This is a genomic window from Arcicella sp. (genome assembly GCF_964672035.1).
In genome coordinates this window covers 1-57,671 of sequence record NZ_CBABQS010000009.1, presented here as the reverse complement: position 1 = coordinate 57,671, position 57,671 = coordinate 1, and the positions used below count along the sequence as shown (strand labels likewise).

The 57,671-nt window shown below is 36.3% G+C and carries 48 protein-coding genes; 26 read left to right on the top strand and 22 right to left on the bottom strand.

All coding sequences use genetic code 11. From position 1 onward, the window contains the following. Positions 1-19: 19 nt before the first annotated feature. From AC1W31_RS04240 to AC1W31_RS04215, 6 genes are all read left to right on the top strand, one after another. A complete protein-coding gene (locus tag AC1W31_RS04240) occupies positions 20-769 on the top strand; it encodes a L,D-transpeptidase family protein (RefSeq protein WP_481733164.1) in 750 nt (249 codons plus the stop codon). Positions 770-1,002: 233 nt separating this feature from the next. Then, on the top strand, positions 1,003-1,398 hold the full coding sequence (locus AC1W31_RS04235; protein ID WP_481733163.1) for an Hsp20 family protein: 396 nt from the start codon (positions 1,003-1,005) through the stop codon (positions 1,396-1,398). Between the two features lie 122 nt (positions 1,399-1,520). Further along, a complete protein-coding gene (locus tag AC1W31_RS04230) occupies positions 1,521-2,666 on the top strand; it encodes a lactonase family protein (RefSeq protein ID WP_481733162.1) in 1,146 nt (381 codons plus the stop codon). Positions 2,667-2,813: 147 nt separating this feature from the next. Continuing rightward, positions 2,814-4,109 carry a sialidase family protein gene (locus AC1W31_RS04225; protein WP_481733161.1) on the top strand — a complete coding sequence of 432 codons (1,296 nt, stop codon included), beginning with the start codon at positions 2,814-2,816 and terminating at the stop codon, positions 4,107-4,109. 149 nt (positions 4,110-4,258) lie between these two features. Next, positions 4,259-4,780: a gluconate 2-dehydrogenase subunit 3 family protein gene (locus AC1W31_RS04220; RefSeq protein ID WP_481733160.1), complete on the top strand. Its 522-nt coding sequence runs from the start codon at positions 4,259-4,261 to the stop codon at positions 4,778-4,780. Between the two features lie 49 nt (positions 4,781-4,829). Then, the gene (locus tag AC1W31_RS04215) at positions 4,830-6,545 is read left to right on the top strand and encodes a GMC oxidoreductase (protein WP_481733159.1); all 1,716 of its coding nucleotides are present in this window, start codon (positions 4,830-4,832) and stop codon (positions 6,543-6,545) included. A 218-nt stretch (positions 6,546-6,763) separates the two neighbouring features. Here AC1W31_RS04215 and AC1W31_RS04210 read toward each other — a convergent pair whose 3' ends face one another. Next, positions 6,764-7,330: an NUMOD4 domain-containing protein gene (locus AC1W31_RS04210; RefSeq protein ID WP_481733158.1), complete on the bottom strand. Its 567-nt coding sequence runs from the start codon at positions 7,328-7,330 to the stop codon at positions 6,764-6,766. Between the two features lie 131 nt (positions 7,331-7,461). After that, positions 7,462-9,492 carry a hypothetical protein gene (locus AC1W31_RS04205; protein ID WP_481733157.1) on the bottom strand — a complete coding sequence of 677 codons (2,031 nt, stop codon included), beginning with the start codon at positions 9,490-9,492 and terminating at the stop codon, positions 7,462-7,464. Between the two features lie 197 nt (positions 9,493-9,689). On the opposite strand from AC1W31_RS04205, the gene AC1W31_RS04200 reads away from it, so the two are divergent. After that, positions 9,690-10,046, top strand: a complete 357-nt coding sequence (locus AC1W31_RS04200; RefSeq protein ID WP_481733156.1) for a CoA-binding protein — start codon at positions 9,690-9,692, stop codon at positions 10,044-10,046. 130 nt (positions 10,047-10,176) lie between these two features. Here AC1W31_RS04200 and AC1W31_RS04195 read toward each other — a convergent pair whose 3' ends face one another. The 4 genes from AC1W31_RS04195 to AC1W31_RS04180 form a co-directional block, all read right to left on the bottom strand. Next, positions 10,177-10,779 carry a YceI family protein gene (locus AC1W31_RS04195; protein WP_481733155.1) on the bottom strand — a complete coding sequence of 201 codons (603 nt, stop codon included), beginning with the start codon at positions 10,777-10,779 and terminating at the stop codon, positions 10,177-10,179. 83 nt (positions 10,780-10,862) lie between these two features. Next, positions 10,863-11,327, bottom strand: a complete 465-nt coding sequence (locus tag AC1W31_RS04190) for a MarR family winged helix-turn-helix transcriptional regulator (RefSeq protein ID WP_481733154.1) — start codon at positions 11,325-11,327, stop codon at positions 10,863-10,865. 89 nt (positions 11,328-11,416) lie between these two features. Beyond that, a complete protein-coding gene (locus AC1W31_RS04185) occupies positions 11,417-11,884 on the bottom strand; it encodes a MarR family winged helix-turn-helix transcriptional regulator (RefSeq protein WP_481733153.1) in 468 nt (155 codons plus the stop codon). Between the two features lie 111 nt (positions 11,885-11,995). Further along, positions 11,996-13,921: a hypothetical protein gene (locus tag AC1W31_RS04180; protein WP_481733152.1), complete on the bottom strand. Its 1,926-nt coding sequence runs from the start codon at positions 13,919-13,921 to the stop codon at positions 11,996-11,998. 122 nt (positions 13,922-14,043) lie between these two features. Here AC1W31_RS04180 and AC1W31_RS04175 point away from each other — a divergent pair, with 122 nt between their 5' ends. From AC1W31_RS04175 to AC1W31_RS04155, 5 genes are all read left to right on the top strand, one after another. Beyond that, entirely contained in the window at positions 14,044-14,619 is a 576-nt protein-coding gene (locus AC1W31_RS04175; protein ID WP_481733151.1) for a Maf family protein, read from the top strand. Between the two features lie 51 nt (positions 14,620-14,670). Then, the gene (locus tag AC1W31_RS04170; protein WP_481733150.1) at positions 14,671-17,445 is read left to right on the top strand and encodes an alpha-amylase family glycosyl hydrolase; all 2,775 of its coding nucleotides are present in this window, start codon (positions 14,671-14,673) and stop codon (positions 17,443-17,445) included. Positions 17,446-17,853: 408 nt separating this feature from the next. Next, positions 17,854-18,627 carry a tetratricopeptide repeat protein gene (locus tag AC1W31_RS04165; protein ID WP_481733149.1) on the top strand — a complete coding sequence of 258 codons (774 nt, stop codon included), beginning with the start codon at positions 17,854-17,856 and terminating at the stop codon, positions 18,625-18,627. 31 nt (positions 18,628-18,658) lie between these two features. After that, on the top strand, positions 18,659-19,030 hold the full coding sequence (locus AC1W31_RS04160) for a transmembrane 220 family protein (protein ID WP_481733148.1): 372 nt from the start codon (positions 18,659-18,661) through the stop codon (positions 19,028-19,030). 47 nt (positions 19,031-19,077) lie between these two features. After that, positions 19,078-19,842 (top strand): ThuA domain-containing protein, encoded by a 765-nt coding sequence (locus AC1W31_RS04155; protein WP_481733147.1) that lies wholly within the window; start codon positions 19,078-19,080, stop codon positions 19,840-19,842. A gap of 91 nt (positions 19,843-19,933) precedes the next feature. Here the strand turns inward: AC1W31_RS04155 and AC1W31_RS04150 are convergent, their stop codons facing one another. The 3 genes from AC1W31_RS04150 to metH all read right to left on the bottom strand — a co-directional run bounded on the left by AC1W31_RS04150 (position 19,934) and on the right by metH (position 25,463). After that, positions 19,934-20,494, bottom strand: a complete 561-nt coding sequence (locus AC1W31_RS04150) for a hypothetical protein (RefSeq protein WP_481733146.1) — start codon at positions 20,492-20,494, stop codon at positions 19,934-19,936. Then, positions 20,495-21,487: an AAA family ATPase gene (locus AC1W31_RS04145; RefSeq protein WP_481733145.1), complete on the bottom strand. Its 993-nt coding sequence runs from the start codon at positions 21,485-21,487 to the stop codon at positions 20,495-20,497. Positions 21,488-21,587: 100 nt separating this feature from the next. Beyond that, the gene (gene metH, locus AC1W31_RS04140; RefSeq protein WP_481733144.1) at positions 21,588-25,463 is read right to left on the bottom strand and encodes a methionine synthase; all 3,876 of its coding nucleotides are present in this window, start codon (positions 25,461-25,463) and stop codon (positions 21,588-21,590) included. A 233-nt stretch (positions 25,464-25,696) separates the two neighbouring features. On the opposite strand from metH, the gene AC1W31_RS04135 reads away from it, so the two are divergent. Then, on the top strand, positions 25,697-26,152 hold the full coding sequence (locus tag AC1W31_RS04135; protein WP_481733143.1) for an Lrp/AsnC family transcriptional regulator: 456 nt from the start codon (positions 25,697-25,699) through the stop codon (positions 26,150-26,152). Between the two features lie 85 nt (positions 26,153-26,237). On the opposite strand, the gene AC1W31_RS04130 is transcribed toward AC1W31_RS04135, so the two are convergent. Continuing rightward, a complete protein-coding gene (locus AC1W31_RS04130) occupies positions 26,238-27,470 on the bottom strand; it encodes an MFS transporter (protein ID WP_481733142.1) in 1,233 nt (410 codons plus the stop codon). Positions 27,471-27,569: 99 nt separating this feature from the next. Here AC1W31_RS04130 and AC1W31_RS04125 point away from each other — a divergent pair, with 99 nt between their 5' ends. Further along, the gene (locus AC1W31_RS04125) at positions 27,570-29,081 is read left to right on the top strand and encodes a flavin monoamine oxidase family protein (protein WP_481733141.1); all 1,512 of its coding nucleotides are present in this window, start codon (positions 27,570-27,572) and stop codon (positions 29,079-29,081) included. 234 nt (positions 29,082-29,315) lie between these two features. Here AC1W31_RS04125 and AC1W31_RS04120 read toward each other — a convergent pair whose 3' ends face one another. The 3 genes from AC1W31_RS04120 to AC1W31_RS04110 all read right to left on the bottom strand — a co-directional run bounded on the left by AC1W31_RS04120 (position 29,316) and on the right by AC1W31_RS04110 (position 32,918). After that, a complete protein-coding gene (locus AC1W31_RS04120) occupies positions 29,316-31,556 on the bottom strand; it encodes a DUF5916 domain-containing protein (RefSeq protein ID WP_481733140.1) in 2,241 nt (746 codons plus the stop codon). A 218-nt stretch (positions 31,557-31,774) separates the two neighbouring features. Next, entirely contained in the window at positions 31,775-32,158 is a 384-nt protein-coding gene (locus AC1W31_RS04115; protein ID WP_481733139.1) for a DUF3037 domain-containing protein, read from the bottom strand. Beyond that, positions 32,136-32,918 (bottom strand): HipA family kinase, encoded by a 783-nt coding sequence (locus AC1W31_RS04110; RefSeq protein ID WP_481733138.1) that lies wholly within the window; start codon positions 32,916-32,918, stop codon positions 32,136-32,138. Before AC1W31_RS04110 ends, AC1W31_RS04115 begins: the two co-directional genes overlap by 23 nt. 346 nt (positions 32,919-33,264) lie before the next feature. Between AC1W31_RS04110 and AC1W31_RS04105 the strand changes: the two genes are divergently transcribed. Then, positions 33,265-34,632, top strand: coding sequence for a C1 family peptidase (locus tag AC1W31_RS04105; RefSeq protein ID WP_481733137.1), 1,368 nt, complete (start codon positions 33,265-33,267; stop codon positions 34,630-34,632). A 164-nt stretch (positions 34,633-34,796) separates the two neighbouring features. Here AC1W31_RS04105 and AC1W31_RS04100 read toward each other — a convergent pair whose 3' ends face one another. Beyond that, positions 34,797-35,636, bottom strand: coding sequence for a hypothetical protein (locus AC1W31_RS04100; RefSeq protein WP_481733136.1), 840 nt, complete (start codon positions 35,634-35,636; stop codon positions 34,797-34,799). 199 nt (positions 35,637-35,835) lie between these two features. Between AC1W31_RS04100 and AC1W31_RS04095 the strand changes: the two genes are divergently transcribed. Together AC1W31_RS04095 and AC1W31_RS04090 are read left to right on the top strand one after the other, a co-directional pair. Continuing rightward, on the top strand, positions 35,836-36,015 hold the full coding sequence (locus AC1W31_RS04095; RefSeq protein WP_481733135.1) for a hypothetical protein: 180 nt from the start codon (positions 35,836-35,838) through the stop codon (positions 36,013-36,015). Between the two features lies 1 nt (position 36,016). Next, positions 36,017-36,214: a hypothetical protein gene (locus tag AC1W31_RS04090; RefSeq protein ID WP_481733134.1), complete on the top strand. Its 198-nt coding sequence runs from the start codon at positions 36,017-36,019 to the stop codon at positions 36,212-36,214. A gap of 83 nt (positions 36,215-36,297) precedes the next feature. Here AC1W31_RS04090 and AC1W31_RS04085 read toward each other — a convergent pair whose 3' ends face one another. The 3 genes from AC1W31_RS04085 to AC1W31_RS04075 all read right to left on the bottom strand — a co-directional run bounded on the left by AC1W31_RS04085 (position 36,298) and on the right by AC1W31_RS04075 (position 41,873). Further along, entirely contained in the window at positions 36,298-37,188 is an 891-nt protein-coding gene (locus AC1W31_RS04085) for a Ppx/GppA phosphatase family protein (RefSeq protein WP_481733133.1), read from the bottom strand. Next, the gene (locus AC1W31_RS04080) at positions 37,185-37,484 is read right to left on the bottom strand and encodes a HesB/IscA family protein (protein ID WP_481733132.1); all 300 of its coding nucleotides are present in this window, start codon (positions 37,482-37,484) and stop codon (positions 37,185-37,187) included. Before AC1W31_RS04080 ends, AC1W31_RS04085 begins: the two co-directional genes overlap by 4 nt. 195 nt (positions 37,485-37,679) lie before the next feature. Continuing rightward, complete coding sequence (locus AC1W31_RS04075; RefSeq protein ID WP_481733131.1) at positions 37,680-41,873, bottom strand: Ig-like domain-containing protein; 4,194 nt, start codon at positions 41,871-41,873, stop codon at positions 37,680-37,682. 286 nt (positions 41,874-42,159) lie between these two features. On the opposite strand from AC1W31_RS04075, the gene AC1W31_RS04070 reads away from it, so the two are divergent. Both AC1W31_RS04070 and kdsB read left to right on the top strand, forming a co-directional pair. Continuing rightward, a complete protein-coding gene (locus AC1W31_RS04070; protein WP_481733130.1) occupies positions 42,160-42,687 on the top strand; it encodes a DUF7935 family protein in 528 nt (175 codons plus the stop codon). Between the two features lie 18 nt (positions 42,688-42,705). After that, entirely contained in the window at positions 42,706-43,506 is an 801-nt protein-coding gene (gene kdsB, locus AC1W31_RS04065) for a 3-deoxy-manno-octulosonate cytidylyltransferase (RefSeq protein ID WP_481733129.1), read from the top strand. Here kdsB and porX read toward each other — a convergent pair. Further along, on the bottom strand, positions 43,475-45,046 hold the full coding sequence (gene porX / locus AC1W31_RS04060; RefSeq protein ID WP_481733128.1) for a T9SS response regulator signal transducer PorX: 1,572 nt from the start codon (positions 45,044-45,046) through the stop codon (positions 43,475-43,477). The two genes, kdsB and porX, sit on opposite strands and share 32 nt — an antisense overlap. 182 nt (positions 45,047-45,228) lie before the next feature. Here porX and AC1W31_RS04055 point away from each other — a divergent pair, with 182 nt between their 5' ends. Beyond that, positions 45,229-46,137, top strand: a complete 909-nt coding sequence (locus AC1W31_RS04055) for a sugar phosphate isomerase/epimerase family protein (RefSeq protein WP_481733127.1) — start codon at positions 45,229-45,231, stop codon at positions 46,135-46,137. A gap of 91 nt (positions 46,138-46,228) precedes the next feature. On the opposite strand, the gene AC1W31_RS04050 is transcribed toward AC1W31_RS04055, so the two are convergent. Beyond that, positions 46,229-47,119 carry an SDR family oxidoreductase gene (locus AC1W31_RS04050; protein WP_481733126.1) on the bottom strand — a complete coding sequence of 297 codons (891 nt, stop codon included), beginning with the start codon at positions 47,117-47,119 and terminating at the stop codon, positions 46,229-46,231. A gap of 138 nt (positions 47,120-47,257) precedes the next feature. Continuing rightward, the gene (locus tag AC1W31_RS04045; RefSeq protein ID WP_481733125.1) at positions 47,258-50,623 is read right to left on the bottom strand and encodes a TonB-dependent receptor; all 3,366 of its coding nucleotides are present in this window, start codon (positions 50,621-50,623) and stop codon (positions 47,258-47,260) included. A 362-nt stretch (positions 50,624-50,985) separates the two neighbouring features. On the opposite strand from AC1W31_RS04045, the gene AC1W31_RS04040 reads away from it, so the two are divergent. The 6 genes from AC1W31_RS04040 (at position 50,986) to AC1W31_RS04015 (ending at position 55,496) form a co-directional block, all read left to right on the top strand. After that, entirely contained in the window at positions 50,986-51,765 is a 780-nt protein-coding gene (locus AC1W31_RS04040; protein ID WP_481733124.1) for an alpha/beta fold hydrolase, read from the top strand. A 4-nt stretch (positions 51,766-51,769) separates the two neighbouring features. Beyond that, positions 51,770-52,459, top strand: a complete 690-nt coding sequence (locus tag AC1W31_RS04035) for an SAM-dependent methyltransferase (RefSeq protein ID WP_481733123.1) — start codon at positions 51,770-51,772, stop codon at positions 52,457-52,459. Positions 52,460-52,562: 103 nt separating this feature from the next. Further along, complete coding sequence (locus AC1W31_RS04030; protein WP_481733122.1) at positions 52,563-53,213, top strand: MBL fold metallo-hydrolase; 651 nt, start codon at positions 52,563-52,565, stop codon at positions 53,211-53,213. Between the two features lie 68 nt (positions 53,214-53,281). Beyond that, complete coding sequence (gene pssA, locus AC1W31_RS04025) at positions 53,282-54,010, top strand: CDP-diacylglycerol--serine O-phosphatidyltransferase (RefSeq protein ID WP_481733121.1); 729 nt, start codon at positions 53,282-53,284, stop codon at positions 54,008-54,010. A 41-nt stretch (positions 54,011-54,051) separates the two neighbouring features. Continuing rightward, positions 54,052-54,708 carry a fructose-6-phosphate aldolase gene (gene fsa, locus AC1W31_RS04020; RefSeq protein ID WP_481733120.1) on the top strand — a complete coding sequence of 219 codons (657 nt, stop codon included), beginning with the start codon at positions 54,052-54,054 and terminating at the stop codon, positions 54,706-54,708. 110 nt (positions 54,709-54,818) lie between these two features. After that, on the top strand, positions 54,819-55,496 hold the full coding sequence (locus AC1W31_RS04015) for a cell division ATP-binding protein FtsE (RefSeq protein ID WP_481733119.1): 678 nt from the start codon (positions 54,819-54,821) through the stop codon (positions 55,494-55,496). On the opposite strand, the gene AC1W31_RS04010 is transcribed toward AC1W31_RS04015, so the two are convergent. Continuing rightward, positions 55,480-56,910 carry a CCA tRNA nucleotidyltransferase gene (locus tag AC1W31_RS04010; protein ID WP_481733118.1) on the bottom strand — a complete coding sequence of 477 codons (1,431 nt, stop codon included), beginning with the start codon at positions 56,908-56,910 and terminating at the stop codon, positions 55,480-55,482. The two genes, AC1W31_RS04015 and AC1W31_RS04010, sit on opposite strands and share 17 nt — an antisense overlap. Positions 56,911-57,047: 137 nt before the next feature. After that, positions 57,048-57,623 (bottom strand): L-threonylcarbamoyladenylate synthase, encoded by a 576-nt coding sequence (locus tag AC1W31_RS04005; RefSeq protein ID WP_481733117.1) that lies wholly within the window; start codon positions 57,621-57,623, stop codon positions 57,048-57,050. Positions 57,624-57,671: the final 48 nt, after the last annotated feature.

Here is a 57,671-nt window from a genome sequence, read left to right as displayed (position 1 = left end):
CTGCTTAAACCATGAATATATGAGAAACCTTTCCAACTTTTTACCACTTTTATTAATTCTAATGAGTTTATCACCCGCCCCAATAAACTTCTATCAAGCGCAACTTCGTTTTCCAAGGGTTCGAGAAGCCCTAAAATCAAAAGGGAGAATTGTGGATGAAATGCTTTCCTCTAATAGCATTAGTACCAATAATTTTGAAGTATTTTTTCGTGCTTTCAAAAAAGAACAGAAATTTGAAGTGTGGGCAAAAAATAAGGGAGAAAGTGCTTTTAAACTAATTAAAACCTATGATTTTTGTGCTTCTACGGGGATGTTAGGGCCAAAAAGACGTTCGGGAGATCGACAAATGCCTGAAGGTTTTTATACAATTGACGCTTTTAATCCCATTAGTAATTATTACTTATCTTTTCGAGTTAGCTACCCAAATGTTTCTGATAAGAAATTTGCTGACTCACTCAATCCGGGCGATAATATTTTTGTGCATGGCTCGTGCATCACGATTGGGTGCATTCCCGTGGGCGATGAAAATATCAAGGAAATTTATTTGTTAGCGGCACGAGCAAAAGCAGGAGAACAAGAAATTCATATTCATATTTTCCCTAATAAAATGACGGATGAAAATTATGCATCTTTACAATCGGAATTTGCTTCAAATGCAACTTTATTAGAATTTTGGTCGTGGTTGAAACCTGGGTTTGCTGCTTTTGAGAAGACTAATGTCGTGCCGTCAGTTTCTGTTGAGGAATCTGGAAAATATATCGTAAAGTAGCGAGCTTAACGAAAATTCCAACTCTTACGAAGTTTGTTTAGGTAATACGTTAATTATTTACTCTAATAAAGATTTGGCATATTTATACGTTTATTTCGCTTAAAAAAAGACAATATGGCCGTTTTAATTTAAAAAACGGCCATATTGTCTTTTTTTTTGTGCTGGTATAAGATTTGAATAATGATAAATACTCCGCTTGTAGGAGTCAAAAAGCAAAAACTGCACACACAATTATGGAGAATAAAATTGTAATTCCGAGAGAGATTTTAGCCAATATAGATTTTACGAATACATTAAATGGAGGCCGTGTCGAGCCTAAAATTGAAGTAAATCAAACACCTGATTCTTATGAAATTTTTGTAAAAGTTGCGGGTTTGGAGGCAGACCATCTGAAGGTAGATATTGAAGATAATCGTTTGTGGTTATACGCCTTGCAACCAGTATTGAAAACGGCCGAACAAGAAGTACACCAAAATTTTGTTCCACAAACCATTGGTCAGTTAATGTTGCCAAACTTTGTGGACGTAGATAATATTTCGGCTCGTTACCACAATCATCAGTGGAAAATTGTGATGCCTTTTGATGACTCAAAAAAAGGATTCAAAAAAAATATTGAAGTTCAGTTCTAAACTGTTTTTGAATATAATCAACTGAATATATACATTGCCCTGTCAGGTACGCCTGTTCAGGGTTTTTTTGTGTTTCATCATAAAAATCCTAAATTGTAGGCTCAAATTTCAACTAAATTCAAATGAAAACAATCTCTTCCTTCCTTTTAGCGTTCTTGATTATCGCTAATACATTCACAAATGCTCAAAATAAACCTAAAAAGAAAATGAATAATAAATTTCACCTTTTAATAGGTACATACACCTCGGGAAAAAGCGAGGGTATTTATGTTTATGAATTTAACGTCAATACGGGTGAATTTGTGGCAGAAAGCATTGCCAAAAATGTACAGAATCCATCCTATTTAGTCATTTCTCCCGATGAAAAATACGTGTATTCGGCGGGTGAAATTGATAAAAATGGTGCTGTTTATGCCTTTGCATTTGACAAAAAGACGGGTAATTTGAATAAATTAAGTACTCAATCTTCCAACGGAAATTATCCTTGTTTTGTAGAAATTGATAAAACAGGAAAGTGGGTTTTTGCGGGTAATTATGGCGCTGGAAGTTTGACCGTTCTACCCGTTGAAGCTAATGGAAGCTTAGGAAAACCAACGCAAACGATTCAACACGAAGGCAAAGGTGTTAATCCGAGTCGTCAAGAGGGCCCGCACGTTCATTCCGTAAATGTTGCGCCAAATAATATTGATGTTTTCGTGCCAGATTTGGGTTTAGATAAAATTATGACCTATTCTTTAGACGCAAAAACGGGAAAATTATCGCCAGGTAATCCGCCTTTTACGAAAGTTCAAGATGGTTCTGGACCTCGACATTTTACGATTCATCCCAACGGAAAATTTGCTTATGTTATCCAAGAAATATCGGGCGAAGTAACTGTTTTCGATTATAAAAAAGGCTCTCTGTCGGCCATTCAGACTATTTCTAACAAGCCAGCGGGTTTTACGGGCGGTTTTAATAGTGCTGATATTCACCTTTCGCCCGATGGAAAATTTTTGTACGCTTCAAATCGTGAGCATGATAGTATCGTGATTTTCTCGATTGATGCTAAAACGGGTAAATTGACTTACGTGGCTCATCAGTCAGTTTTGGGTAAAAAACCAAGAAATTTCATGATTGACCCAACTGGAAATTTCGTTTTAGTAGCCAATCAGGATAGTGATAATATTACAATTTTCAAGCGTGATACCGTTAAAGGTACGCTTTCACCAACGGGAAAAGAAATTGCAGTGCCAAATCCAGTTTGTTTGAAAATGATTAGTTTTAATTAAGAAGCAGTCAAAACAGTAGAAGCAAAATGACAATCTGTCGAGTAAATTAAAGGAAAGGTATAATACAACGTTAGCGCAGTTTTTTTGAGGTGAAAATGTGATAATTTTGTTAAAATATTTGTAACAACGTACTTTAATGTTAAAATCATGATAAAATTAATCATTTCAGTTCAGTTTTTATTATTCGGTATTGGCGCTTTTTTCAGTGTCAATAAATCTGAAAATGCTTCGTCAATTTCTGAAATTCCCGTTTGTAATCCAATGTTGATGGAAGAGGTGAATCTTTTAAATAATAATCCCGAAGATTCAACAAAATCCTATTCAATGCCATTGCTTGCTCAAACACCAAAAGGAGACGTAATGCTTTCCTGGACAGAGAAAAATGCGGAAGGCGTTACTGCTTTCTGTTTGGCATTTTCAAAAGATAAAGGCAAAACTTTCTCGGATAAAAAAGTAGTTTTTGCGGGAACAGGCGTAGCCAATAGTCGCATGATGCGGGCAAAAGTGCTTACGAAAAAAGACGGAAGTTTGGTGGCGGTTTTCTCAAATCGTGGCGAATCTGCTGCTCCCGTTCAATCGCAAAATCAAGCAATGCCTCCGCAAGGTGGACGTGGCGGTGGTCGTTCATCGAACATTGTTTATTGCGTTTCAAAAGACGGTGGCTCAACTTGGACAAGTCCAGTTTCGGTAGATTCTGACCCCAAACAAGGAATCGTGCGAGGCTTTTTTGATGCCATTGTTCTACCAAATGATGAAATCGCCGTGGCATATTTAAAGGATGTTGCCAACAGTACCAAACACGAAGAGCGTGATTTGCGCATGGTCGTAACGAAAAATGGCGTATTTCAACCAGAAAGAGTAATCGACCCTGTGGTGTGCGATTGTTGTCCAATTAGTATGTTGATTGATGGCAGTGGAGCGTTGAATGTTGTTTACCGTGACAATAACGATGACATTAGAGATATGGCAAAAATGGTTTCGACTGATAACGCAAAGACCTTTTCAAAATCTCAAATTTTGCACCACGATGACTGGAAAATAAACGGTTGTCCTCACAGTGGTGCGGTTTCGAGTACCTCGGGTAAGGGTGCTTTATTTGCTTGGTATTCGGGAACTGAGAAAGAAAGCGGTATCAGATTGGTAAATAACGAAGGCAAAAAATTGGTCGTATTGAATGAATCTTCCGCAAAAAATGCGGCTTTGGCAGATGGTTCAAAAAATCAAATATTACTTTGGGAACAAAATAAGCCAGATATTAATTTAACTGAAATTGCTTTCAAGAAAATAAATAAAGATAACGTTTCGGAAACAATTTGGGTTGATGGTTCAGCAAATGGGATTAATTCAACGGGTTTGATACTTGATAATCAATTGCTGGTGGCTTATGAAGTGAAACAAGCTAATAAGCGTAATAGCTTGAAAATTACTATGGTACGTCTGTAAATCTGAATAATTTCAAAAAGAGTGGCAATGCTTTGGCGTTGTCACTCTTTTTTATTTCTAAAACCCACCCAAAAAGGGCAAACCCTATTAGAAAAGATTTTAACTTTTAGTATATTGCATTAATTAAATGTATAATAATAAATCAAAAAATGCAAAGACGTTCAGCAGTCAAAAATATAGCTTTAACCATTGGTGCTGCCATCGTTTTGCCTTCGTGGGCAAACGCTTGGAGCAAGGGTTCTTTCAAAAATATTTCCACTAAAAATTCTGCTTTTCAAGAGAATATCTTGGCAGAAATTGTAGAAACAATTATACCCAAAACCAATACACCGGGGGCGAAAGAACTTAACATTCAGCAATTTATTCCTATAATGATAGCGGATTGTTACGATAAAAAAGCCCAAGAAATCTATGTGAAGGGTTTTGAATTAGTTGATAATAATGCTAAAAACTTATATTCAAAGCCTTTCTTGGATTGTGATTCAAAACAAAGATTAGAGGTGTTGAATAAAATGTCAAAATCAGAAAATGCTGATGAAAAAACCTTTCTTCAATTAGTAAAAGGACTCACTATAAAAGGATATTTAAGTTCAGAATATGTGATGACGAATCTACGAATTTATGAATACGCACCCGCTCGTTATCACGGGTGTGTACCGGTGAAAAAGTAGAATTTTAATAACTCACAATTCAAAAATTACAAACCCAATTTGAATAATCATGTCAAATATTAATATAGATTCGATAAAAAATCAAACCTACGATGCCATCGTTATTGGTTCTGGAATAAGTGGTGGATGGGCAGCGAAGGAATTAACTGGAAAAGGATTGCGCACACTCGTTTTGGAGCGTGGACGTGAAGTTAAACACGTAACCGATTATCCAACAACCACCAAAATGCCTTGGGAATTTGAGCATAGAAATCAGCTTAAAAAGGAAGTCGTTGATGCCAATCCTGTGGTGAGTAAATGCTATGCTTTCTATGAAGGAACGGAACAATTTTTCGTAAAAGATGCTGAACATCCTTACGTTCAAGAAAAGCCTTTTGACTGGATTAGGGGCTACCAAACGGGTGGAAAATCCTTGATGTGGGCAAGACAAACACAGCGTTGGTCGGATTATGATTTTGAAGGTCCAGCCCGTGATGGATTTGCCGTTGATTGGCCAATTCGCTATGCTGATATTGCTCCGTGGTATAGTTTTGTAGAAAAATTTGCGGGTATTTCGGGAAATAAAGACGGCTTGGCGAGTTTACCAGATGGTGAGTTCTTGACTCCCCACGAAATGAATTGTGTCGAAAAATATTTCAGTCAAGAAACTGCAAAAAATTATAAAGACCGTCATGTCATCATGGGGCGGGCGGCACACTTAACGAATCCCAAACAAATTCATTTTGACCAAGGACGTGCTTCCTGCCAAAATCGAACAATTTGCGAAAGAGGTTGCCCGTATGGGGGATATTTTAGTAGTAATTCTTCGACTTTACCTTGGGCTGCCAAAACGGGTAAAATGACTTTACGTCCGCATTCGGTTGTACATTCTATTATTTATGACGAAAAGAAAAATAAGGCAACGGGCGTGCGAGTGATCGATGCGAATACGAAACAAATGACGGAATATTACGCCCGAATTATCTTCGTCAATGCCGCTGCTATCAATACAAACTTGGTTTTATTAAATTCAACTTCGAACCGTTTTCCTAATGGTTTAGGAAACGATAATGGATTGTTGGGTAAATACGTTGCTTTCCATAATTATAGAGCCACAATTAATGCAGAGTACGAAGGGTTTTTGGATAGCACGACGGATGGCCGTCGACCGAATTCTGCTTATATTCCACGTTTCCGAAATTTAGTTAAACAAGAAACTGATTTCTTACGTGGATATGCTTCTGGATTCAATGCAGGGCATTATCAACACGAAGACAGAAGTGGAATGGGAGAAGATTTGAAGAATAATTTGTTAAATCCACAGTATAATAATGTCTGGAGTGTAGGCTCGCACATGATGGGCGAAACGATTCCAAAAGCAAGTAATTTTGTGGCTTTAGACAGAACCTTAGTTGACCCTTGGGGAATTCCACAGTTAAGAATAAATGTTGATTATGACGATAATGACGTGAAAATGACCAAAGATTTCTTCGACCAATTATCGGAAATGTACACAAAAGCAGGGTTTAAAAATATCCGTACCAACGATTCAAACCGCACCCCTGGTTTAGATATTCACGAAATGGGTGGCGCAAGAATGGGCAAAGATCCAAAAACTTCGATGTTGAATAAATGGAATGCCTTGCATAACTGTAAAAACGTTTTTGTAACCGACGGAGCATCCATGACTTCCACTTCCACTCAAAATCCATCATTGACTTACATGGCGCTAACGGCTCGTGCGGCTGATTATGCGGTGAAGGAGATGAAAAAGGGGAATTTGTAGGCTTCCAAATGATTAATTTTAGTTTAGGTTGTAAGACTGTTCAACTCAGTTTTACAATCTTTTGTATTCTGAACTTTTAACTAAATTATGGGTAAGAAATAAGCAAGTGAATATTTTTTCATTTGAATAGTAAATAGTCCATTTTTTGTAAAATTAACAGAACAATCAAATAAAAAAATCAGGTCAAAAGTTTTAAATTTTCGACCTGATTTTTTTATTTATTCTTCCAATTTTACATGACCCCAATTCTCGCCCGAGCGTATTCGATTGAGTTGTGTGTGTGTAATGCCAAATTGTTTGGCAATCATCTTCAATCTATTTTTGTCCGACCTAAGCATCTTTTTAATCATAATTACTTTACTTTCGGTAAGTTTATAATTTTTTGTACGCTTTGGAATTACTCTTTCTTTTACGGCTGGATTTTCTCGATTATGAAGTGTCATTTCATCACGGGTTGCCCACTTTAAATTCTCCCAATGATTGTTTAATTTGTCATGATCGAGGTGAAGCACAAACTTTATAGCTTCATCATCATCCTTGCTAACAAAAAATTCCGCCACCAATTTATGGACGTAGCGGTTCAGTGATTTATTTCCTTGAACCCTGATATTCAATGATTTATAGCCCTGAATTTTTGAGCCACCAATAATATTGCCATCTGTGGGGTCATTCTGAAAACTCTTTAAACGTCCATAATTTGAAACTTTGTAATTGGGGGGACTTTCGACTTCTGGAAATGGAATATTTATCCATTTTTCATTCCAAAAACTAACATTTTTTTTCATTCCAAAACCTATTTTTTTATCAGTCATAGTGGCTATCTATTTTGAACGTTACTAATATACGAAAAACCTTTTGTTTTCTGGAATGTTTTAAAAAAATCACTTTTTTTAAAATTATTTTCTTGAAACAAAAATTATACTTTATAGATTCTACATTCTCCTTTTTGTAAATAATCAATTGGCAAAATAGTTGGTTCTTCATTCTCCCAAGCAAGATTATTCTGATTTGAATAATAAAGTTGAGCGGAGGTAATGTTATTTAATTTGGCATCTAAAATAGTACTTTCAACGGCTAAATTTACGACAAAAATGAATTGACGGTTTTCTTTTTGAGTCCAAGCGATTATTTTATTTTGTCCAGTTAAATCTGGGGCTATCAGCCACTCAATTTCTTGATTTTCTATCGTTTTCCCAATTCTATCCGAAATAGATTTTAAAATACAAAGATTTCTGAATAAATCTCCATTTTGTCCCCATTGATAACTTCCGTGCGTTGCTTTGTCCCCTTCTGAAAGTTGGAAAACGTAAAGTTTCGTGTAATGTTCATTGGGTGCTGGATAGGCGTGAGGGTCACGTTGTTCAAAACCTAAAGCCATATACGAGGGCATATCTGTCAAAAATAATCCAAGAAACATTCTTATTTCATTGCCTTTCAAATAAAAACTATCAAATCGAGGGTCATCTTTATCAGCAGTCATAATCGTAAAATTCGGGGCAAACTTTCGGGTCGTTAATAATTGATGATACCTCGCAAATTCAGCAATAAAACGTTTAGTTCCTACCACCATTGATTGTAAATCTCCCAAAGTTGTGTCCGTATCCGAACCTTCTAAATGGTCTTCTTCATTACCAAAACCCATTACATTTGGCGGAGCTAAAAAACTTTCAGCAAAATAACCAAAATAAGGTTTCTGTGCTACTATTTTTCCCTTAATATATTTATGAATATCGTAGTAAATATCTGGTTTTAAGGGGGTTCCTGCTGGATTTAACTGTACGTGCGACATATCTCCTCGCATGAAATCAAAATTATATTTATCGGCAAAGCCTAAATATTTTTCAGCCATATATTCCCAAACTTCCTGTCGAGGTTTTGTGAAATCTATTTCCCAATCAATATTGTCATTTTTTGGTTCATATAATTTTACCCTCGCCAATGGCCCAAAAACCCTGGACATTGCTTGTGGTTTCGAAATTACATAATCACGCCAAATCCTCCCATCATCGTCTACGGTTTTTGCCTCCGCTCGGTAATCTACTTCCAAGCCTCTATACGGAGGAGCCATCGTGGCAGGAACAGGCTCGTATCCCATTGAAAATAAGTGACTTATCAGTTGGTTTCTTCGTTGGGTTCGTCCTTCAAGGTTGTTTTTTTCTCCGAATAAAAAACGTAGTCGGTTCTCTTCAGAAAAGATATTATTGTTAAAAAACTTTTCTTTTTGTCGGGGATAATATTCAGAAAATGTTGCCCCGTATTGATACAAAAATGCTAAAATTGCTTCCTGAACTTTTTCGTGAAGGTTTGCTGAATGGTCGGTAATTTCAAATTCTCTTCTTTGAAGCCATTCAAAATATTGGGGATTTGCTAAGGTGATTTCTGAATAGCGGTCAGTGTGCGGAATGACATCCATTCCGACTGTTTTGCCCATCAAATGTAACAAATTTGTAACTACTTTTAATTGCTTTTCCACTGTATTGAGGTGTGGAAATGAGATGGCTAATTCATCATCATAAAACTCAGGATTGATATTCCAACTGGCAATTCCGTACAAACTCGCTACTACGCCACATTCCCAAATTGGCAAAAAATGAACTGACGATTGTGCGTTGGGCAACGTTAAAGCATATTTTATTGAATTCCAAAAACTTCCAATGGTTCTTATATTAATCCCGACCATGTTTACTGTTTTCAGCCAAGCGCTATTTCCGTGATTTTGTACTGGACTTTCAATGGTATTCTCAGGATTCAAAGCCCGAAAAAAGTCATGTTGTCCAAATCTTTTTTCTAAAATATAAGACAACTGTACCGCTGGCATTTGTACCGCTTGTTCAGGGAGAAGGTTAGGGATAAAGGATTGATTTTTAGCTATATACGATGTTATAGCCGTCTGCTGATTATACATCCATGATTGGCGAAAATCATCATACGTTTTGGGTAATTGCATATATTCTTTATAAAAATGGTCTTATGGGTTTTTCAAGAAACTAAAACGCCATGAAAAATTGTTTTAAATTAAGAATAATATTGCAAATTATATAAAATAGGTTGCAATAGTTTGCAAATAATTTTCATGATTTATGCCAGAAATACTACTGAAATTTGAAGCTTAGACTTTTATGGTGTCGATTTAAAACAAATAATATGAAAACTTTAGTTGTGGGAGCATCCACAAATCCAGAGCGTTATGCCTATAAGGCTGCTAATAGTTTGCTTGCACACGGGCATGAAATTGAATTGATTGGACAAAAAGTGGGAGAAATTGAAGGGCATGAAATCCACACAAACTATCCAGATTTGGAAGGAATTGATACGGTTACGATGTACGTAGGGCCTAAAAATCAACCTGCTTTGTATAATTATATTTTAAAGCAGTATCCTCGGAGAATTATTTTTAATCCGGGCGCTGAAAATCCTGAGTTTGAAAAATTGGCAATTTCCAAAGGAATTGCAATTGAGGAGGCTTGTACCTTAGTTTTATTAGCGATTGGACAATATTAATGAGAAAATTGTGGGGAAAAGAAAATCCCCACAAAATTAAAACCTGATGGTTAAAACAATGTGAGGATTTATGAGAAACTATTGAAATAACGAATTTGAATCTCGTAATATTTCAAAGAATCAATATTTTTTATTTACCAGCTACCAAAGTGATATCTAAGTTGAAAACATCATCAATTGCTTTATCGCCAATTGATTCAAAGAATTTCTTAGAACCATATTTTACACCGAAATCAGTTCTATCTACTGGAATAGAAGCAGTAGCCGTAGCTTTTCCGCCTACCATGGTTACTTTTGCAGGGAAAGTAATTGATTTTGTTACTCCGTGCATAGTTAAATCACCAGAAAGATTTGCACCATCAAATTTAGTAATTTTGAAAGTTGAAGTTGGATATTTCTCTACTTCAAAAAAGTCTCCTTGTGTAATATGACCGATAAATTTCTTGTTGTATTCTACATCAGTAATGTCAGTACAAAGGATTGATTTCATGTCAATTACAAACTCTCCACCTGTTATTTTCATGCCATTAGCCAATAATGAACCTGAAGCCAAATTGATTGAACCTTCGTGTTGTCCAGTTACTTTTTTAGCCAACCAGTGAATTTTACTTGCTTTCGTGTCAACTGCTAAAGAAACTACTTTGTTTGCTCCTTTCTTTGGAGTTCCTGCTACTGATACGTTCACGAACAATGCCGATACTAAAAGAATTGCGATAAATTTAATTGCTTTCATTTTTTGTTTAAAATTTAATTGATTAAAAGGAAATGTTATTTTAATATTTGCTTATTTACTGAATGCTCTCATGAATAATAATTCTAATCCAACTTCGCTGTTTGCCGCATTTTGTCTAAAAGTTCACTCAATTGTAAGGCTTCACTTTCGGATAAACCTTTAAGTTTTTCTTCCCAAGTGTCTTGCAAGTCATCAATTTCTGCTAAAAGATTCATGCCCTTTTCGGTAATGATTACATCAACGGCTCTACGGTCGTGTGGACATAACCTTCTGACTACTAACTCTTTGGCTAATAATTTATCTACTAATCGAGAAGCATTAGACATTTTATCCAACATTCTTTCAATAATGGCAATAACCGTGATTGGGTTTGGATACTGCCCTCTCAAAATTCTTAACACATTGTATTGTTGCAAACTCAAATCAAAAGGTTTGAAAATTTCTACCTGTAATGATTGCAACCAATTATTAGTATATATAATATTAATAATCGCTTTTGAATAGGGCGATTTGAATGCGGGTTGCTGTATGTCTTTTTCTATACTCATTGTTTTATGATACAAATTTAATGTATAAACATTAAATGTCAATACATTAGTTTGTTAATTTTTTGTTAACAATTTTAAAGCATTAGTAATCAGGAAGTTGAAGTTTGTCTGTTTCTTATTTTTTCAAGAAGAACATTCAATGAGCCAATTTCTTTCTCATTTAATTCTAAAAATGTATTTTCAAAATTATCTATAATTGATGATAATTCGCTTAATAAAGTTATTCCTTTTTCAGTTAACGATACATCGACAACCCGTAAATCATAGGGTGATGTCGCTTTTTTTACCAATCCTTTGGATACTAATTTATCAACTAATCGGGAAGTGTTGGACATTTTATCAATCATCCCTTCAAGGATAAAGTTTATGGTTGCAGATTGAGGATAACGTTCTCGAAGAATTTTGAGTACATTATATTGTTGTTCGGTAATGTTGTAAGGCTTCAAAATTTTAGCGTATTTACTAAATAGCCAGGCCGTTGTAAACATAATATTTACAGTTGCTTTATTATAGGGATTGCTGAAACTTTTCTGTTTAATATCTATTTCAATGGACATAATTATGACTTAGATTGATGTATTAACATTTATTGCAAGAACAGTAACAAAATAAAAATATTGTGTATAACTTTGGTTTCTTATTAAACGGCAAATTTTTGAGTTTGGATTTTATCGAAAAGGAACAATTTCGGGCGCTGAAATGTCAAAATCTCGTAGACGTAAATTATAGGTGTCATTGAAGGCAAAATTGAGCGTTCGGACATCGGGGAGATTGGGAAAATAAGAGAATTTTATTTGAAATGTATTGAAAGTCAGGTTTTCATTTCGTAAACGGATACCAATGCCCACACCCGTATAAGGCACTTTATTGAGCAGGAATTGGTCTTTGGGATTCACAAAAGCAAAATCAGTTTGAAAGAATGGGGCAATTCTAAAACCTAAGAAATTTAATCTCGAAAAGAATACAATTTGGTAGCCAATGCCTAATTTTTTACTGCCAAAAAGTTTGTCACTATTTACATCCAAAATGCCATTTTCTCGATTTACATTTACAAATTCGCCAGTGTAACGGTCTAAGCCTAAGGAATATCTAATATTGACAAAATGGCGTACTTGCGTTCTTTTTCGGAAGGTGTGGAGCGTACTGAAATAATTAGATTCGATGCTTAAACCCGTTGTGCCGTTAGAATATGTTCCTGCATTTACAAGTCCATAAATATACCCAGCTTTGCCGATATATTCCCCTTTGGCGAGTTTAATGCCTAAATATTGACGAGTTCCATAAGCATCTGAGTTTTCAAAACCTGTCACCAAAGTTGCCAAATATCCGTAGGGAACGTCTTCGGTAATTCCGAAACCATAGATTAAAAAATCTCTTTTGTAACGTCTATTTGAGAAGCCAATTCCTAACAGATAATCACGGTGATTTCTGAAAAATTGATTCGTATCTGCGGTAACTTCTGGACGAATTGTATAAGAAATATCGGTGAATCTTATGCCCAAAACAAAGCGTGTACGATCCCGCATTTCCTTATTGAAAAAAGGAACTTTGAAGGCATATCCCATCCAAAAATCCAAAATATTTCGGTTGGTGGGAAAAGTATAATTGGTAGTATCGTTGAGTTTGTAGGTTGTACCGTCGCTGCCTCGAAAAGTATTTAATAAATTGCGGTCGTTGCTTAACTCAAAACTTCCTGCCAATTTCATTTCAGGCGTTAAAAACGGGCGGAATAATCGAAAGGCATAATGATTAGTTTGACGACGCAAATCCATTTCGGCTTGTCCCGTTACGAAACTTCGGCCGATGTATGGAATTGTATATTGCGTATAGTATTCTAAGGCCGGTTTTTGATTATAATTTACATAAAAATTGTTCTTCCAAGAATGACCTAAACCTCTAAAATTGGTTTGATTAACGCCTAAATAAAAATCTTTTAAACTATTGACGGCAACATCGGGCAAAAGCGACCAAATATCTTGCGTAATCACTAACAGATCTACTAAATTAGGATATTGCGAGTCAGGTAATACTAAAATTCGAGCATCATGGAGAATTGAACTCCGCCGCATCAAACGCTCATTATCTCGCAGGCGGTCGGCACTTATAATATCTCCAACTTCAAACATTAAGAATGATCTCCGAATTACGTTTTCTTTCGTATTGGTGTGCAAGGAATTCAAAAAGCGGTCAAAACCTTCGGCAATTCGGGCGGTATCCACAATGCTTTCACCAAAAACGTGTTTTCTTTTTACAAATATTCTTCTAATTACACGCCCTTCATAATCTTTAAAAGGATTTTGTTCAACCTGAAGTATTTCTTGTCCAGAGGCATTTTGATTATAAACATCTCGGAAAAGGGCATGATAGATCTCGTTTAAGACTTTATTTTTAGAAAACTGTTTTTTTAATCTCGTAAACATCAAACTATCTTTTGCCGATTTCATACTCACGGGTTGTACATACAGCGAATCCTTGATTTTGGTAGAATCCTTCGTCTTCTGAGCATATCCAGCGGACATACAAGAAATCACGAAGAACAAAATCTTAATCGTTTGTTTAGAGGAATATGGGTAAATTTGTAAAATTAATTTCATAAGAGCAAGTATGTATTCAAGCTTTGTAAATTGGTCATTTTGAGCCATTCAATTACTAACAGAAAAGTAGCAACAAAAGCATAATAACAACGTGAAAACATTACTATAATTTTAAATATAATATGCTTAAACTGATCAAACCACTTATTTTGGCTTCTAATTCGCCCCGTCGTCAGCAACTAATGCGTGATGCAGGTTTTGAATTTACGGTAAAGGTCAAAGATACTAATGAAGATTTCCCGAAAACTATGCCAGCTGAAGAAGTTCCTGCTTATTTGGCCCGTAAAAAAGCGGAGGCTTTTCGGGAAGAACTCAATAATCAGATTGTCTTGACCGCCGACACGATTGTAGTCATCGACAATGATATACTAAATAAGCCAAAAGATGCCTTAGAAGCAAGTCAGATGTTGAGAAAATTATCGGGAAGACAACACCAAGTGATTACGGGTGTGTGCGTTATGACCCATGAAAATACGGAAACTTTTATTGATAGTACCAACGTCTTTTTTCGTGAATTAACTGATTTTGAGATAGATTATTACATTAAAACTTGTCGTCCTTTTGATAAAGCAGGCGCTTATGGCGTTCAAGATTTTATCGGGATGGTCGGAATTCCAAGAATGGAAGGTTCTTATTTTACCGTGATGGGCTTGCCAGTTCATAAAGTTTATGAGGCTTTATCGAAGTATTTTTTGTAAGTGGTTTTCGTTATCTTCGTATTCCATTAACAAACATTCTTATAAACAAAAATGAAAAAACTTATGCTAATTTTCGTCCTTCTGTGGGCGAAATGGCTTCCCGTTGTGGGGCAAGCCATAACAACTGACCCAGCGCTACCCAACGGTGACCAAGAAATTACGCTTATTTTTGATGTTTCTTTGGCAAAAGACGCAAAAGCAAAAGGGCTTTTGGGCAAAACTAATGATGTTTATTTATGGTCGGGAGCAGGTTCCACCGAGACGGGTGATGCTTTTCAATTTCAACCCGTAGGACAAACCAACTTCGCAATCCCGTTTGAAAAAGGCAAAATGACTTCGTTGGGCAATAATAAGTGGAGTATTAAGTTAAAACCCCGAGATTATTATGCGGTTCCATCTAATGTACCCATTAAAAAATTAGGGGTATTATTGAAAAGTGGGGATGGAAAATCACAAACTGAAGATTTTATTGTTGCGATGTACGACAATAAATTGAATGTTGCTTTTATTCAACCCAAAGAAAAAACCTTCTTTGCTGATGCAGGGGCGATTATCTCAGTTTTGGCGGTGACTTCTCAGAAAGCAAATTTAGAATTGACCGTCAATGATATTTCTGTGGTAACTGCCACTAACAAAGATTCTTTAAAATACTCTTTGAATGTTGGAACCGTATCGGGTGCTGTACAAACGGTGAAAATTACTTCAAAAACTCCCACTGAAACCGCTGTTAATGAATTTGTTGTTACCGTGAAACCAACTCCTACTACTGCTGCCTTGCCAACGGGCGTGAAAGATGGCATTAATTATATATCAGACACGAAAGTTACGCTGGTACTTTTTGCTCCTAAAAAAGAGTTTATTTATGCCATCGGAGATTTTAATAATTGGCAATCTGCTCCGCAATCTTTGATGAAAAGAACTGCAGACGGAAATCGTTATTGGATTGATATTGAAGGACTTACAAAAGGGCAGGAGTATGCGTTTCAATATTTAGTGAATGGTACTTTACCCGTGGGCGACCCTTACTGTGAGAAAATTCTTGACCCAAATAATGATAGAAGTATCTCTTCAACAACGTATCCAAACTTGAAATTTCTGCCTAATAATGTCAAATCAATTGCTTCAGTTTTACAAACTGGGCAAACGCCTTATCCTTGGAAAATTACCAATTTCAAACGACCTGCCCAAGATAATTTGGTCGTTTATGAAATGCACGTTCGTGATTTTGATACAAATGGTTCGTATAAAAATGCCATTGATAGAATCTCATATTTCAAGAATTTGGGCGTGAATTGCATTGAATTAATGCCCATCGCAGAGTTTTCCAATAATGATTCATGGGGATATAATCCAATTTACTATTTGGCACCCGATAAGGCTTACGGAACGAAAGATGATTTGAAGAAATTTGTAGATTTATGTCACGAAAATGGCATTGCGGTGGTACTGGACGTAGTTTATAATCAAGCAGATTATGAATTTCCTTACGTGAAAATGTATTGGGATGGTTCTCAACCTTCCACGGATTCGCCCTTTTTTAATCAGCAAGCCAAGCATCCGTACAGTGTATTTTTTGATTTTAATCATGAAAGTCAAGCCACGAAAGATTACGTTAATCGTGCCAATGAGTTTTGGATAAAAGAATATAAAATCGATGGTTACCGTTTTGATTTAGCGAAAGGTTTTACCCAACGTCCAAGCACCGATGATAGTCAATTTCGTTTGTATGATACAGGAAGAATTGATATTTGGAAAGGATATTACGACAAAATCAGAAGTTACGATAAAGATGCGTACGTAATTTTGGAATTATTTTCGGAAGATCGAGAGGAGCAAGCGCTTACGGACATGGGCATGATGGTTTGGGCAAATCAAAACGGAGATGCCCGAAATGCGGTGAAAGGACTCAGTAGTGATTTTTCTCGATTTTCATATAAACCAAGAGGATTTAAAACACCCGCTGCAGTTGGATACATGGAAAGTCACGATGAAGAAAGAATTGTTTTTGATGCTTCCAAAACAATCACATCTTTATCAACTGTTTTAGAACGCTCAAAAGCGGCGGCCGCCACATTTTTGACCATTCCTGGCCCTAAAATGATATGGCAGTTTGGAGAATTGGGCTATGATATTTCTATTGACCAAAATGGCAGAACGGGACGTAAGCCTATCAAATGGGAATATTTTCAAGATGCTGACCGTTTGAAATTGTACAAAGTTTATGCTGAATTAATTAAATTGAAAACGAGCCAAGAAATTTTTAGAACTACGGATTTTATCGTGGATTTAGCGGGGTTGGTTAAGAAAATGACACTCACGAATAGCACAAGTAAACTGATTTCAATTGCTAATTTGGACCTTGCAGAGCGTTCGATTGCTGATATTTTTCCAAGTTCGGGAAAATGGTACGATTTCTTCACAGGGGCTGAATTAAATGTGAGCGACTTAGCCACAAAATATACCTTAAAAGCGGGAGAATTTCATATTTATACAACCAATCCGTTACCCAAGCCAGAAGCGGATTTAGTACCGTGGAAACCCTTAGGAACAATCATTCCATTAGCCGCTGAAAGTGAAATTGAGGAAGGCATAAAATTATACCCAAATCCAAGCAAAGATTTCATACAAATAGAAATTCCAGCTTTCGGGAAAGGATATGTTTTCTTAAAAATCAATGACTTGATGGGAAGAATGTTATCCGAAAGTGAGTTTAAAGTAGGTCAAAAAAGTTATTCTATTGATATCAAAAATCTCAAAGAAGGAACTTACTTTTTGAATGCCGAGCAAGGAGAAAAACGATTTGTGAAGAAGTTTGTGAAATTATAAAGGAGCAATGCAGTAAGGGAGACAAGAGTAAAAGTATTTAAAGAATCCAGAACGTAGAATTGTAGGAATGTTGAACTAATAATATGAAACATTCTGGAATTTGCCTAATTATCTGTCATTCGTTCCTCCTGTTTTCATCTCTGCTTTCTTCCTACCCAAAAGGGCAAAAAAAAGGCAAATTCACCGCTACAACCTACCTACCCTTGCTTCGGTCAAGACCTGGGGGATTCAGAGGGAGCTGGTAATTTGCCGACACAAAGATGGGGTATTTTGTTGAGTTTACAAAATCAGACTTCAAAATTTATATCATCTCAGGTGCTAAGTGGTCTTGTAAACTTTTTAGTATCAGTTGTTTACAGATCATAAATTATTTTAAATATTTTTCATTTTTAATTAAATATCATCAAAATGTCAGTTTTTTCTTTCAATAATACCACTAATCACGGAAACCGTCGACTTCCATATTTGACAAAATTGGCGTGTTTCTGTCTACTATTCACTGTTTACTGCCTATTAATAACTGCTTGTACGGGTTCGTCCGAGGCATTTTTGGATAAAGCCAAAGAGCAATTACAAAAGGGAAATGCTAAGGAAGCGGTTCAATATTTGAACCAAGCCATCGACAAAGACCCTGCCAACGCAAAGGCTTTTAATATGCGTGGGGCGGCAAATTTTGAGTTGAAGGATTATGCCAGTGCGCTTTTGGATTATGAACAAGCCATCAAAATAGACCCTAAAGATTATAAACCTTATTTCAATCGGGCGTCGGTTAAAATGGAAAAATCTGATTGGGAAGGAGCATTAAATGACTGTACGAAAGCCGCTGAAATTCAGTCCGATACGGCTGGCATTTACGTAAAAAGAGGGATTTCTTACGCTGCTTTACTGAAAATTCCCGAGGCGATTAATGATTTTAATAAGGCTTTAAGTCTAAATCCGAAAGAAACTAACGCTTTGTATAATCGAGGAAATATTTACTTTCAAACCAAAGATTTTGAGCATGCCGAGAAAGATTTTTTGGCTGCTGTGAGAATAGATTCAAGATTTGCCAAAGCATTTTATGGATTGGGAATTGTTGAACAACAGATGGGAAAGACAGATGAAGCCTGTATGAGTATAAAAAATGCTAATCGTTTGGGTTACGCTGATGCCAAGACTGCTCTGGATAGTTTTTGTAAGTGATTTTGTTATATTTACGCATAAAATAAAAAACATGAAATACATTGCACTAATTTTCACACTAATATTTCTCCTTTTCGCAGGCTGGCAGTACAACGACCCTGATCCGATGCTTTGGATACCCATTTATTTGATTGCGGCTTATGCCACATTCAGGACATTTCAGGGCAAAGCCAACCCCGAAATGTTGTTAGTTTTGATTGTTATTTCCTTTGCAGGAGGAATGAATTCTTGGAATACGATGAAGGCTTGGGAAGGATTTTTTACGGAAGGTGGCGGATTATCTATGAAATCTAATAATCAAGAACTCGCTCGTGAAGCCTGCGGATTGTGGATTTGTACCATCTCTTTCATGATATGTTGGGAAATAGATAGATTTGCAAAAAGAGCTATCAGTAAACCATAATGAATTAAGTCTTATTAATCAAATTAAACTATTCAACCAAAAACATAATGAAAAAATTATTAACCAAAAATTTACTGCTGATACTTGCTCTGTCGGTTTTTTCGAGTTCCATGTATGCACAACAATTTAAAGTATTGTTGTTTTCAAAAACAGACGGATTTCACCACGAATCTATCAATGAGGGCGTTACGGCTATCAAAAAATTAGCAGATCGCCATAACTTTAGTGTCGATTGGCAAGAAAATGCTACGATTTTCAATGATAAAGCCTTAGAAAAATATCAAGCAGTTATCTTTTTGAATACAACGGGAAATATCCTTAACGAAGAGCAACAAGCTGCTTTTGAGAAATTTATCAAAGCTGGAAAAGGTTTTGTGGGTATTCACTCGGCAACAGATACGGAATATGATTGGGCATGGTATGGAAAATTAGTTGGCATGTATTTTAAAATTCATCCTCAACAACAAACGGCATATTTGAACGTAGAAGACAGTAATTTTCCAGGGATGGAGCGTTTCCCAAAGAAATTATTGTGGACGGACGAGTGGTACGAATTTAAAACGCCTGCCAATGCAAGTGATTTGAAAGTTTTGGTTTCGATAGATGAAAAATCGTATAATCCTTACGCAAAATGGGGTGATAATGAAGGCAAAGGAATGGGAACCCATCCAATTTCTTGGTATCATAATTACGACGGCGGACGTGCTTTCTATACTGGTTTGGGACATATTCCTTTGACCTTTTCAGACCAAACATTCTTAGACCATATCTACGGAGGTATTTATTGGGCAGCTACTGGGAAGGGATTGTAGAAGGTTTTATAATATGATTCAAAGCAAAAATGGTCTGTGAATTGTAATTCACAGACCATTTTTGCTCTGTAGAAAATCGAATAGAACATTCCTATTCCATAAGTCTTAACGTTTCACTTTTGATAAAATCCAAATCTGCTTGATATGGATTTGCTTTTAGATATTCTATCCAAAATCTCAGAACAGCAATTTTTGATGGATTTTCTGTTTTTAATGTCTTGAATAATTCTTTAATATTTGATGAATATGGATCGTCATTTTCGTCAGCTGATTTTTTAGTTATTTTCATAAGTGACCGAAAATCATTGGGTAAACCATAATCTGAAAGCAATATTCCAGCATCTAAAGCACAAGAAATTATCCATTTTTCCACGGCAGGACAAATAAAAATTAGATAATGATTCTTATTTCGATGTTTAAGTAATTGTAAAGTATTAGATAATTCAACTACCAAAGTAAACTGTTCAACATAGCCTAATTCTTTTTTATCTCGGTCAATAATTCCTAATGCAAAATCATCATCGAATTTATCTTTCATCATTTTTACGACTTTTGGACAGCCGTACTGATGATTATACTTTGTTCGGGGAGGAACAAGTGCTTTGATAAGTTTGGTATCAATGTAGCATTCAATTATTATGTGTAAATCCATTTATGCAGTGTAGGCTTCATTGTTAAAAAATAAATCTACACCATATCTATAAACTTCCTCAATTTCATCTCTACTCAAAGCTTTGGCAACAGTTTGTCCATCTTTAAAGTCTACCATAAAAATTGATAAATCTTCTCTGGCATTTTTTAAAAAGTCATCAACAATAAAAGGACTATGCGTAGCCATGAAAAACTGATTATTGGGAGAATTAATTACCTCTTGCGTAAATTCGACAATATAAGGAGGAAAAGAATGTGCTTCTGGTTCTTCAAAAACTAACACAGAATTTTCGTTAGATTGGATGGCAGTTTTATAAAAAATAAGCCTTTGTAATGTATCTGCAATGGAGGTATATGGAATTAAGAAAATTTCATCTTCATTAATTTTTTTAAACACTTTTAAAGAATGACTTGCAGCATCCGATGCGATTTTCAAGTTATATCTACGAAACCAATTTATTATTGTTTGTTTTAAATTAGGTAATGAATCAATAACTTGTAGTAAATTTTTTCCAAATGGAGGAGTTAAGAAAACGTTATTATCTTTTTGATATTTAACAGAAGTTTTGAAAATATAACTCTTTATTAATGGTCTCCTGTTATTAAAATTAGTATGAAATTCAATAAAAAAACCTTTTACTAAGTTTGAATATTTATTATCATCAGTATCCAGTTCAAGTACCCTAATATTATCTTTAAAAATAGAACATTCAAGATTATTAACATTTATATTGATTTTTCGTTCTATATCTCCTTCAAAAAATAATTCAGGGTCGTTTTCAAATCGAATAAACTCTTTAATTTTTTTAGATGGCAGTTCTCTTATCTCGGATTTGAATATTAAGGAATTATATAACGACAAAGCCTCTAATAAATTAGATTTACCAACATTTGGTTTTCCAATAAAAAGATTGATTTTACGAAATTCTGATAATTCTAAATGTCTAATTGATTTAAAATTATTGATTTCGATATGGTTAATAATATTATTCATTTTTTGATATTTACTTGATAATCAAAAATACACTAAATTTCTTTAAACGACAAAAGGCACTCTTCAAGAAGTGCCTTTTGTCGTTTATTAATTGAAATTCCTAATCATAATTCAAAACCGGAGCTAACCATTTTTCGGTCAATTCCAAACTCATTCCTTTGCGTTCTGCGTAGTTTTTTACTTGGTCTTTGGCAATCTTTCCGATAGGGAAATACTTGCTTTCTGGATTTGAAAAATAAAAACCACTTACCGAGCTTGCAGGGTACATCGCAAAACTCTCTGTCAATTGAATGCCTATTTTATCTTCTGCTTGCAATAAGTCAAACAATGCTTTCTTTTCGGTATGGTCTGGACAAGCTGGATAACCTGGTGCAGGACGAATTCCTACGTATTTTTCAGAAATTAATTCTTCAGGCGTAGCATTTTCTTCCGTGGCATAACCCCAGAATTCCTTACGGGTGCGCTCGTGCATGAGTTCCGCAAATGCCTCTGCCAAACGGTCAGCAAGTGCTTTTACCATAATTGAGTTATAATCGTCGTGGTCTCTTTCGTATTTTTCTACCAAAGGCTCAATGCCAATTCCTGCCGTTACTGCAAATGCGCCAATATAATCGTCTTTGCCCGTTGTTTCAGGAGCAATAAAGTCTGAAAGACAATAATTTGGCAAATTTGCCGCTTTTTGTCCTTGCTGACGGAGATGATGTAAAACCGTTTGCGTATCAGTTTGTGTCATTAATTCTCCGCCCTCTGAAACAACCGTATTACTCAAAACATTGTAACTTGTATGCTGATGAACTCCGTGTTTTTCGCAAGGGATTTCTCTGGTAATCTCCTCAAAATCATGCAAAATAATATCATCCCCAACGGCATTGGCGGGATAAAAACCAACCACTGCCCGAGCCGTAAGTAGCTTATCATCAATAATCTCCTTTAATAAAACGTTAGCATCATCAAATAACTTCTTGGCTTCCACACCAACGATTTCGTTTTCAAAAATCTTTGGATATTTGCCCGATAATTGCCAAGTTGAGAAGAATGGCGTCCAATCAATATATTTCGCAATTTCCGCTAAATCATAATCCATAAAATATTTATTACCTAAAAATTGTGGTTTCGTGGCTTTGAAATTATTCCAATCAATTTTTGGCGTATTCAAACGAGCTTTTTCTATGGGAACATAATTTTTATCTTTTTGACGACTTGCATGGTCGATTCTCAACTGTGCGTATTGAGCCTTTATTTCATCATAAATTTCTTTATTCGTTTGCTCATTTTGCATTAAACGACCCGCAACAGGTACACTTTTTGAAGCATCCAATACGTGAATCACAGGTCCAGAATAATGCGGGTCAATTTTTACCGCTGTGTGAATTCTTGAAGTTGTAGCTCCACCAATCAATAAAGGAATGGTGAATCCTTGACGCTCCATTTCTTTGGCAACACCCACCATTTCATCCAACGAAGGCGTAATCAAACCCGAAAGTCCAATAATATCAACATTGTGTTCACGGGCGGCGGCCAGAATTTTTTCGGTTTGAACCATTACCCCCAAATCAATAATTTCGTAGTTATTGCAGCCTAAAACTACGCCAACAATGTTTTTTCCAATATCGTGAACATCCCCTTTTACGGTTGCCATCAAAATTTTTCCAGCACTCGAAGATACTTCCGCTTCGCCTTCCACGTGATTACGGAGTTTTTCTTCTTCGATAAAAGGTAAAAGGTAAGCCACCGCTTTTTTCATTACCCTTGCCGATTTCACAACCTGTGGCAAGAACATTTTTCCTTCTCCGAACAAATCACCCACTACGTTCATTCCGTCCATCAAAGGGCCTTCAATAACGTGTAAAGGTTTTTCAACTAATTGACGAGCTTCTTCAACATCTTCGTCAATAAATTCGGTAAGCCCTTTAATCAAAGCGTGTTCCAATCGTTTTCCAACGGGTTGGTCACGCCATTTATTATCAACTACGATTTCTTTGCCTTTCGATTTTACCGTTTCCGCAAACTTAATCATTCGATCCGTTGCATCTTCTCGACGGTTCAATAATACGTCTTCACACATTTCAAGCATATCCGCAGAAATGTCTGAATAAACGCCCAATTGCGCCGCATTCACAATTCCCATGTCCATTCCTGCCTTGATAGCGTGGTACAAAAATACGGTATGCATTGCCTCACGAACGGGTTCGTTACCTCTAAACGAGAACGAAATATTAGAAACCCCACCCGAAACTTTGGCGTAAGGTAGATTTTCTTTTATCCAACGAGTGGCATTGATAAAATCAACGGCGTAATTATTATGTTCCTCCATACCCGTGGCAACCGTCAGGATATTGGGGTCAAAAATGATGTCTTGCGGAGGGAAATGTACTTGATTTACCAAAATATCGTAAGCTCGCTGACAAATTTCTTTACGTCTTTCAAAACTATCTGCCTGACCTTGTTCGTCAAATGCCATCACAACAGCACTCGCTCCGTAACGTTTTACTTTTTCGGCAGATTCTATAAATTTCGCTTCCCCTTCTTTCAAAGAAATGGAGTTCACGATTGATTTTCCTTGTACACATTTCAAACCAGCCTCAATCACTTCCCATTTCGAGGAGTCAATCATTATCGGCAATTTGGCAATGTCGGGTTCAGCCATCAAGAGGTTCAAAAACGTCTTCATTGCTTCAACTCCATCAATCATTCCTTCATCTAAGTTGACATCAATTACTTGAGCGCCACCGTCCACTTGTTCACGAGCTACGGCAATGGCAGCTTCGTAATCGTTTTCACGAATCAAACGAGCAAATTTCTTTGAACCAGTTACGTTACAACGCTCGCCAATGTTTACGTAATTGGTTTCTTTGGTAATATTCAACGGTTCAAGTCCCGATAATTTTTGGATTGGCTCAAACGTAGGAATAATTCTTGGTGGATATTTAGCGGCAACTCTGGCAATTTCGGCAATGTGGGCGGGTGTAGTTCCGCAACAACCACCGATAATATTCATGAAACCGCTACTCAAAAACTCTTCCACAACAACGCCCATTTCTTCGGGCGTTTCGTCATATTCACCCATTTCGTTTGGCAAACCTGCATTCGGGTGAGCCGATACTAAAAATGGTGCTTCCTTTGCCAAAATCTGTACGTAAGGACGCATTAAATCGGCTCCTAAAGCACAGTTTAAACCCACCGACAATAAATCTAAATGAGAAATAGATGTCAAAAATGCCTCAGTAGTTTGTCCAGAAAGTGTACGGCCCGAAGCATCCGTAATCGTTCCCGAAACCATAATTGGAATTTGAACATTCAGTGGTTGAGGATTCGGATTTACCTGTCTTGAAATAGACTTGCTTATTAATGGTCTAATCGTTCCTTTATTTCTATCGCTTTGGTATAAATCAATGGCGAAAAGTGCTGCTTTAGCATTTAAGGTATCAAAAATGGTTTCAACTAATAATAAATCTGCTCCACCGTCCATCAAACCTTGAATTTGCTCGTAATAAGCATCTACCAATTCATCAAAAGTAACGGCACGAAAACCTGGGTCGTTTACATCGGGCGATAATGATAAAGTCCTATTAGTTGGTCCAATTGAACCTGTAACATAACGTGGTTTACTTGGGTCTTTTGCCGTAAATTCATCGGCTACTTCTCTTGCAATTTTGGCAGATTTATAGTTCAATTCGTACACATAATCTTCCATGTGATAATCCGCCATGGCAATGGAAGTGCCTGAGAATGTGTTAGTTTCGGCAATATCTGCTCCAGCCTCAAAATATTTAGCGTGGATTTCCTTGATAACTTCGGGGCGAGTTATTGAGAGCATATCGTTATTGCCTTTTACCTCATGCGGAAAGTCTTTGAACTTTTCTCCACGATAATCAGCATCGGATAATTTATATTCTTGAATCAACGAACCCATAGCACCATCGAGCACAAGGATTCGGTTTTTTAATACGTATTTTATATTTGGTCTATCTATCATCTTTATAATCGTTCTTCTTAGCAAAGTACAAATTTACCATTTATAAATCGTTGCTAATATTTTCTCAATGAAATCTGCCACAAATTTATCGGTTTTGGATAAATAATTTACTTTATTTCAAATAATTAGATATATTTACTTTAATTACTGATAATAGAAGATATTATTAACTAAATAAACAAGGTATTTTTCCGAGAAACGATAAATTATCTATTGAAATTATGGCCATAAAAATGGATTCGACCGACAAAGAAATTCTTAGACATTTACAACAAGATGCCCTCTTGACCACGAAGGAATTAGCCTCTCGTTTAAACCTCTCGCCAACGCCCGTTTACGAGCGTGTGAGGAGGTTAGAAAAAGATGGCGTTATTAAAAAATATGTGGCTTTGGTAGACAGAGAGAAGGTTGCGAAAGATTTAATGGTCTTTTGCAGTATTCGTTTGAAGGAACACGCCCAAGAAGCAGGGGCAAAATTTGTGCATGAAATTGTTCAATTGGACGAAGTGCAAGAATGTTATAATATTTCGGGAGACTATGATTTTATGTTAAAAATTGTCGTCCATGATATGCGAGAATATCAGGCATTTTTAATGAATAAATTAGCTTCATTGGAGAATATTGGCAGTACCCATTCGATTTTTGTCATGTCCGAAATTAAGCATGAGACGGGTTTTTTGGTGAGTTGATTGAGTTTTATAGTTAAAGAGTTAAAAGAAGTTAGAAAGTTTTTAATTCATAAATTTCTAACTTCTTTAAATATTCTAACTTTTCCTACTCCTCCAAAAAGTCCAAATCCTTCCCATGCGTTTCAGGAATTGTGAAAATTGAATAAAATGCTAATACAAAAGCAATTAACCCCACAACGGCGGCGGCGTTAAAAATACTCATCGTGGGTTTTAAATACGCAAAAAGTGAAGTCATTAAAATTACCGTTCCACGAACCATATTGGGTACGGTTGTGGCGGCAGTAGCTCTTAGATTCGTGCCAAATTGTTCGGCTCCGATGGTTACAAACATGGCCCAATATCCCACTGAAAAACCTGCAAAAACACAAGTTGCATACAAACCTGTTGCCGTTTTAATGCCTGAATACAAGTACACAATACTGCAAATTAAGGAAAGAAAAAGTAAGATGGCAACCGCTTTTTTACGTGATTTCAAATACTGACTAATCACGCCACTCATTAAATCTCCCGTAGCAAGTCCGACGTAACAAAACATGATAGCTTTTCCTGGTTCGATGACTTCTGGAATGCCCATTGCTACGCCAAATTCATTGGCAAAAGTGGCTAAAATTCCAATCACAAACCACGTGGGTATTCCGATGGCGATACATTTTAAATACCTAAATAAGCGGTCTTTATTAGTGAAAAGTGAAAAGAAATTTCCTTTTTTGATGTGGGTTTGATGCTTTAAACTTTCAAACATCCCTGATTCAAAAACACTGACACGGAGCAATAAAAGTACGATTCCAAGTCCTCCGCCCACAAAATAAGCATTTCTCCAACCGCCTAATTCCTTTACGGTAAAGTAAGCAAACACGGCTCCGAATAAACCAATTCCCGCTACTAACGATGAACCCAATGCTCTTATTTCTTTCGGTAGAATTTCTGAAACTAAAGTGATTCCTGCGCCTAATTCTCCCGCTAAACCAACACCTGCCACAAAGCGGAGGAGGGCATAAGTAGTGGGGTCTTTCACAAATCCACAGGCAATATTGGCGATTGAATACGTAATAATTGACCCAAATAAAACGGATAAACGCCCTTTTTTGTCACCCAAAATTCCCCATAAAATCCCGCCAATTAATAAACCGCCCATTTGCCAGTTAATAATATTTTTACCGACCGATGAAACTTCTTCGGGCGATAAACCTAAGTCTTTCAAACTTGGCACCCGAACAATTCCAAAAAGGAGTAAATCATAAATATCCACAAAATAGCCCAAGGCGGCAACGATGACGGGAATACTGAAAAGATGTTGGGTGGTGGTTTTGGTTTGCATTTATTTGAAAAAATTATTAATTGATTTGATTAAAAAAGTACAATATATAATTTATAAATTGCTTAAACTAATTTTAAGTGTAACAACCAAAATTTACCAATGAAAAACCCAAAATCTCCCATTATTAAATTAATTAAGCGAGCATTTATTCAAGTCCAAAGTCCACAATATGATTATGACGAATCTCGGAGAAATTTTCTAAAAACGGCTTCTATTGCTTCCTTTGCCAGTTTAATTGCTTTTGATTTTTCGAGTTGTGTTTCCACAAAAGATATTAAAATTGCCATTATTGGCGGCGGAATTTCGGGATTAAATGCTGCTCATTATCTTAATAAAGCAGGCTTTAAACCAACCATTTATGAAGCGGCCAAACGTACAGGTGGACGAATGATGAGCGTAACGGGGTTATTGGCAGATGGAATTACCACCGAATTAGGCGGCGAATTTATTGATTCTTCCCACAAGGATATGTTACAATTATGTAAAGAATTCAATCTTGGATTATTGGATATGCAAGCACCAGCCGAGGTGAAAAAGGATTTGGTTCAGCACGATTTTTATTTCGACAATCGTAGAATTACGGAAAAATCGTTGATTGAAGCCATCAAACCTTATTTGCCAATCATCAAAAAAGATGCTGATTTGGTTGCCACCAGAAATTATAAAAATCCAGCATTGATTGCTTTGGATAAATTATCACTCGATGAATATCTGCAAAAAATTGGGATAACAGGCTGGCTGTACGAATTATTGAGAATATCTTATACTGCTGAAATGGGCTTGGAATCGGACGTCCAGAACTGTTTGGCTTTTATTTCTTTGTTGGATGGCAATTGCGAAAATGGCTTTGATATTTATGGTGAAAGTGACGAACGTTACAAAGTGATTGGCGGAAACCAGAAGGTAGTGGATGCTTTGGCGAAGACTTTGGAAGGACAAATTGAGCGTGAATATCACTTGGATTCGCTTACCGAAAAGGGGATGGAATATCGATTAAATTTCCAAAATGGGAAAGAAATTTATGCCGATTTTGTGATAATGACGATTCCTTTTTCGGTTTTGAGAGACGTGAAAATGAATGTAGACATGTCGCCAAAAAAAGAAAAATGTATTAAGGAATTATCTTACGGAACGAACTCAAAAATGTTTTTGGGCATGAATAATAGAATCTGGCGTGACGAAGGATTTTCGGGCTATGTGCTCAGTAGTTTAATGCATAACGGTTGGGATAGTTCGCAAATGCAACACGATAATACAGGTGCGGGAGGCTATTCGGTTTTCTTTGGGGGAAAAATGGGTAAAAACTTGAATGACAGTCAGATAGGTGATTATTTGGATAAATTAAACGTGATTTATCCAACGATTAAAGACCAATTTAATGGTAAAAAAGGTACTTTCAATTGGGGTAATTCACCGCTTGCCGAAGGTAGTTACGCTTGTATGACCGTAGGACAACAAACGGCTTTTGGTGGCGTGGAAAGTGAACCGATTAATAGTATTCTATTTGCGGGCGAACACTGTTCAAAAGAATTTCAAGGATATATGAATGGCGGTGCCGAAACGGGACGCAAAGCTGCGGAAGAGTTGATTCGTAGGGTGAAAGGGAGTTGATAATTGATAATGGACTATTTGTAATGGATAATTGATAATTGTTTAGACAAATTAACTCATTGTATAGATTCATTATAAAATGCTGATAGTCAATAAGTTATTATTGGTCATGCCGTAAGTATGTTGCTAATTAATTTTATCTTGGCACTTAATTATCAATTATCCATTATCAATTGCCCATTATCCATTATCCATTATCAATTGTCCATTATCCATTATCAATTGCCCATTAAATTAAATATTCCACCAATAATTCCATTTCAAGACAATTGAGCGGTTTTTTATGCCTAAATCTGAGGGTAAATAATTATCAGAATATACTAAGAAAACATCCGAAGCGGGTTTATATCGCCACTGAATACGGCTGTTTAAATTGACGTTTTTTACTTGTTCATTATATTGAATGTAAGTTGTCCAGAAAATTTTATTGGTAAAAGTTATATCAAATTTAGACTGAATTAACCAGAAATCTGCCCCTGCCAAAGTTGGTTTATCGTCATTGCCTCTGAATACATTTACATCTTTAATTTTATTATATTCTGCTGATAAGGAAAGACTTACGAATGGCTGAAAACGATAACCAATTTGCCCATTCACTCGTAATCGAGTGCCATCGCCGAAGTAAGTTCCGTAGCGAGTATTTAATCCATACGTAAATAAATTTCGAGGAGAAGATACAAAAGCCGTGCTCCATGAAGTCCAACTGTGTTGACTACGATTTTTTACGTAAAAATCTTTCAAATAAGGGTTGATAGGATTGAAAGATGAGAATAATAAAACGTTATCGTAAGCAGCAAAAATATCAAAAGTTGCCCGATCACGAAAGGTGAAATTATAGCTTAAAACGTGCGTTGTCGAATTGTCGGAAGACAGTGAAATATTCACAGGAACATTTGTATTATTGTTTTCATACATAAAACTCAGCAACTTCGGGCCATGCGAAATGAGACGGCTAATCGAATTTTTAATATAGTGAGTATAACCAATATTCGGATTCCAATAATGGTATCCTTTTCGGGGAACAAAGCCCGTTTCAGCCTTGAAATTTTCGCCAATTCTGCTGTAAGTCAAACCAATATCCCAGATTTGGGTGGTAAATGAAACGTCATAATATTGGGTATAATCGTCGGTTGTTTGTTCGGACGTGAAGGATTTCATAAGCGCCGCTTTTCCCGTCCATTTATTGGTTTTTGATGCTAAATTATATTGCAAAACCACATTCCGATTGTACTGATTAAAGCCTTTTCTGGTATTTTCTAAGCCAAATCCGATGCCTTCCTTATTAACAACCATCATACTGATATTGGAACGAGAAAAGAGTTTACGTTGCAAGGCAAAAACCGTATAATTGTAAGTAGGAAGCCCCACAGACGTATCTTTGTTGGCACTTGTTTGGATATTTAAGAGTCCAATTCGCCAATTATTACCCAATTTTCCGCTCAATCTTGCACCATATTGAATAGGAGTTCCTAAACCAATTCGACGAGAGAAAAAAGGACGAGTTTCATCACCGCCAAAACTGTTGAAAATATCCGAATTTTCTAAGAAAAATTGACGACGTTCTGGAAAAAATAATTCGAAACGATTAAGATTGGTAACTTGTTGATCGACATCTACTTGTGAGAAATCTGGATTTACGGTAAGGTCAAGATTTAGCGATGGAGAAACGGCAATTTTTGCATCGCCCCCAAAATCTCTTCTAAAAACGGCATCTTCTCCTTTTTCAAAATTCTTACTAATTCCTCCCAAAACGTAGGGAATAATGGAGATATTGGTTTTGGGTGCGGGCGGAGGATTGTCCCAAACCAGCGTTCCTGTGTAAGCAAGTGTAATGGAGAAAAACTGGCGTGGAATGGGAGCCCACGTAGATTTTTCGTTTGAACCTAAATCTAAACGACTCAAATTCATGCCCCAATTGGTTTCTCCCGCCTTATAACGGAGTGAACTAAAAGGAATTGCCATTTCCAAAATCCAATTATTACCATCAAAACTGGTTTGCGAAATCCAACGATTATCCCAATTGGCATTTAGATTTGTGCCTTCGCCAATCTGCCCATCAAATTGAGCTCCCGCCGCATTCGTTCCAAAAACCCAACCATTGGTAAGGTCATTGAAAGGTTCGAGAATGAGCCAAAGATTGTCATTTCGACCAAAATTAAAATCTCTTTTCAGCGATTCAACGATGTATGGTGCTTCTTTTTGTTGCGAATTAATGGCGGAAAAATAGAGATATTTATCATCATACGTAAATTTTGCCACGGTTGTACATTTCGCCTTAGACGTATCGGCAGGAGTCATCATCCAAAAATCGGAAGTTGATTCGCAACGTTGCCATTGAGCTTCATCCAACTTGCCATCAATTCTAATTTCACTGGTGGCTTTGTTGATATGATATTGGTATTTTTCGTTAATTTTTTGGGCTGATAGGGTCAAGCTGACGAAATATGAGGACAAAAAAAGTAATAGTTTTTTCACTGAGAGAATGTTTTGTTTATTGATGTTTTGAATAGATTTTTTGCTTAAAATACTTTTGCAATAATTCTAATAAACAAAGGTATCTCATATCTGCAATTTTTTAATGCTTATTTGTGTGTATATACGTGATAGCACATACAAGGACGACATTACCGAAAATAATGTCGCCCTTTTTATATTTCTAATACCTTGATTTTTAGGAATGTTTTCTCTGAAAATCAAGCCACTAAATCCTGAAATAAAGATTCCAGCGTTTCAGCGGCATTTTTGCAGAATCCGGGATGGACTTTTGAAGTTTGAACAATGGTGCTTCGAGTGGAAGTTAGCCAACGAAAACGGGAGGCGATTGGCAATAATCCAATGGGGCCACCTTCTTTTCCACCTCTGCAGATGCGTTGCCATGTTTGCAAATATTCTTGCAATTCGGAGGCTTCAATGGTGCAAGGAAAAACATTAAAACGTGTTTCATTGAGTTGGATTTTCGCTTCTAAAAATCCTTGTTTTGAACAATAAAGAATAATACCAACGTTCAAAAACTCCTCACGTTCCACCCTCGGCACAACCCGAATGACGGCGTATTCATATAAGTATTTGTCTTGCATGGTTGGCTTCTTTTACTAATAAATCAGATATTTCAATTCTGGTTTCTAAAAATTTAATGTAAACTTCTTTTTGACTTTCGGGCGAACCTTCTTCTGGCAACCATTCGTCTGGAATTAAGTTAACAATTTCTGTTATTAATTCAAGCGTAAAAATTTTACGAGATTCAGTATTAATCTCCTCTAATTCAGAGGCTTGTGGTAACAAAACATGGTCTTTTATTGGCAAAAATGGACGTTTAGCTTGTTCTTCCCAATTGTCCCAATTATGATGAAAATACAATGCAGCACCGTGGTCAATCAGCCATAATTGCTTGTTCCAAGTCAGCATATTGGTATTTCTTGGCGTTCTGTCAACATTGGTCAAAATACAATCTAACCACACAATTTGTGAGGCAAGTTTTGGATCAATGGTGGTAACGAGCGGGTCGAAAGTAATAGAACTTGATAAATAGTGTAAACCTAAATTCAAGCCCGTACTCGCTCGAAGCAAATCTTGGATTTCCTCATCGGGTTCGGTTTTGCTAAAAGTATCCACCAAATTAGCAAAGACCAATTCTGGCAAACGTAAACCCATTGCACGAGCCATTTCACCGCCAATTAATTCGGCAATGAGTGCTTTCACACCTTGACCTGCTCCCCGAAATTTGAGGACATACAGAAATCCATCATCCGCTTCCACAATGGCAGGCAATGAACCTCCTTCACGCAAGGGAGTTACGTAGCGAGTTACATTGACAGTTCTTAATTCAAGTTTGTTCATAAAGGATTTAGGTAAAATTTTTGTTTCCAAAATTACGCATAATTCTATGGATTGAGCATTTTTACTTGAAATTTGAAAGACTAATTAGTATAAAAAATCCATTAATTTCTATGAAATTCCGCTGTTTTTCTCCGCTTGATAAGTTTCATAAAACAAGTTTTGGATTGTTAATAAAATGTTATTCCTTTGCGTACTTCTTTTAATTCGAGGATTAAAATGCTTCAAAAAAACTTGAAATTGCCACTATTTTCCTTTTTTTTTGAGCGAAAAAATATTACCAATTTCATTCCTTTTTAAAATCAAACACTGACACTTTAACGGTGCTTAGGCACTCCCGTACTTAACTATGAGTTTAAAATTTAGTAATCAAGGCGGTTCAGACCGTGAAATCAAAGGGTACGATTATTTAAGCCCAAGTGCAGATGCTGAAAAGTATAAAGCATCATCAGATATCAAAGGAGCCACACTTCCTCCAAAAGTAGATTTACGGGCATTTATGACTCAGGTCGAAGACCAAAAAAGTCTTAGTAGTTGTACGGCAAATGCAGTTGCTGGGGCTTATGAGTATTTAGTAAAAAAATATTTGAGTAAACAAGCTTTTGACGTTAGCCGACTTTTTATTTACTATAATGCACGTTTAAGAGCTGGTAGTGAAATTACTGATTCAGGCAGTCACATTCAATATGCAGTTGATAGTTTAATGAAAATTGGGGCTTGTAAGGAAGATACTTGGCCTTACGATTTAAAAAGTGTTAATAAAAAACCCGATGAAGGTTCTTATGTAGCAGCGGCAGATTTCAAAATTGAAACAAAGAAATTTGTACCCGTTAAATTAGATATTTGGAAACAATCTTTGGCAGAAGGTTATCCAATTGTTTTTGGAACTGCTTTATTTTCATCATTTGATAGTTGTACACCAAACAAAGGAATTGTTTCAATGCCATCGCCTGATGAAACGGGTAGAAAAGCACATGGTTTACACGCAATGTTGTGCGTAGGTTATTCAGATGTAGATAAAATGTTTATTGTCCGTAATTCTTGGGGTGATAAATGGGGAGATAAAGGCTACTGTTATATGCCTTATGAATATTTGATGAGTGAGAAGTTTAATCTTGGCGATTGCTGGATTTTTGGACGTACAACGCCAATTCCTGATGCTGATGATTCTTGGATTAACGATAAAAAATCAGTAGTTGATGGTGGAAGAGGATATGATAGAAACGATTTTCAATTTTATAAAGATAGCGATTATAGCGATTTTGATATTTGGGAATTCGTTGATGTTTATGACTATGATGATGAAGTAACCGAAGAATATGATGAATTAGAATATGAAGGTGAAGGTGAATACGATGATATTTTAGGTTCTTACGAAGAAGAAGAGGAAGGAGGAGAAGAAGAAGACGAAGAAGAGGACGAAGAAGAAGACGAAGAAGAGGACGAAGAAGAGGAAGGAGAAGAGGAAGGAGAAGACGAAGAAGATGACGAAGAGGAAGGAGAAGAAGACGAAGAAGAGGAAGGAGAAGAAGACGAAGAAGAGGAAGAAGAGGAAGACGAAGAAGACGAAGAAGAAGGAGAAGAAGAGGAAGATGAAGAGGAAGAAGACGAAGAAGAAGGAGAAGAAGAGGAAGATGAAGAGGAAGAAGGAGATGATGAAGAGGAAGGAGATGAAGAAGAGGAGGAATCAGGAGAGGAAGAAGAGGAGGAAAAGTAATTTGAAGAAAGGCTGTCCCATAATTAAAATTTACAAAATTTTATTATGAGATAGCCTTTCTTTATGTAATAATATTCTATAAAACAAGACTTTTTAGACTACTATACGACAACCAGCAGAATTTTACTTAATCGAAACTAATCATTCAATAATCGTTTTTGTACTTATTTAATTGCTTGATTTTTGTTAAGCATATTATAAATATTTGTAACCATCAATACAAAAAGTCCTGCTAAAACACTCAACAAGACATTATAATACTTTGGGGCGGAGAGTGATAGCCTAATAATAACCGTTGCTAAAGCAAATGATGAATACCTAAATAAATGGATATAAAGATTACTGTATCGTAGAGAAATAATTAAAATTAGGATGTCCGTGAAAATCAAGATATTGTAATAGACATTGAAGGTGTTTTGATATTGATTTGTAATAAAAAAGTCAAGAATATCATAGATACAAATGGACAAAAAAACCATTAGAAGTATGTTAGCTATCATTTTTTTTAACAAGATAAATCTAATTTGTTCTTCAGGGTTACTGGTAATTTGCACATGGCGTTGAGCTCTATAAAATAACCCAATAATTAAAAAAATTATAACTGCCCCAAGAGCATCAACTAATAAGGGTAAAAGTTCTAACAGTGTTTCAGTATTCCATTTAACATCTAAGGGCAAATGCCCCATCTCCTTAAATGCATCACGCAATAAAATTAAAGAAATAATCTCAAATTGCTTCCCAATCGAATCCGCTACTGAATGCGTCAAGATGAAGACCAATCCTAAAATCTCACAAATCAATAGAACACTAAATGCTAATTCAATAGAAAAAAAAATTCCTACTTGGTAGTTAATGATTTGATATTGAGAGAGTAAGGTGATAATTATTCCAACAAAAAAAAACAAAACTACCAAATTGCTAATCATTTTTGAAGTTTGAGTTGAATGCCATTGGTTTTCACATTTATCATAAACGGCAATCCAACTTTGTAAGAATTTATCCATGTTTTGTGATTAGTTATATTATTGTAATTTTATTTTCATGGAGTTAACCAATTGAAAATCAATTATGTTTAATTTAAGTACGCTCCAAGGATCTATCAAAGAATTTGCAATAGATACTGAACATTCCTTCAAATCAGCCGTTATCAATGTATAGCCTTCTTGACTTACTCCAATTTTACATTTAATATAAATAAAAATTATGTTTCATAAATTCAAAGTATCAGAAATTGTCATTTTAGTCCTTGTAGTTATTCTAATATTCGTTTCAGAATACGAGTTCGTATTCTTGAAAGACCCTACGAGAGCCATTTTTATTGGTCTATGGCCACCCACTATTTTGGCGATGTTAATATACGTCAATACGAAACTCAAAAATTAATATGGAAAACTTAGAATTATTGGTTTTAACTTTTGCCGTTGTAGTTTCTTTCATTTCCTTCGGAACTGCCACTTACATTCAGTTTAGGAACATGAGTAAAAATGAATACAAAGGCGGAGGTCAAAGCCACGGAGAGACGAGTGTTGTTAATTATCTGGGAAGAATAATTGATGATAATGGGGACAAAAGCAAAAAGTGAAATATTTGAATATCCATGAAAGAGACGTAGATAAATGATTTATTCACGTCTCCTTCATGGATTTAGATGTTTGTAATTTAGCGTCAACCCTTTTTTCGATTCTGAATTTTCTCATAAACCATTTTGATAATTCCGTCTTTCAATCCCAAATCAGGAACGATAATATTCTTCGCTCCTGACCACTTCATGGCGGATAGATAGATTTGAGCGGCAGGCAAAATGACATCGGCTCGATCGGCATTGAGGCGAAGTTTATTGATACGTTCTTCGTAAGTAAATGAGCCTACATATTCTTTCAACCGATTTAATTCATCGTAACTCATAGAAGTTTCACCTTCATGATTCGGAGAAATATTGAATAATTTATTGATATTTCCACCCGTTCCAACGGCTGTTATATTTGCTGTTTTTATATCAATATTACTTTCTACCCACTTTTTCATCTTCTCCCAATCGCCTTCTTTTTCTTTATTTTCCAATGTTCTGACTGAACCGATTTTGAAAGAACGGGAAGCAATTTTCATTCTTTGCGAATAGATATTTAACTCAGTCGAACCGCCACCTACATCGATGTGTAAATAATTGGCATCATCCAAAGCCTGAACCACCACATCATTGATTAATTCTGCTTCTTTTGTACCCTCAATGATATGGATTTTCATGTCTAAAATTTTGTGGATGCGGGTAATTACCGCTTCAGCATTTCCCGCCTCACGCATTGCGGAGGTGGCACAAATGAGATATTCTTTCACTTCGTGCAAATCCATCAAGAGTTTATAAGCATTTAATAATTTAAAAATCCTAACCTCCGATTCAGGACTGATTTCTCCATCATTAAACACGTCATGCCCCAAACGAAGGGCAAAACGTACGTATTCAACTTTTTTGAAGCTAATCTTTCCATCATTTTCCAATACTTTCGAGATTTGCATACGGGCGGCATTAGAGCCAATGTCAATAGCAGCGAGTTTCATATTTTATTAAATGTATATCCGTTTCCTTCTTCTTCAAAATCCAATTCTACACCCATCAGATACATCAGATGTGGTCTTTTTATTAATAATTTGATATTGAGATTTTCAATTTCGTAAAGGTCGTCAAGGTCTTCCATTTTATCAAATCCGATGAAATACGTTGCACTACACGCTCCTCCTCGTAAACCAATTCTAAGAAAATAATTATCGGGTATTCCTTTGATAGTCAAGGCGTTATTGACTTGTTCTTTGGCATTTTCTGTAATATTGATGGGGATAATTTTTGTTTCAATCATAAAAAAATAAGCGATTCAATTTTTGAATTCATTTTTGACCTTAAAATTAGCTATTTTTTGGTTTTAAAGAGCGTTAATCCTTGTAGTCATTCATTATTAACCTGTATGAAAGATAATTAGTTGCCAAATTTTAGGTATAAAAAAATCCCTTTCAACATAAATCTGAAAGGGATTTTTTGTGACGATGCAATATGGTTACCTCAATATAAAGTTTGTGGTAGTTGATAATTGTAATATTCCTCCTCGATAATTGAGTGTTTTTGCGTGAATTGTATTTCCATTGTCTGTAATTGTATGCCCTGTATTTATAAAAATATCATCAGTTGAAGTTGGCATGCGATTACATGACCAAGTGGTGGGGTCTGTCCATGAGCCAGATTTTAGGGTTTCCAATCCATTGCAGCAATTATTTTGGATTATTTTTGGAATGGTTGGGCATTGGGGGGTTGATATTTTATTCAGAAATGACTGATTTGTATTTGGAGCTTGAGTTGCATACCATCCATTATCTTCAGATAAAAATTTTATTTTTATGTTGTTGGTATTGAGATAATTACTGTTATTATCAATATTCTTAAATATACTCCAAGTATAACCACCGTCTTTAGTCTTGAAAATTCGATTGTTAAACGTTGAATAGTCTAAGGCTTGAACATATCCAATTTGAGGTGTAATAAAATCAACTTTATTATAATTCCCTGAACTCATAATTGGACTTAACCGTGTCCATGTGTTTCCACCGTCAACGGTTTTCATGAGTAATTTATCATACTCAAATCCAACTAACCAACCATTATTTGAATCCACGAAACTAATGTCTTCTAAACCGCTAAAATAAGTAACATTTGGAAAAGAAACGGTAGTCCATGATGTACCAGTATCCATTGATTTTATTAATTTAACGAGAGTTGTTCCATTACTCCTGTATGCTAATAAAATATTATTCGTATTGGGAATATATAGTAATCTTTTAAATTGCCAAGAACTAATATTTGATTCCACTGGATTTGTATTTAAAGTCCAAGTCACACCACCATTCGTTGTGGCTAAACTTCTTCCATCATTTGTTATAATAATCCCTGTATTATGGTCTTTAAATGTCATTTTTGAAAGCGTTACTACTGACCAATTATTATTATAAATAGTCCAGTTTAGTCCTCCATTTGTAGTTTTTAATATATTTTGTTGAGTAATTGCCCATCCATTATTGCTATCAACAAAGTAAACATCTTCAAAATTACTCGTATGTGAATACACATTTCCCCAATTTGTTCCACCATTTGTCGTTTTCCAAAGAATATTAGCGTTAAACACATAACCATTGTTCAAATCCACAAATCGTATATCACTTGAATTTGCAGTATTAATTTGTAACTGAGTAGAAATGGTTGCCCCAACTGTAAAATCATAACTCCCCACACTACCAATTATAAGTGCATCGCTTGTAGCCCCAACAATATCCACCCCATCTTTCCGCCATTGGATAGATGAACCCGCAGGTACATTATTAGTAGTCAAAGTAACGGTTTGGCCACATTGTAATAAACCAGATGTAGTTATAGACGGTGCTGGTAAAACGGTAATATTTACTGATTGATTAGCTGAACAAGAACCCAAAGCACAGGTTGAGGTATAAGTAGTATTGGAAGTTGGAGACACTTTAATAATGGACGAAGCCGCTCCATTTGACCATAAAATTGTTCCAGTACATCCTGAAACAGTTAAAAAAGCATAATCCCCTGAGCATAAAGAAGTTTTATTACTACTGATATTAATTACAGGCGTAGGATTAACCATTATACTCACCGCCAATGAACTATCACTAACGCAACCATTTATCACACAAGCCACTTCGTAGCTTTTCGTAGTATTCGGATAAACACTTATCGTCTGCCCAATCAACCCTCCAGTCCAACCCAAAGTGCCTCCTGCACAGGCACTGGCCGTTAAACTTACACCCGTCCCTTGACAAATAGTTGTATTGGCGGGAGGTGTAATAATTGGTTGCGAAGACTTTATTCTGTATTGAATCGTAAAAATATCACTACTATCACTTACACAATAACCATTTCTGATACAAACTGCTCTAAATGTCTTCGTTTGAGAAATCGTTTGTGTGAATGTTATTCCTGTACTTTCATTTCTCCATACAACCGTTTCATTTGTACCAGAACATCCAGAGGCGGTTAAGGTGACAGAACTTATCCCACAAACGAAAGTATTGCCGCTAATGGTTGGTTTTGATTTCGGTAAAACAACAATATTTAAAGCAGCACTACTATCACTTGAACAACCATTTGATGATAAGCAAGATGCTTTATAATTCCTTGAAGATAAGGGAGTAACCGTGATGGGTGAACCTGATAAATTACCAGTCCATTTTACCGTTCCAACGCAAGCGCTGGCAGTTAGCGTTACACTCGAACCATAACAAACCGCTTGTACTTGCGATGAATTTACCGTTAAAGCATTTGGTTTTGGTAAAGATGAAATTGAATAAACATTGCTACTATCACTCGTACAGCCATTGATGCTACAAGCCGTTTTTATATTTACAGAACCCGTTAAATTAAAAGTAATAGAACTTTCCGAACGATTCCCTGTCCAACCCAATGTACCACCCGAACAAGCTGAAGCCGAAAGTGTTACACTCGAATTTGCACAGATAGAAGCGCCTGGTCCAAATATCGTTGGTTGTGATGGTTTATATTTTACAACCACAGAAATTGAACCACTGTCTACACTTTTACAAAGATTTGAGCCTTCGCAAACGGATGTAAATGTGTGGGTTACGTTCGATGAATTGCTTCCAGTAGGTAAAAGTGTATAGGATGAGCCAGTTGCGAAATTTGTTCCACTGTAACTACTGTTCCATCTCACCGTTCCTCCATTGTTACATCCTGTGGCAGTTAATGTAATTGATTCACCTGTACAAATACTTCTTACATTACTTACTTCTGGAATACTAACACTAATTATTGGCGTAGGTGGCGTTGGTTGAATCGTTAACGTTGATGCTGTTCTTACGCTCGGACACCCTTTCACGCATTGTGCTTGTGCGTAATAAGTGTAGGTGCCAGCGGAGGTGACTGTTGGAATAAATTCTGCACCCGTTCCAACTTGATTTCCTCCCGTTGGTGAATCCCACCAAGTAAGCGTTCCATTTTGTGCGTCCGAGAATGTTACCGAAAAACCACTTACACAAAGTGGGTCTTTCCAAACGGCATCAAAAGGAAGCAATGTCCATGTTCCTGCGGGGTTTTCGCCAATAAATCCCGAAAGTGGTTGTGATGGAGCTAATGTTCCTGAAACGGGAGGACTATAATAATTAACTGGCGAAGCTCCATCTTCAAATAAGGTAGTAACTGTTGGATTATTTGAACCCCCGTAAGTATTGGTATTTACCAATGTGATAATTTTACCGCTGGGTGATTTAACGCTAAATTGAGTTTCATTATGATACGGCCAAGTCTGAGTATCACCAGTTCCGCAATCATTTTGAAAGCCTCCTTTTTGCTTACGCCAAGTAATTGAAATACTCACTTTTTTAATAATCCCTCCCGTACTTGGAACACTCACTGCGGGGTTTATACTACCGTTACTAATGTATCCATTGTCATAACCTACCGTTCCACCTGTATAAGCATAAGTCCCCGAAGTCCCATTATTACAATTCACTAAATTGGCTTGCAATCCATTGCCCGTTGTAATTGTCGTACCCTCACAAATGGTTTTATTGGCGGTTGTAGGGGAACTGGAAACAATACCCGTTATAAAAGCTGCTGCCGCCGTTGAGTCACTGATACAACCATTTTTATAACAAGCTACTGAATAATAAGTCCCTCCAATGGCTGGTACGCTGATGGCATTAACGTTCGATGCACCATTAGACCATACGGTGGTGCTTCCGGCCGTACAAACCGATGAAGTCAATAATACTGGATTATTATCGCACAATACAATCGTTCCAAAAGGGGTAAGGCTTGGGCTATTGGGACGAGGTTTTACATTTATAGTATAATTGGCTGATAATGAGTCACTTCCCTCAACTACCCACACGGTAAATGTTACATTTGTAGCAATGAAAAATTCTGGAAGGTTGAATGTCGTTGTTCTGGAAGTTGAAAAAACACCTCCAATTGATGAACTCCAACGGTAACTTACGGCGGTTGTATCCGTGCAAGTTGCCGTAACAGCTACCAATGTTTTGAGTAACTCAGAGCATACTGCCGCTGGAATATTATCTTGAATATAAACCGATAATGGGCAACTCAGACTACTAATTGAGTGAAGATTAGAATTTGTTGGTTTTGTTGCTCCTTTTTGTGAATAAATGTTAGAAAAAAGGCCGAAGAAAAAGATTGTAATCAGTGGTAAAAGTCTTTTCACAGGACGTGGTATTTAAGTGAAGATTATTAATTTTTTTTTTGCAATTTAGGAGTAGTAATTGATTTTTACAAATAACAAATCTCATACAATAATTAAGATTATCAAAAATATTATGCTTATTCGAGCCTGTGAGTTCATTTTTGACATTAAAATTAACTATTTTTGACAATCATAATCCTGTTGTGGATTATTTGATATTGATTTTTTGGATATAATCATTAGTCATTCTCATTTTACTGATAATTATTAATTGTTAATTATCGATTGAGCGTTTAACCTTTACAAAATGGAATTAGTTACCGATTTAGTTAAAATAATCCTACCAGCGGGCTTAGTCTTATGGTCTATGTACCTGACAGTTAGTTCATTTATTAAAAAAGACGTCGTCGAAAAAGAATTAGCCATCAAGGCTGAAACCACAAAAACGATGTTGCCTATCCGTTTGCAGGCGTATGAAAGAATGGCGCTATTTTTGGAAAGAATTTCACCCAATAATTTATTGATTCGATTGAATGGACGTGCCGGAATTGTGGTAGAATTTCAACAATTGATGTTGGCCGAAATTAGAGAGGAGTATTCTCATAATCTTTCTCAACAAGTTTACATGAGCGATCAAGCGTGGGCAATGGTGAAAAATGCCATGAACGAAACCGTTGCGCTTATTAACTGGTCCGCCCGAGATTTAGCCCCGAATTCACCTGCTTTAGAACTTTCAAAACGTATTTTTGAAGTGATTATTGAGAAAAATGTAAATCCATCTGATGAAGCCCTACGAGTGATTAAACAAGAAATTCGGTTGAATTTTATGATGTAATTTTAAAAACAAAAATCCGTGAACAATATTTTAGGTGTCATTCCCGCCCGTTATGCTTCTACTCGTTTTCCTGCCAAACCGCTCGTGGACATTGGTGGGAAATCCATGATTCAACGAGTGTACGAGCAAGCCTTGAAGGCGAAATCGCTCGCTAAAGTGGTAATTGCTACGGATGATGACCGAATTTTTAATCACGTTTTGTCCTTTGGTGGAGAAGTTGTCATGACCTCCACAAAACACCCAAGTGGCACAGACCGTTGTTTTGAAGCCTTCCAAATTGTATCAAGAGCGGAAAGAAAAAAACAGGGAAAGCTCTACCAAAAATTTGACTATGTTATTAATATTCAAGGAGATGAGCCATTTATTCAGCCCGAACAGATTGATATTTTGGCGGGTTGTCTAACCGAACGAACAGAATTGGCAACGCTCGTGAAACAAATTGAAGACGAAGCTACTTTGTTTAATCCAAATACCCCAAAAGTGGTTTTTGATAATAATCACGAAGCCATTTATTTCACCCGACAAACCGTTCCTTATTTGCGGGGAATTGAAAAAGAGAAATGGTTAGATACGCACGATTATTTCAAACACATTGGCATTTATGCTTACCGAGTTGATGTTTTGAAGAAAATTACGAAACTTCCCATGGCATTATTGGAACGAGTAGAATCGTTGGAACAATTACGTTGGTTAGCGAATGGCTTTAAAATAAAAATTGCCGAAACTCCTTATGATAGTTTCGGCATTGATGTTCCTGCGGATTTGGAGGAGGCTTTGAGAAGAGTTACTACTTCGCCGTCAAATAAACAAACGGAATAATACACTCTTCCAACGATACGCCACCGTGCTGAAAAGTATTCCTGTAATGACTTACATAATGATTATAATTATTTGGATACGCAAAGAAATAATCTTCCATTGTGAAAACGTAAGTTGTTGATACATTGACCTTTGGTAAAAAATATCGCTCAGGTTTACGACAAATTAAAAGATGTCCATCATCATCCCAATTAAGATTTCTTCCTTGTTTATAACGCAAATTTGTATTCACCGAACGGTCTCCCACAATCTTTACAGGATTCTGAACCCGTATCATTCCGTGGTCGGTAGTGATGATTAAACGGCCTTTTTTCTCCGCAATTTTCTTCAATAAATCAAATAAAGGCGAGTGGTTAAACCAAGAGGCCGTCAAACTTCTGTAACCCGATTCGTCTGGTGCCAATTCTTTAATCATGGCCATATCAGTTCGTGCGTGCGAGAGCATGTCCACGAAATTATAAACCACAATGTTCAAATGATTTTGTTCTAATTTTGAAAAATTTTCTACCAAGTTTTTACCCTGATTGTTATGAATAATCTTGTGATAAGAGGCTTTTACAGGAAAAGGCATTCTACTTCTTTTCAATTGTTCCTGAAAGAAAAACTCTTCGTGTTTGTTGAAACCTTCCTCTTCTTCGCTGTCGCCAATATCTTGTACCCAATGTTTTGGATATTGTTTTTCAATTTCAGAAGGCATCAAACCAGAGAAAATAGCATTACGAGCGTAGGCAGTTGTGGTGGGAAGAATGGAATAATAGACAGATTCTGTCTCAACCGAGAAATAATCTTGAATTAATCCTTCCAAAATTTTCCATTGGTCAAACCGAAGATTATCAATCAACACAAAAAATAGGGGAGAGTCTTCTTTTAGTAACGGAAAAACTTTCTTCCGCATCAATTCATGTGATAAAATCGGGCGGTTCGCTTTTGGTTCGTTGAGCCAATTTTCGTAATTCTGGGTAATGAATCGAGAGAAATTGGCGTTTGCTTCGGACTTCTGCATATTCATCACTTCCGCCATTGATTTATTTTCAGTACGGTCAATTTCTAATTCCCAGAAAAGTAATTTTTTATAGATTTCTGCCCATTCAGCGTGGTCAATATTGTCTTGATATTGCGTGGCAATCTGACGGAATTCTTGTTGGTAGGAAAGATTTGTTTTCTCTTCTTCCAATCGTTTTTTATCTAATATCTTTTTTACTGAAAGAAGTATCTGATTGGGGTTCAAGGGTTTAATTAAATAATCAGCAATTTTAGAGCCAATTGCTTCCTCCATAATATATTCTTCCTCCGATTTGGTAATCATAATCACTGGTAAATTGGGCTTCAACTGTTTGATGATGGGTAGCACTTCCAAACCAGTCATGCCAGGCATGTTTTCATCTAAGAAAACAACATCAAATTTCTTTTTACTAAGTTCTTCCAACGCATCATTTCCAGAATTAACGGGGGTAACATCGTAGCCTTTTTGCGTAAGAAACATGATATAAGGTTTTAGCAGATCTATTTCATCATCTGCCCAGAGGATTGAGTATTGCATAATTATTGGTTTAATTTTTAATAAATCTGTAACCGAGAATTTATAACGGAGCGTAATTCGTTTTGTTGTTGCGAAATTAGTGATTAAACAATATTAGTGATTAATTAATTTCATTTTTCAACATAAGTAATGATATGATGTATTTTTATTTTCTTTAAATTGTGCAAAAAACTATTCAGCAAATGACAAATAATCTTAATCGCCGTTCATTTCTCCAAACCTCAGCATTGGCAGGAACGGCACTTTTACTTTCTAATTCGCTATTGGCAAACAATAAAGCCAGCAAAAAGAACATTGGTATCCAGTTGTACTCTGTACGGGATGAAATGAAAAAAGACCCTTTGGAAACGCTCAAAAAAGTGGCAGAAATGGGTTACAAAAACGTTGAACATGCCAATTACGTAAACGGAAAATTTTACGGTTATGAACCAAAAGAATTCCGCAAAGTGCTTGACGATTTGGGTTTAGCCATGCCGAGTGGACACACGGTTATGGGCGGACAACATTGGGATGCTGCCAAAAATGATTTTACGGACGTTTGGAAAAAAACGGTGGAAGATGCTGCTTTATTAGGACAAAAATACGTGGTAAGTCCATGGTTGGATGTTAGCCTTCGCAAGAATTTTGATGACTGTAAGCGTTTTATGGAGGTTTTTAATAAATCAGGAGAATTATGCAAAAAGTCAGGGATGAAATTTGGCTATCATAATCACGATTTTGAATTTAGCTTACGCCTTACCAGCGTGAAAGTGTATGACATTATTTTGCAAAATACCGACCCAAATTTAGTGGTTCAACAATTAGATATTGGCAATATGTATAATGGAGGTGGTCGTGCGGTAGAATTATTAAAACAATATCCAGGACGTTTTGAATTAATGCACGTAAAAGACGAAATAAAAGGGGAAAAAGAAAATTATGAAAGTACCATTTTAGGAACTGGAATTATTGGCGTGGCAGATGTGTTGAAATTAGCCGCCAAAAGTGGAGGCACTACGCAATACATTATTGAACAAGAATCTTATCAAAGCAAAAGTCCATTGGATAGTATAAAAATGGATTTAGATTGGATTAAAATGGCAAAATTCTGATAATGGACAATTGATAATTAACAATGGACAATTGACAATGGATAATCACTAATTATCCGTTATCAATTATCCATTATCAATTGTCAATTATTTATTTTTTTCCACGTACTGCCTTTGCTATCACCGCCCATTTCTCGTCTGAAACCTCATTCAAATCTGAAAATTCACCCGCACCCATCAACCATTCTCCACCGTCGATGGTAATAACTTCGCCGTTGATATAAGATGAAAAATCTGACATTAAATAGGCTGCCAAGTTGGCTAATTCTTGATGTTCCCCCACTCTTTTGAAAGGAATTCTACTTTCGGGAGACAATTTTGCCGCTAATTCTTCACCCATTGCTTCGGCTGGGAAAAGGCGTTCCCAAGCACCTTCGGTAGGAAATGGGCCTGGAGCAATGGCATTGAAACGAATCCCGTATTTTGTTCCCCATTCCACGGCCAACGAACGTGTGAGTGCTAATACGCCCGCTTTTGCGGTGGCAGAAGGTACCACATAACCAGAACCTGTCCACGCATACGTAGTAACGATTGACATGACCGTTCCTTTAATTTTTTCGGCAATCCAGTATTTCCCGAAAGCTAACGTGAAATTGTACGTTCCTTTTAAGACAATATCGACCACTACATCAAAAGCCTTGTGTGAGAGATTTTCGGTTGGACTAATAAAATTTCCTGCTGCATTATTGACCAATCCATGAACTGCTCCAAAATGTTCAACGGCCATTTTCAAGACGTTTTCTACTTCATTATAATTACGTGCATCACAGGCAATGGGTAGTATTTTTCCGCCTGTTTCAGCCCTTAATGCGGCGGCGGTTGCTTCTAAAACATCCATTTTACGAGAGGCAATCACTACGTTTGCTCCTAATTCCAAAAAATATTTAGACATCGACCGACCTAAGCCCGTTCCTCCGCCCGTTACCACAATTGTCTTTCCTTTTAATGCTCCATCTCTGAGCATGGGTTCGTTAAAGTTCATTGTTATTTTGTTTAAAAGATAATAAACGCAATATCGTAGAATAAAAATTGTTATGCAAGCATACGGTTTACGAAGCCCATAAAAAAATCCCGAATCGAAAGATTCGGGATTTTTTGTACTCGATGCTGGATATATTTTTTAGTTGAAAATATAACGAACACCAATTTGTCCTTGCCATCTTGAACCAAGACCAGTTGATTTCTGGAAAGTTTCAGCCAATGGGTTAGTACCATTGATATAAGGGAAAGTAAATACTGGCTTACCCGTTGGGGCAGAACCTGTACTAACAAAACCTGTGGCGTTATCGTAACCAACAAAATTCAATAAAGCAGAACGGTTACTACTTTGGTTCAATCCCCAATTGGGTGACACATAGTTACCGGCATTGAACATGTCGAAAGTAAATTGAAGCGTATTTGTTTTTCCACCAACTTTAATGTTGAAATCTTGAATAATCTTGAAATCAAAATTAGTTGACCAAGGTAATTCAGCGCCATTACGTTCTGCATATTGTCCACGACGTGAATTCAAATATGAATCTTGGCTGATATAATTATTCAAATCTGTCCACTGTTGAGCAGCAGTATAAGTTGTACTACCAACAGCAAGATTTCTTAATAAAATTTCAGATTGGTCTCTTGGGATATAAATCAAATCATTTGTATTTAGTCCATCACCATTCATATCTCCTGAATATGAGTAAGAGAAACGACCTGCAGGTCCAGTGGCATAAGTAAATCCAAAAGTGGTTGCCATTTTGTTATTAAAGTAATTCAATTTATAACTTCCAAAACCTACGATACGATGAGTTTGTAAAAAGTTAGAATATGAAGTTACATCAGCATTTGGATCACCCGATACAAGACGGTCACGCCACATAGATTGAGCAATTGAACCACCATCATTTACTGAACGAGAATCAGTATAAGTGTATGACAAACTTGCATATAAACCACTTTCAAAACTCTTAGAAAGGGTTCCAGTCATAGCATAACTGTAACCGTTATTTGTGTTTTTCATCACAATAGCATCTGAAATATTTGGTTTCTCTGCCGTATTTCCTCCTTGGGCAGCAGTAAGAGCACCGTAAATCCGGTTATTTACTGTACTTGGAAATCCATTGGTTCCTACGTTATAATAAATAGGACGACTATCAGCACCAATCGCATTTCTTTGAGAAGTAGGAAGATTTACGTTTGATAAATAAACAGCGTTAATATCTTTTGTATAAATACCTTCAAATGTTGTTAACCATCCATTTCCTAAATTTCTATCAACAGCGATATTTGCTCTAAATATTTGTGGAAACTTGAAATTTTCATCTGTAACTGCTAAATTGTAAGAAGTTGGTCTTAAAGCACCAATATCTACTTTCGGACGGTAAGCATCAACGTTAGCATTGAATGGACGATTTGTTGGGTTATTAATACTTTCTGAACCAAACAATACGCCATTATTAGACAATTGATTAGATAACCATACGTAAGGTACACGACCTGAGAAAATACCGAAACCACCACGAATTTGTGTTTTCTTTTCTTCATTAACATCCCAGTTGAATCCTACTCTTGGAGAAACTAACAGCGTGAATTCAGGAAAACGGTCAGTTGCTAATTTAACATCTTGACCATTGTCTTTGAAAGTAAGTGCAGGTACGAAAGGGTTTGTCGTAGTAGCATTTTTCTCAACAGGGAAAGATGTACCATCCGCACGTATTCCTAAAGTCAATTTAAATCCCTTTCCTACGATGATTTCGTCTTGTGCATACAAACTTAAGGTACTACCTTTCATTTTAGCAAAAGGAAATTCTGACGTATTTGACCATTGCTGGCGGAACTGACCGGCGTTAGAAACTCCATTATTTACACTTGCATAAAAAGCATCGAAAGAAGGAAACTGGTAACCACCGTAATAATTAGGTGCAAAACCATTACGGAATTGGTTATTTTCATAAGCCATTCCGAAAGTAAATACATTCTTACCTGCGTAAACAGTAACATTATCTGAGATCTGGAAAACATCAGAATCTAAAACGTTATAAGCTGAAAAAGGCTCAAAACCGAAAGAAGTTGCTGATTGACCAGCTCCATTACCAATATCTACCGTTGGGAATGGAGTATTATTTACTGGCGACTCACGGAAATCACGTAATTGTGTGTATCCAACCGTTAAATTATTAGCAATTCTACCACCAAACGTTGAGTTTAATTCTGCTATATATGAATCTAAGTTATTGTTGATTCTATATAAACCTCCTTGGAAAGGTAAATTTGTGTTGGTTGGTCCACGACCGTTTGGTAAAGCACCTGAATTTGAGGCAGTAATATCAGCGAAAGAACGAAGCGTATTATACTTAATATTCAATTTATGTTTATCAGAAATATTCCAGTCTAAACGAGCATTAAATTTTGTACTTTGGGTTAATTTGTTGTAACCTTCATACAAACCTGGATCATAATTAAATTTTTCTTTCAAGAATGCTTTTAATTTATCCAAATCTTCTGCTTTTACTGAAGATGTAGTCGCTGGATCAGCGGTTACGCCAGTGCGAGTAGCCACACGGGTAGTTCCTGGATCTTTTCTGTCTTCTTTTTCAAAACTGGCGAAAATGAATAATTTATTCTTAACGATTGCACCACCCACACGACCTCCAATTTGAGATACGCCAAAAGTGGGAAAAGTATTTTCGATACTCCCAACTTTAGTTCCTACTAAATCTTGGTTACGATTGAAATAATAAGCCGAACCTGACCATTCATTTGTTCCACTTTTTGTTACTACGTTAATACTCGCACCCGTTGACATTCCTTGGCGAACATCAAATGGAGCAATATTTACTTGGAACTGGTCAATTGCATCAACTGAAATTGGAGAAGCACCTGCTTGCCCACCAACAGTACTACTCAAACCAAAAGTATTGTTGAATAAGGCTCCATCAATAGATAAATTGTTGTAGAGACTATTACGACCTGCAAAACTTAAACCACCATTTGAACGTGGGTCTAAACGAGCAAAGTCAGTTAATGAACGATTTAAAGTAGGAAGCGTTATGATTTGTCGGTTCCCAACGGTTGTTGCAGCCCCAGTACGGCCTGAATTAATTACTGAACTACGAGCTGCCACTACTTTAACCTCTTCTAATTGGGCTTCTGCAGTCTCTAATTTAGAATTAATACGTAAATCTTGTGAAAGTGTAAGGTTAATACCCGTTTTCACAACATCTTTATAACCTACAAAAGAGATTGTTACTTTATATGGACCTCCAACACGCATATTCACAATGTTGAAATTTCCGTCTGCACGAGTTGCAGCACCGTAACGAGAACCCGTTGGTTCGTGAATGGCAATAATATTTGCCCCTGGTAAACCTTCGCCTTTTTCATCTATGACTTTACCAGAAATGGCAGCCGTAGTAGATTGAGCGAAAACTTGCACACTTGAAAGGACAGTGAAAAGAACAAACATTGTTCCCAAAACTATCTTAGTGGTAAAGATTTTTTTCATGATTGAAAATTTGGAATTTAATTAGAATTTGTATGAGTGAATTCAACTGCAAAATAACAACTTTTTTTTAGCAAGAACAACAAACGTTTATTAAGAAAATGTAAAAATCTAAGAGTCAAAGTCCTGATTTATAGGATTTATGAAAGAAAAACATTGAAAAATAACATTTTACTTTTGAGAAATTCGCATTTTATTTTAAATAAATTTAGATTTTTTTTAAGTCTATCACTTTAGTATTTTTTTAAGAATATACTTTTTAACTTTGTATGAAATAAAGACTTTTGTGTACGATAAAAATAAATATTAATCTCAATCAGTAAAACAGAATTTAGACGTTAAGTTTATTTTAGCCTTCAATTTAGATGAAACTTTTTTATAGACAAACAGGCGAAAATGGAACGCCAATCATTATTCTTCATGGTCTTTTTGGCACTTCCGACAACTGGCTAACCATTGGAAAAATTTTAGGTGAAACGAATCGAGTTTATATGCTCGACCAAAGAAATCACGGACAGTCGCCTCGAAGTGATATTTTTGATTACAATGCCATGGCAGCGGATTTGAAAGAATTTATAAATGACCATACACTCGAAAATCCAATTCTGATTGGGCATTCGATGGGAGGGAAGACCGTCATGCAATTTGCTATGAATTATCCGAATGGTTTCTCGAAAATGATTGTCGTAGATATTGCCCCAAAGTTTTATCCCGTTCATCACAGCTTAATCTTGCAAGGTTTGGCGTCGATTGACCTAAAAACGTTGAAAAGTAGAACCGAAGCCAATGAATTATTGAAACGATTTGAAGAGAATGAAGGAGTTAGACAGTTTTTGCTGAAAAATCTTTGGCGAAATCCAGCAAAAAATAATGAATTTGATTGGCGACTTAATGTGCCTGTTATTACCAAAAATATTGATATAATTGGATTTGAACTATCCAATGAACACGCTGTAAATCTACCAGTTTTATTTATCAGAGGCTCTGAATCTCATTATATTCAACCTGAAGATGAACGGAAAATTTGGGAATTATTTCCAGAGTATGAACTCATAACCATCGAAGGAACAGGGCATTGGGTGCAAGCGGACAAACCAAAGGAGTTTTTAGAAATTGTACAACGATTTTCCATTACCGAAAAATAACAAAATGCTATATTTAATACCAACTATACTTGCTCCCGAAACAACGGAGTCCGTTTTAAGTCCTCAAATTAAGGAGGTCATCAAAACCACTGATTATTATTTTGTGGAAAATATCCGCACCGCTCGCCGATTTATTAGTGAACTAAAAGTGGGTAAAGTCATTGACGAACTGCATTTTTTTGAAGTTGATAAAGATACCAATATTGAGCAAATACGCAAATATTTTAAGCAAATTCCTCAAAATCTAAACATTGGTGTCATCTCAGAAGCAGGTTGTCCAGGCGTTGCCGACCCTGGGGCGGTGGCCGTGAAAGTGGCTCATCAATTAGGAATGAAAGTAATACCATTGGTTGGTCCTTCTTCGATTCTTTTGGCTTTGATGGGTTCGGGTTTTTCGGGGCAATCGTTTGTATTTCATGGCTATTTACCCATTGATAAAGTTGAAAGAGCTAAAAAGATAAAAGTCTTGGAAACTGATTCCAGAAAGCAACAAACTCAGATCTTTATGGAAACTCCTTTTCGGAATGATTCATTTTTAGAGGATTTATTGAATACTTGTCAGCCCGATACTTTACTTTGTATTGCCTGTAATATAACAGCTTCAGACGAATTGATTCAAACAAAAACCGTGAATCAGTGGAAAACCAAGAAGCCGGATTTACATAAAAAACCAACGATATTTTTGATTGGATAAAGTACAGGAACTAAAAAAGATCTCCTTTTCAGAAGAATAGTTTTTTGTATATTTGCTTTCTTTTACCCAAAATCTCCTTGCTCACGGCTCAAAGCTGCTATACATGATACAAGTCCAAACCTTCACATTCAATCCTTTCGGCGAAAATACTTACGTTTTGTACGACGAAACCAAAGAAGCAGTCATCATTGACCCAGGTTGTCACAACTACGAAGAACGTAAAGAATTAAAGGATTTTATTGATAATCAACAGCTTAAAGTCGTCCATTTGCTCAATACGCATGCTCATATCGACCATGTGTTAGGGAACGAATACGTAAAAAGAACTTTCGGTGTAAAATTACATCTTCATCGAAAAGACCTTCCAATTCTTCAAAATGCGGCTTCAAGGGCAGAGTTGTACGGTTTCCCAAATTATGAAGGCTCAGAAGTAGATGTTTTTATTGAAGAGGGAGATATTATTGAATTTGGAAACAGCGAATTAGAAATTCTTTTTGTACCTGGACACGCCCCTGGTCACGTAGCATTCATAAATCGAGAGGAAAATATTTGTGTAAGTGGGGATGTGCTTTTTAAACAAAGCGTCGGAAGAACCGATTTTCCAATGTGTAGTTTTGAAGATTTAGAGAACAGTATCCGAACCAAACTTTATACGTTGAATGATGAAATGGTTATTTTCCCAGGTCACGGTGGTATCACAACCATTGGCTCTGAGAAAAAGCATAATCCATTTGTTAAGGGATTAGGTAATTAGGGATTAGTATTTATATCTTACTCCTAATTACCTAATCCCCAATTACCCAATTACCTAATCTCCAAACCGTGAACGAAATAAAAAAACATATTCCCAATGCCCTAACTTGTGGCAATCTTATTTGCGGAATTTTTGGAATCCTATCTGTATTTAAAGGTGATTTAATGACTGCCTCAATTTTAATTGGCATTGCCTTAATTTGCGATTGGCTCGATGGTTTCATTGCCCGTTTACTGCACGTCAGTTCTCCCATCGGAAAAGAGTTAGATTCTTTGGCAGATATGGTTACATTTGGTGTTTTGCCAGCTTTTATGATGTTGAAACTCATTGAAGGTAGCTGCACTACAGGCACTTGCACCGTTGGCTTAGGCGGTTTTTATAAACCATATATTGCGTTGGCATTAGCGGTTTTTTCAGCTTTACGTTTAGCAAAATTCAACGTGGACACTCGCCAAAGTCATTCTTTTATTGGTGTTCCCACGCCCGCAAATGGCATGGTAGTTGCTTCTCTGCCCTTGATAATGATGTTCCAACCTGAGATTAGTAAATATTTAATTCAGTTCAATGTTTTAGTAATTTACTGTGTGGTAATGTCTTATTTATTGGTCGCTGAATTGCCCCTATTTGCCTTAAAATTCAAGAATTTTGCTTGGGCAGATAATCAAATTAAATATATTTTCCTGATTGTTTCGGTAATTCTATTGATTATGCTGAAATTTGTAGCTATTCCAGTAATTATTTTTTTATACATACTATTATCAGTCGCTCAAAATTTCTTGGTTAAAGAGCAAATTTAACTTTTGATAAGGTATAATATTTTTCAAAAACACAATTCAAGATGAAATTTTTTATTGACACAGCCAATCTTGCAGAAATTCAGGAGGCTTATGATTTTGGCGTATTAGACGGCGTAACGACTAATCCTTCGTTGATGGCTAAAGAGGGCATTAGCGGCAAAAATAACGTTCTGAAACACTACAAAGCTATTTGCGATATCGTGGATGGTGATGTTTCGGCAGAAGTTATTGCAACTGACTATGAAGGAATGATTCGTGAAGGCGAAGAATTGGCTGATTTAGACGAGAAAATCGTGGTAAAAATCCCGATGATTAGAGACGGGATTAAAGCAATCAAGTATTTTTCTGAGAAAGGAATTAAAACGAATTGTACTTTAATCTTCTCGGCTGGACAAGCGCTTTTAGCGGCAAAAGCGGGTGCAACTTATGTTTCACCTTTCATTGGTCGTTTGGATGATACAGGTTATGACGGAATTGACTTAATTGAACAAATTCGTACTATTTTTGATAATTATGGTTTTGATACTGAAATTTTAGCGGCATCAATCCGTAACCCAATTCATATCATTAAATGTGCTGAAATTGGCTCTGACGTAATGACTGGACCACTTTCTGCAATTTTAGCGTTATTGAAACACCCATTGACAGAGAATGGTTTGAAGCAATTTTTAGCTGACCATGCGAAGGTAAATGGATAAGAAATAAATAAGCTCTAACAAAAAATCCGCATGATAAAATCAAGCGGATTTTTTGTTTTTAAGTATTATCTTTGAAATAATTAACTTGAAAGAAACCAAATTTTATCAATATGTTCAATCTCAATCCTGTTGTTTCCATTGAAAATGCTTTTATTTATCAAAAAGACCGTATTGTCTTGAACGATGTTAATTTTTCTATTAATAAAGGAGAATTCGTTTTCTTGATTGGACGCACCGGAAGTGGGAAAAGTTCTTTGCTAAAAACCCTTTATGCCGACCTTTGGCTACAACAAGGAAAAGCAAAAGTAGTAGGTTATGAAATTGAAACACTTTTACCCGTAAATCGTCCATTTCTTCGCCGTAAAATTGGCGTGGTTTTTCAAGATTTTCAATTATTTATGGATAGAAATGTTCATGAAAATCTGCAATGGGTGTTGGAAGCTACGGGTTGGAAGGATTCTGCTAAAATGAAAGCTCGCATTGCCGAAGTACTCATGCAAGTAGGCATGGCAACTTCTCACGATAAAATGCCACATCAACTTTCGGGCGGAGAACAACAACGCATCGTGATTGCAAGGGCTTTATTGAACGAACCCCAAATCCTTTTTGCTGATGAACCCACAGGAAACCTCGACCCTGAAGTATCAGAACAAATTATCAAACTTTTCCACGAAATCAACAAAGCCGGAACCGCAATTTTAATGGCTACCCACGATTTTGAAATGATTAGAAAATTTCCTGCAAGAATCATGAAATGTGAAAATGGTGTGGTTAGTGAGAAAGGTTAACCGCCACAAATCCTAATTTCGCCCCTTCAGCTAATAAAAAAGGCATTCCTGACTCAACGGTATTGGCAATTGTTCCTTCTAAAATAGCTTCACGCAGGGCAATTTTGATAATTCCAACTTCACGAGAAGGCTGAATACCGAAGGTTTCCATAATCATTTCGCCCGTAATTTCGGGTTGGAATTGACGAAGTTTATCGCTTTCTTCAACCTCTTTTAATTTCTGTTCGACAGTATCAAAATTGCGGAGATAACGCTTTACTTTCTCGCCATTTTTTGAAGTAATGTCGGCTCTACATAAAATCATCAAACCTTCCAAATCTTCGCCAGCCTCAAATAATAATCGCCTCAAAGCAGACTCTGTGATGGCTTCTTTCGACAAAGCAATGGGTCGTAAATGTAGGCGAACCAAACTTTTTACAAATCGCATTTTTTCGTTCAAAGGCAAACGCATATTGGTAAAAATTCCTTTCACCCATTTTGACCCCATTTCTTCGTGTCCGTGAAAAGTCCAACCCTTGTTTTTGACAAAGCGTTTAGTGGCAGGTTTGGCAATATCGTGTAAAATTGCCGCCCAACGAATCCATAAATCATCCGACTTTTGGGCAACATTATCCAACACTTGAAGCGTATGATAAAAGTTATCTTTATGCCCTTTTCCTTCTTCGGTTTCAACGCCTTTTAACTTTATAAATTCTGGGAAAATTAAACCCAATAATCCACAAGAATCAAGCAATAGGAAACCGTAGGAAGGTTTTTTTGAAAGAATAATTTTATTTAATTCGTCCGTAATTCTTTCTTTCGAGATGATTTCAATCCGTTCTTTTTCCTTGATTAAAGCATCAAACGTATCGGGATGAATATCAAAATTTAGCTGACTCGCAAAACGAATTGCTCGCATCATTCGCAAAGGGTCGTCCGAGAAAGTAATCGAAGGTTCGAGGGGTGTTTTAATGCTTTTTCTGCGAATATCTTCTATGCCATTGAATGGGTCAAATAATTCGCCGAAGTCGCTGTCATTCAAGGAAATAGCCATGGCATTGATAGTAAAATCTCGACGATTTTGGTCGTCTTCGAGCGTGCCATCTTCCACAATTGGCTTGCGTGAATCTCGTTGGTATGACTCCCGTCTTGCTCCCACAAATTCTACTTCCCAATCGTCTATTTTCAATTGTGCCGTTCCAAAGTTTTTGAATACCGATAAATACACTTCGTCACGACCAGAATTTTTGGCAACTAATTCTGCCAATTCAACGCCCGAACCCACGCAAACGATATCAATGTCTTTGGAAGGACGTTGTAATATTAAATCTCTTACAAATCCACCCACGACAAAAGTTCTGATATTCAACTGTTGAGCCGAATCTGAGACTAATTTAAAGATGGGATTTGTATCTAATGTTTCTGTAAAATTCATAATTTCATCGTTACTATAAATAAAAATAAGTACAACAAAATTAGACCACAGATTCAACGGATTCAACGAATTTTCACGGATAAATAATAAAAAAATCAGTGTAAATCCGTGACATCCGCAAAATCTGTGGTCTAATCCTATTTCCTAATAAATTCAAACTCTCCACCCAAACCCAATTTAACAATTTGCGAAGGTTGTGGATTTTTATTTTCACCCTTTGGATTTTTTAAAATATAATCTACGCCATTCATAATTTCGAGCGCAATATCTTCAAATTTCAAAGGAGAAGATTGCCCTGAAATATTGGCAGAAGTTGAAACGATAGCCCTTTCAAATTTATGAACTAAGCCCTTACAAAATTCGTCTTTTACCAATCTAATCGCAATTGAGCCATCTTCTCCCATCAAATTAGCGGGTAGGTTTTTGCCTTTTGGGTAAATGACAGTCAATGGTTTTTCGGCAAATTCTACTAAATTCCAAGCCAGTTCTGGGACTTCCAAAACGTACTCAGAAAGTTGGTCTATTTTTGTAATTAAAATGATAAATGATTTATTATCAGGGCGTTGCTTTAATGAAAAAATCTTTTCAACGGCTTTTTCATTACGGGCATCGCAGCCCAATCCCCAGATGGTATCGGAAGGGTAAAGAATGATATCGCCTTTGCGGAGATGTTGGAGCGCTTCGTGGTACATCAATTTTTGTTTATGAAACACAAATTTACGAAGACAATATTTAAAACTAAGTACTAATAATCAATTACT

Bases quoted from the DNA above. Each gene is read 5' to 3' on its own strand.
- AC1W31_RS04240 (WP_481733164.1), top strand. From the start codon at position 20: ATGAGAAACCTTTCCAACTTTTTACCACTTTTATTAATTCTAATGAGT.
- AC1W31_RS04235 (WP_481733163.1), top strand. From the start codon at position 1,003: ATGGAGAATAAAATTGTAATTCCGAGAGAGATTTTAGCCAATATAGAT.
- AC1W31_RS04230 (WP_481733162.1), top strand. From the start codon at position 1,521: ATGAAAACAATCTCTTCCTTCCTTTTAGCGTTCTTGATTATCGCTAAT.
- AC1W31_RS04225 (WP_481733161.1), top strand. From the start codon at position 2,814: ATGATAAAATTAATCATTTCAGTTCAGTTTTTATTATTCGGTATTGGC.
- AC1W31_RS04220 (WP_481733160.1), top strand. From the start codon at position 4,259: ATGCAAAGACGTTCAGCAGTCAAAAATATAGCTTTAACCATTGGTGCT.
- AC1W31_RS04215 (WP_481733159.1), top strand. From the start codon at position 4,830: ATGTCAAATATTAATATAGATTCGATAAAAAATCAAACCTACGATGCC.
- AC1W31_RS04210 (WP_481733158.1), bottom strand. From the start codon at position 7,330: ATGAAAAAAAATGTTAGTTTTTGGAATGAAAAATGGATAAATATTCCA.
- AC1W31_RS04205 (WP_481733157.1), bottom strand. From the start codon at position 9,492: ATGCAATTACCCAAAACGTATGATGATTTTCGCCAATCATGGATGTAT.
- AC1W31_RS04200 (WP_481733156.1), top strand. From the start codon at position 9,690: ATGAAAACTTTAGTTGTGGGAGCATCCACAAATCCAGAGCGTTATGCC.
- AC1W31_RS04195 (WP_481733155.1), bottom strand. From the start codon at position 10,779: ATGAAAGCAATTAAATTTATCGCAATTCTTTTAGTATCGGCATTGTTC.
- AC1W31_RS04190 (WP_481733154.1), bottom strand. From the start codon at position 11,327: ATGAGTATAGAAAAAGACATACAGCAACCCGCATTCAAATCGCCCTAT.
- AC1W31_RS04185 (WP_481733153.1), bottom strand. From the start codon at position 11,884: ATGTCCATTGAAATAGATATTAAACAGAAAAGTTTCAGCAATCCCTAT.
- AC1W31_RS04180 (WP_481733152.1), bottom strand. From the start codon at position 13,921: ATGAAATTAATTTTACAAATTTACCCATATTCCTCTAAACAAACGATT.
- AC1W31_RS04175 (WP_481733151.1), top strand. From the start codon at position 14,044: ATGCTTAAACTGATCAAACCACTTATTTTGGCTTCTAATTCGCCCCGT.
- AC1W31_RS04170 (WP_481733150.1), top strand. From the start codon at position 14,671: ATGAAAAAACTTATGCTAATTTTCGTCCTTCTGTGGGCGAAATGGCTT.
- AC1W31_RS04165 (WP_481733149.1), top strand. From the start codon at position 17,854: ATGTCAGTTTTTTCTTTCAATAATACCACTAATCACGGAAACCGTCGA.
- AC1W31_RS04160 (WP_481733148.1), top strand. From the start codon at position 18,659: ATGAAATACATTGCACTAATTTTCACACTAATATTTCTCCTTTTCGCA.
- AC1W31_RS04155 (WP_481733147.1), top strand. From the start codon at position 19,078: ATGAAAAAATTATTAACCAAAAATTTACTGCTGATACTTGCTCTGTCG.
- AC1W31_RS04150 (WP_481733146.1), bottom strand. From the start codon at position 20,494: ATGGATTTACACATAATAATTGAATGCTACATTGATACCAAACTTATC.
- AC1W31_RS04145 (WP_481733145.1), bottom strand. From the start codon at position 21,487: ATGAATAATATTATTAACCATATCGAAATCAATAATTTTAAATCAATT.
- metH (WP_481733144.1), bottom strand. From the start codon at position 25,463: ATGATAGATAGACCAAATATAAAATACGTATTAAAAAACCGAATCCTT.
- AC1W31_RS04135 (WP_481733143.1), top strand. From the start codon at position 25,697: ATGGATTCGACCGACAAAGAAATTCTTAGACATTTACAACAAGATGCC.
- AC1W31_RS04130 (WP_481733142.1), bottom strand. From the start codon at position 27,470: ATGCAAACCAAAACCACCACCCAACATCTTTTCAGTATTCCCGTCATC.
- AC1W31_RS04125 (WP_481733141.1), top strand. From the start codon at position 27,570: ATGAAAAACCCAAAATCTCCCATTATTAAATTAATTAAGCGAGCATTT.
- AC1W31_RS04115 (WP_481733139.1), bottom strand. From the start codon at position 32,158: ATGCAAGACAAATACTTATATGAATACGCCGTCATTCGGGTTGTGCCG.
- AC1W31_RS04110 (WP_481733138.1), bottom strand. From the start codon at position 32,918: ATGAACAAACTTGAATTAAGAACTGTCAATGTAACTCGCTACGTAACT.
- AC1W31_RS04105 (WP_481733137.1), top strand. From the start codon at position 33,265: ATGAGTTTAAAATTTAGTAATCAAGGCGGTTCAGACCGTGAAATCAAA.
- AC1W31_RS04100 (WP_481733136.1), bottom strand. From the start codon at position 35,636: ATGGATAAATTCTTACAAAGTTGGATTGCCGTTTATGATAAATGTGAA.
- AC1W31_RS04095 (WP_481733135.1), top strand. From the start codon at position 35,836: ATGTTTCATAAATTCAAAGTATCAGAAATTGTCATTTTAGTCCTTGTA.
- AC1W31_RS04090 (WP_481733134.1), top strand. From the start codon at position 36,017: ATGGAAAACTTAGAATTATTGGTTTTAACTTTTGCCGTTGTAGTTTCT.
- AC1W31_RS04085 (WP_481733133.1), bottom strand. From the start codon at position 37,188: ATGAAACTCGCTGCTATTGACATTGGCTCTAATGCCGCCCGTATGCAA.
- AC1W31_RS04080 (WP_481733132.1), bottom strand. From the start codon at position 37,484: ATGATTGAAACAAAAATTATCCCCATCAATATTACAGAAAATGCCAAA.
- AC1W31_RS04070 (WP_481733130.1), top strand. From the start codon at position 42,160: ATGGAATTAGTTACCGATTTAGTTAAAATAATCCTACCAGCGGGCTTA.
- porX (WP_481733128.1), bottom strand. From the start codon at position 45,046: ATGCAATACTCAATCCTCTGGGCAGATGATGAAATAGATCTGCTAAAA.
- AC1W31_RS04055 (WP_481733127.1), top strand. From the start codon at position 45,229: ATGACAAATAATCTTAATCGCCGTTCATTTCTCCAAACCTCAGCATTG.
- AC1W31_RS04050 (WP_481733126.1), bottom strand. From the start codon at position 47,119: ATGAACTTTAACGAACCCATGCTCAGAGATGGAGCATTAAAAGGAAAG.
- AC1W31_RS04045 (WP_481733125.1), bottom strand. From the start codon at position 50,623: ATGAAAAAAATCTTTACCACTAAGATAGTTTTGGGAACAATGTTTGTT.
- AC1W31_RS04040 (WP_481733124.1), top strand. From the start codon at position 50,986: ATGAAACTTTTTTATAGACAAACAGGCGAAAATGGAACGCCAATCATT.
- AC1W31_RS04035 (WP_481733123.1), top strand. From the start codon at position 51,770: ATGCTATATTTAATACCAACTATACTTGCTCCCGAAACAACGGAGTCC.
- AC1W31_RS04030 (WP_481733122.1), top strand. From the start codon at position 52,563: ATGATACAAGTCCAAACCTTCACATTCAATCCTTTCGGCGAAAATACT.
- fsa (WP_481733120.1), top strand. From the start codon at position 54,052: ATGAAATTTTTTATTGACACAGCCAATCTTGCAGAAATTCAGGAGGCT.
- AC1W31_RS04015 (WP_481733119.1), top strand. From the start codon at position 54,819: ATGTTCAATCTCAATCCTGTTGTTTCCATTGAAAATGCTTTTATTTAT.
- AC1W31_RS04010 (WP_481733118.1), bottom strand. From the start codon at position 56,910: ATGAATTTTACAGAAACATTAGATACAAATCCCATCTTTAAATTAGTC.